Source organism: Ureibacillus sp. MALMAid1270 (assembly GCF_049202975.1).
Lineage (GTDB): Bacteria > Bacillota > Bacilli > Bacillales_A > Planococcaceae > Ureibacillus.
The window spans coordinates 1-53,362 of record NZ_JBMIRP010000060.1; the positions used below are offsets into that span (position 1 = coordinate 1).

A 53,362-nucleotide genomic window follows, 5' to 3' on the forward strand; every position below is an offset into this window, starting at 1 on the left:
AGCCAGTACATCCATGTACAAGTGAAGTGATAATGGCAAAGAGGTCACACCCGTTCCCATACCGAACACGGAAGTTAAGCTCTTTAGCGCCGATGGTAGTTGGGGGCTTCCCCCTGTGAGAGTAGGACGTCGCTTCGCAAATGACACCGCTGATAATCAGTGGTGTTTTTTTATGCCCAACTACCATGGAAACCGAAGGTTCGGCGCGTATAAAGAAATAAAATTAAAATACAAAGAAAAATATATATATAAATGATTCGAGAAGTGGGAGGACCAAGGAGTTCAAGGAACCAAGGAGTGAGGAGCGGAATGTACTATGTACATGAGCACCGCAACGACACAGGTGACGCAGAAATCCGCCGGTCATCGCGCTTCGAGCTTAGCGACGAGGGAAGTTGGGGGCACCCCTGTGAGAGTAGGACGTCGCTTCGCAAATGACACCGCTGATAACCAGTGGTGTTTTTTTATACCCAACAACCATGGAAACCGAAGGTTCGGCGCGTATAAAGAAATAAAATTAAAATACAAAGAAAAATACATATATAAATGATTCGAGAAGTGGGAGGACCAAGGAGTTCAAGGAACCAAGGAGTGAGGAGCGGAATGTACTATGTACATGAGCACCGCAACGACGCAGGTGACGCAGAAATCCGCCGGTCATCGCGCTTCGAGCTTAGCGACGAGGGAAGTTGGGGGCACCCCTGTGAGAGTAGGACGTCGCTTCGCAAATGATACCGCTGATAACCAGTGGTGTTTTTTTATGCCCAACTACCATGGAAACCGAAGTTCGGAGCATTTTTGAAAAAGAGATAATAGAAAAGCAAAATTTAAAATAAGTAATTTTCATACAACCACCAAAATCGTATAAGAAAATTAAATCTGAATTTTTCGTCACAAATTTAATGGTACTCTCTTTATAATTTGTTATGAATATAGAGTAAAAATGATCCTCCAATCAAAATAACTCAAATCTACAATCCAGCAATAAAAACACATAGATAAAATAATCTTACTCATAATTAGTACTAGAAAAAAGCTTTCAAAGTATTGTTTATTGCAGTAAAGAGAATAATTTAAAGGATAAATATATTATAATATTCCGAATTATTTTTCTTTTTTAATAACCTTGACACTTTTTTTACATGTTGTTAACCTTACTATTAATATTTATTTAAAGATCTAGGGAGGCATTAAGAAAATGTGGGAAACTAAATTTGCCAAAGAAGGTTTAACTTTTGATGATGTATTATTAATACCTGCACATTCAGAGGTACTACCGAAAGAAATAGATTTATCGGTTCAATTAACACCTAAAATTAAACTTAATATTCCGATTGTCAGTGCTGGTATGGATACAGTAACAGAGTCAAAAATGGCAATAGCTATCGCACGTCAGGGCGGAATTGGCATTATTCATAAAAATATGTCAATCGAAGAGCAAGCTGAAGAAGTTGAAAAAGTAAAACGTTCTGAAAGTGGTGTAATTACAGATCCATTTTTCTTAACGCCTTCTCATCAAGTGTATGATGCAGAACATTTAATGGGTAAATACCGCATCTCAGGTGTTCCTATCGTTAATAATTCAGAAGAACAAAAACTAGTTGGTATTATTACAAACCGTGATATGCGTTTTATCTCAGATTACTCATTAAAAATTGATGACGTTATGACAAAAGAAAACTTAATTACTGCTCCTGTTGGAACAACTTTAGAAGAAGCAGAAAAATTACTTCAAAAATATAAAATTGAAAAATTACCTATCGTTGATGCAGATGGTAAATTAACTGGTTTAATTACAATCAAAGACATTGAAAAAGTAATTGAATTCCCTAATGCCGCAAAAGATAGCGTAGGTCGCTTATTAGTAGGTGCTGCAGTAGGAGTTTCAAAAGACACAATGCCTCGTGTAGCTAAATTAGTAGAAGCTCAAGTCGATATTATTGTAATTGATACAGCTCATGGACATTCACAAGGTGTACTTGATACTGTAAGAAAAATTCGCGAAGCTTATCCAAATCTAGAAATTATTGCAGGAAATGTAGCAACTGGTGAAGGAGCACGTGCTTTATTCGAAGCTGGTGCAGATGTAGTTAAAGTTGGTATCGGACCTGGTTCAATTTGTACAACTCGTGTTGTTGCAGGTGTTGGTGTACCACAAATTACTGCAGTTTATGATTGTGCAACAGTTGCACGCGAATTAGGAAAGTCAATTATTGCCGATGGTGGTATTAAATACTCTGGTGATATTGTAAAAGCACTTGCTGCAGGTGGACATGTTGTAATGCTTGGTTCTTTACTTGCTGGTACTACTGAATCACCTGGTGAAACTGAAATCTTCCAAGGCCGTCGCTTTAAAGTATATCGTGGTATGGGTTCACTTGCTGCGATGGAAAAAGGTTCAAAAGACCGTTACTTCCAAGAAGACGCAAAAAAATTAGTTCCAGAAGGTATCGAAGGTCGTCTTCCTTACAAAGGTCCTTTAGCAGATACAATTCACCAACTAATTGGTGGTATCCGTGCTGGTATGGGTTACTGTGGAGCTCCAAACCTAGAATATTTAAGAGATAACTCACAATTTGTTCGTATGACAGGTGCAGGTCTTCGTGAATCTCATCCACATGATGTACAAATTACAAAAGAAGCTCCAAACTATTCATTACAATAAAAATGATTCGATCATCAACAAGATTTCATCATCTACTGATGGTTTAGTTGAATCAATCAAAGTGTTAATGTCCGTAATCTTTCACCTATTTTCTAATCATGAGGTATTAGTTTTACAGACATTCACACCGAATAATTAAATATGGAACTTTAGCACTCTTTTATCGTCTATATATGATAATAAAAGAGTGCTTTTTTCTATTATTTCCCCAAACATATATAGTGAAAACTATGATAGAATTGCGGATATAAGAATAAAAAATTGTGGAGGTATATTTGTGAATAAGACAGTAAGGAAAACATCTTGGTTTAACATGTTATTAATTCCGATTCTGTTACTTAGCTTTTTTATTTCAACACCAATAAATGCGAGTGCAGAAACAGATTTAGGTTTAAACGTAGACGCAGCAATTTTAATTGATGCAGATACAGGTAAGATTTTATATGAACAAAATGCGGATGCTGCTTTAGGTATCGCGAGTATGACAAAAATGATGACAGAGTATATTCTTTTGGATGCGATTGATGCAGGAACAATTACTTGGGATCAAGAATATCGAGTAACAGACTATACATATAAAATGTCACAAAATCGTGCATTAAGTAATGTACCTCTAAGAGCAGATGGTACATATACAATCCGAGAATTATATGAAGCAATGGCAATTTATTCTGCTAATGCTGCAACTGTAGGAATTGCAGAAACGATTGCAGGAACTGAAACAGAGTTCCTAAAATTAATGAATAAAAAAGCAGAAGAACTTGGTTTAGAAAATTATAAATTTGTTAACTCAACAGGTTTAAATAACGCAGATCTTAATGGTATGCAACCTGCTGGTACAGGCCCTGAAGATGAAAACGTTATGTCTGCAACAGATGTTGCGAAACTAGCATATCATCTATTAAAAGACCATCCAGAAGTATTAGAAACTTCTAGTATTCCAAAGAAGACTTTCCGTGAAGGTACTGAAGATGCAATTGAGATGGAAAACTGGAACTGGATGTTACCAGGTTTAGTGTTTGAATATGAAGGTGTAGATGGTTTAAAAACAGGTACAACAAATTTCGCTGGTTCATGTTTTACAGGTACTGCTGAACGTAATGGAACACGTCTAATTGCGGTTGTAATGAATGCAGTGAATGAATATGGTATTGACCCTGTTAAAAAAGCTCGCTTTGATGCAGCAAAACAACTATTTGATTATGGTTTTGGACAATTCTCGAAACAAGAAATTGTACCAGCTAACTATGTATTCGAAGAGCAAAAATCAATTCCAGTTACAAAAGGGAAAGAAGACCAAGTTTCTATCGGTGTAAAAGATCCAATTTCAATTGTAGTAAAGTCGAGTGAAAAGGATTTGTATAAACCTAAGCTCATTCTTGAGACAGAAACCTTAGAAGCTGCAGTAGAAGAAGGTACTGTTGTTGGAAAAGTAGTAATTGAACGTACAGAAGGCACGGATTACGGTTATATTGATGGGAAAGACTTCTCAGCTGATGTCGTAACAACTGAACCAGTTGAGCGTGCTGGTTGGTTCTCATTATTCTTCCAAGCAATTGGTAATTTCTTCGCAAGTATTTGGAATGGTATAACTAGTTTTGTTATGGGATTCTTCTCATAATTTAAAACCAGGCGATTATTAAAGTGTATAAGGAAAACACACAGCTTTTAAAAAAGTTGTGTGTTTTTTTTCTTGGACAAAATATCGAATCACTAGTATCTCCATATTTTAAAATGAAAAGGAGAGTGATTTTCATGTGTGGAATTACAGGGTGGGTTCATTTTAAGGAGCTATTAATTGGGAAAGAAGACATTATAAAAGCAATGACAAAAACTTTATCGAAGCGTGGCCCTGATGATGAAAATATATTCACCAGTCATCATGCATTACTTGGCCATAGACGATTAGCAGTCATTGATCTCGAGGGTGGCAAACAGCCAATGACAAAAGCAAAAGAATCCTCGAACTATACAATAACTTATAATGGTGAATTATATAACACGGATGAAATACGAGATGAATTAAAAAGAAGAGGTTATATATTTACAACCCACTCTGATACAGAAGTTTTATTAACTGCTTTTATTGAGTGGGGGGAACAATGCGTAGATTATTTAAATGGTATCTACGCGTTTGGTGTTTGGGATGATAAAAAGGAAACTTTAACATTATTCCGTGATCGTCTAGGTGTAAAACCTTTATTTTATTCTGAGTTTGCGGGTGGATTACTATTTAGCTCTGAAATAAAAGCCATTTTAGCACACCCAGAAATAAGTCCAATCATTGGTTATGAAGGTCTTGCTGAAGTATTAGGTTTAGGACCATCAAGAACCCCTTCAAATGGTGTTTTTAAAGGTATTAGTGAATTAAGACCAGGGCATGGTTTACAATACTCACGTAATGGCTTAAAAATATGGCGATATTGGAATGTTGAAAGTAAAGAACATAAAGAATCATTAGATGAAACAGTAGAGCATGTTCGTGAGCTTGTTATAGATGCTGTTGAAAGACAGCTTGTATCAGATGTACCTTTATGTACTTTCCTTTCAGGTGGGCTTGATTCAAGTATTATTACTGCTATTGCAGCTAAAAAATATGAAAAAGAGGGAAGACAGCTCCATACTTACTCTATAGACTATGAAGATAATGAAAAATTCTTCGCAGCAAATGATTTTCAAGTTTCTACAGATGCATATTGGATTAATAAAATGACTGAAACCTTCAATACAACTCATACCTCATCTGTTATCCCCCAACAAAAATTGATAGATTATTTAACTGCCGCTGTTACTGTACGTGATTTACCAGGTATGGCAGATGTGGATTCCTCACTACTTTGGTTCTGTGAGCAGATTAAACAAGACTACACTGTCGCTTTATCCGGTGAATGTGCAGATGAAATCTTTGGAGGATACCCATGGTTTAGATCACCTCATACTAGTGGATTCCCTTGGATTCGATCTTTAGATGAACGAAACAACTTCTTACAAGATAAATGGCAAAAGAAACTTGCTATTAAAGACTATGTGTATAGTAAATATGAACAAACAGCAAATGAAACACCAAAACTAGATGGTGAAAATGTAGAAGATGCAAAAAGAAGAGAGCTATTTTATTTAAATATGAACTGGTTCATGAATACACTACTAGAAAGAAAAGATAGAATGAGTATGGGAGCTAGTCTTGAAGTGCGTGTACCATTTGCCGATCATCGAATAGTAGAATATGCATGGAATATTCCGTGGGAAATGAAACGAGTAGGAGATCAAGAAAAAGGAATTCTAAGAAAAGCAATGGAAGGGATTCTACCAGACGAAGTGCTATATCGAAAAAAGAATCCATATCCTAAAACGTACCACCCAGCCTATACAGATGGTGTTCAAAAATGGTTAATAGAATTACTAAAAGATAAAAATTCAATTCTCCACGAACTGTTTGATAAGAAGCAGTTACAAAACTTAGTTGAATCAAAAGGGGAATCTTTCAAGGTACCATGGTTTGGACAGTTAATGACTGGCCCACAACTATTAGCTTACTTAGCACAAATTCATGTATGGTTTGATCATAATAAAATTCGTCTAGTTGATTAGAAAAAGGGTTATCTTGAGAGCAAAACTTTCAAGATAACCCTTTCTACATATATAAAATTTGGGAGATGATTACATCACATTTTCCTCATCTAATTTACTCTCTTAACACCCCAAATGCTCATTAATTTATGAATGGCATTTTCTATGCCATCAAAATTAAGTCCGCCAAATCCAAGTAAAAATTGAGGCACATTATACTCAATTGGAGAAATCATATAATCTGATATCGGATAAACGCCTATTCCATGGTTCGAAGCTTTTTCCTTAAGTTGTTGCTCGCTAAGATCATGAGGAACAGATAAGACGATATTCATCCCAGCATATTCACCTGATATGGATAAAGTAGGATAATGACGTTCGATTACTTCCGTCATATGTTCATGCTTTTTCTTATATAATTTACGCATTCGATTTAAATGTTTTGCGAAATGTCCATCTTTCATAAAGTTGGCGAGTATATGTTGGTCAAATCTTGGAACAGTAGATGTATAGTATGTAAAAGTATTATGATAGGTTGATAATAATGATTTAGGTAAAACAAAATAAGCAACACGTAATGAAGGCATTAAGGATTTTGTAAAGGTACTCATATAAATGACTTTATCATTGTTATCTAAGCCTTGAAGAGATGGTATTGGTTTACCTAAATAGCGAAATTCAGAATCATAATCGTCTTCGATAATAAACCGATCTGAATGTTGCGCAGCCCAGTTTAATAATTGAGATCGTCGTGTTGCTGAAAGAACAGCTCCAGTAGGGAATTGATGTGATGGTGTAACATATACGACATTAGCTGTTGTTTGTTCCAAATCACTAATTCTTATTCCTTCTTCATCAACTTGAATTGGGAATACTGTTCGACCAGTATGCTTAATAATTCGATTGACTGTTTTATACCCAGGATTCTCGATTGCAAATTCATTTGAATTTAAAAGGCGAATAATCATAGGTAAAAGTTGTTCTGTTCCCGAGCCAATCACAATTTGTTCAGGACTACATACTACACCACGGGATTGATATAGGTATTTTGCAATTTCTACTCGCAATTCATATTCACCTTGAGGGTGACCAGTTAACAGTAGATCTTTATTATGTTCATCTATTAAAAGTTTTGCATACTTTCTCCATGTGGTAAAAGGGAATCCATCTAAATCAATTGTCCCAGGGTTAAAATCAATTTCGAACGATTGCTTAATAACAAGTGGAACTGGTTCTAAATTTGTTTCATTTTCCACATATGGTAAGTCGTCAATTGTTTCTACAAAATAGCCAACTCGTGGTACAGAAATTATATAACCTTCTGCAAGCAATTGAGCATAAGCAATTTCAATCGTTGTTTGGCTAATATTTAAAAAATCAGCCAGTTTACGTTTAGAGGGGAGTTTCGTTCCTACCTCAATTCTTTTGGAAATAATGGCATTTTTAATACCTACATATAATTGTTCATATAACGGTTTATCTGAATTTCTTTCAAGTTCAAAAATTAGCATGTCCATTCATATCACCCTATCTGACCTTTTAAAAGTTGTAAAAATTAAGTGAATAAAGTGGTCAATTATTATTATACTAAATGTAAAGTAATTGTTAACTTTATTTCTAGAAGTATTTTAATGCAAACATCCCTTGCAAAAAAAAATCGCATATAGTAAAGTATGGTTACAATGTATGATAGTTGAATTCGATGATAGGAAGTAGTAACAAGGAACGTTTTTTTTTAGAGAGTCAGCGGTTGGTGGAAGCTGATAAAAGCACTTGTGAATCCGTCCTTGAGATGCCTTGCTGAAATGTTTAGTAAGCATGAGCCGGTTGAAAAGCCGTTATTTGATAAGTGGATTAGATGTCTTTTTGTCTAGTCAATTAGGGTGGCAACGCGGGTAGCTCTCGTCCCTTTTTGGGATGGGGGCTTTTTTATGTTCATTTTTGCAAGGATCGAAAAACTATAAAAATTGGAGGAATCAAAATGTTAGATATTAAACGCGTACGTGACAATTATGGAGAAGTAAAAAAAATCCTACTTACACGTAATGAAGATCTAGGAAACATTGATGAGTTTGAAGTGTTAGATGCAAAACGTCGTGAGCTAATTGCAAAAACAGAAGTTTTAAAAGCAGAAAGAAATAAAGTTTCTGAACAAATTTCAATCATGAAACGAAACAAAGAAAATGCAGATGAAGTGATCGCACGTATGCGTGAAGTTGGAGATGAAATTAAACAACTTGATGCGGAGTTACATGAAGTTGAAGAAAAATTCGAGTATATGATGATGCGTTTACCAAACCTTCCTCATGAGTCAGTTCCAGTTGGTACGACGGAAGATGATAACGTAGAAGTTTTAAAATGGGGAGAACTACCAAACTTTAATTTTGAAGCAAAACCACACTGGGATTTAGCGACAGATTTACAAATTGTTGATTTTGAACGTGCTGGAAAAGTAACTGGTAGCCGTTTTGTATTCTACCGTGGTTTAGGTGCTCGTCTAGAACGTGCTTTAATGAGCTTCATGATGGATTTACATGCAGAAGAGCATGGTTATGAAGAAATGCTACCACCAGTTATCGTAAATCGTGATAGCTTAACTGGTACTGGTCAATTACCGAAATTCGAGGAAGATGTATTTAAATTAGCAGATACAGATTACTTTATGATTCCAACAGCAGAAGTACCTGTAACAAACTTCTTCCGTGACGAAATATTAGATGTGGAAATTCTTCCAAAAGGATTTGCTGCATACAGTGCTTGTTTCCGTTCAGAAGCAGGTTCAGCTGGTCGTGATACGCGCGGTCTTATTCGCCAACATCAATTCAATAAAGTTGAATTAGTTCGATTCACAAAACCAGAAGAATCTTACGATGAATTAGAAAAATTAACAGGTCATGCTGAAAAAGTTCTTCAATTATTAGGCTTACCTTACCGTAAATTATTAATGTGTACTGCAGATCTTGGCTTCACTGCAGCGAAAAAATACGATTTAGAAGTATGGATGCCAACTCAAAACATGTACCGTGAAATTTCTTCTTGTTCAAACTTTGAAGATTTTCAAGCGCGTCGTGCAAATATTCGTTTCCGTCGTGAGCAAGGGGCAAAACCTGAATATGTACACACATTAAACGGTTCTGGTCTTGCAATTGGACGTACAGTTGCTGCCATCTTAGAAAATTATCAACAAGAAGATGGTTCAGTTGTTATTCCTGAAGTATTACGTCCTTATATGGGTGGAAAAGAAGTTATCGCTACCCCAACAAAATAAAAATCAAGGAGCTTTGGCACTTAGCCTTAGCTCCTTTCTTCATTATTAATGTGATATTGATGATTATCTACATATTCCTTTAATCTCACTTGATGTTTTAGTTGGAAATTATAATCGTTTGAAGCTAAGTATGCGACACCTTCAATAAAACCTATTATGGCTGGGATATAAGTCCAACAAAATAACAAATAAAGAATGCCAGAGCCCGTTTTACCTAGATAAAATTTGTGAATGCCAAAGCCTCCAAGAAAAATTCCTAGTAAGCCTGCAACAATTTTATTTTTAAATGGCCAAAATGGCTGAATCCCATTCATCTTTCCATACTGCGTTGGAGGATGTGAATAGATTGGTTGTGCATATTTGGGTGTGTGTGCAATGTCATTTTGAATAACTGGTTGTCGTGTACCTTGTTGTGTAATGGCAAACTTCTCACCACAATATTTACATTTTGCCGCATTAGGATTTCGTGGTGCGCCACATTGTGGACATTTGTTCTGATTCATCTGAAGATCTCCTCCAACATACAAAGAATTAAGGATTGTTTTGTGCTACTTGTTTTCCACATTGATTACAAAAACGGTCTATCGAATCTAGTTCATTTCCACATTCACAATTTTGTTTTGCAATTTTTGTCCCACATGTAGAACAGAAGTTTGAGTCTTCCTCATTTAATGAACCGCATGAATGAAATACGATATGAACGTCTGATTTCACTCCGCAAAAGTTACAAAACTTACTAGTAGCTAATAATCTTTAATACTTTTGTAAAAACATCAAATAATTGTTAATTAAAAATGAAATGAGCCTACGTAAATAGACGTAGGCTCGTATTATTAACACTATTACATTTTGTTTTAGAAGAATAAGAAACCAATACTGATGATGATTCCGGTAAAAATTAGAACAAACAAACAGAATCCCATAATATCCTTTGCTCTTAATCCAGCAATTGCAAGAGCTGGAAGTGCCCAGAATGGTTGAATCATATTCGTCCAAGCATCACCCCATGCGATAGCCATCGCTGTTTTAGCATAGTCAGCGCCAATAGCTTGAGCTGCTTCGATCATTACAGGCGCTTGTACAGTCCATTGACCTCCACCTGAAGGAACAAAGAAGTTTACTAACCCAGCTGAGTAGAATGTAAATAAGTAGAAAGTGAAATCATTTGATATGGCAATAAACCATTTTGAAAAGACTACTGCTAAACCTGATGCTGTCATCATGCCCATAATACCTGCATAAAACGGGAATTGGAATACAATTCCGCCTGTTGTTTTAATTGCATTTTGTACAGCAGCTAAGAAACGTTGTGGCGTGCCGTGAAGGATAATACCTGAAATAATAAAGATTGTGTTTACAATATTTAAATCTAAAGCAAAGCCTTTTGTTGCAAAATGATAAACCAAATAAGTCACACCTATAAGACCAATTAAAACTGTTAATACATAACTTCTTTCTGACCAGGAAGCAAATGTTCTTTCAGCAGGAGGAAATTTTTGCTCTTCCTCGACTAAAAGTTTTGGATCTACTTCAACCACATCTTGTTCTTTAGGCATCATGAATCGGTTAAAGAATGGTAAAGTAATACCAATTACGATAACTATAAATAAGTTATATGGAGTGAAAATTGTAGAAGTTGTTGGAATTACACCCACCAAGTCTTCGTAAAAATGACCACTTGTTGCAATCGTTAATGGAATTGAACCTGCTAAACCACCATGCCAAACAATAAAACCTGAGTAGGCACTAGCGATTAATAATCGATAATCTACCTTTTTCACATGACGTGCAATTTCCTTTGCAAATAGTGCACCAATTACTAAACCAAAGCCCCAGTTAATCCAACTAGCAAGTAAAGATACAAATGTAACTACAATAATAGCGGTACTTGGCCTTTTTAATTTACTTGCAGAAGAAGATAGTAACTTTTTAAAGACAGGACTATTTGCTAAAACATGCCCAGCAGCTAGTACAACAACCATTTGCATAGTAAAGCCTAATATCCCCCAAAATCCATTACCCCAATGAACAACCATATCTAATGGTGTGGATGGAGTTAAAACGACACCTAGAAATAAAACTAGTACGGTTAAGATTGCAACAAAGATATAAGGATCTGGTAAGTATTTTTCCATAATTGTATTCGCGACTTTAGTTAAAAACTTCATCTCTTCATTTCCCCCTTCTCAAATTTTTGGTATTACTTTTTGATGAATAATATGTTTGGTAAGAAAGTTTTATATCTTTGACAGAAAAAAATTAAGAGAGTCATAAGTAAAAAGGGATTCTTGTCCTATTTCGAGAAATAGAATCATATATTGATATGAATGTGTAAATTTACTAGTAGATAATTTTTATTCATAATGGGGGATTAGAATGAAGGGTAAAGTATGGGATTCATTTGAACAGGCTGTAGCAGATATACATGATGGAGCTACTTTAATAGTTGGTGGATTTGGATTATGTGGTATTCCTGAAAAAAGTATTGAAGCATTAAGAAATCAGGGGACAAAAAACTTAACGATTGTGAGTAACAACTGTGGAGTAGATGATTGGGGTCTTGGTCTACTTCTAGCAAATAAACAAATTAAAAAAATGGTTGCTTCATATGTAGGTGAAAATAAAATCTTTGAACAACAATTTCTAAGTGGGGAGTTAGAGGTTGAGCTAACACCTCAAGGAACTTTAGCAGAGCGTATTCGTGCAGGTGGAACAGGTATTCCTGGTTTCTACACTGCAACAGGGGTAGGAACTCCAATTGCAGAAGGAAAAGAAGTGAAAGTCTTCGATGGAAGAGAATATTTACTAGAAAGAGCCATTGTTGGTGATTTTGCTTTAGTAAAGGCGTGGAAAGCAGACAAATTAGGTAATCTAGTATTCCGTAAAACATCTCGAAACTTTAACCCGATTGCTGCGATGGCAGGGAAAATTACGATTGCGGAAGTTGAAGAGATTGTAGAAGTTGGAGAACTTGATCCAGACGAAATTCATACACCAAGTGTTTTTGTACAACGTGTTATACTCGGTCAAAATTACGAAAAACGAATAGAGCGATTAACTGTTCAAAAAGTTGGGGAAGGGGCGTAATTCCAATGGATGTAAGAAGAAGAATTGTTCAAAGAGCAGTAAAAGAGATTGAAGACGGCATGAACGTAAACCTAGGGATTGGTATGCCAACTCTTGTAGCCAATGAAATTCCTGCAGACTTTAATGTGTTACTACAATCTGAAAATGGGATGCTTGGAATTGGACCTTATCCAACTGAAGATGAAGTGGACGCGGATCTTATCAATGCCGGGAAAGAGACAGTAACGATCGTACCAGGTGGATCATTTTTTGATAGTGCAGAATCCTTCGCTATGATTCGTGGTGGACATATTGATTTAGCTATTCTCGGAGCTATGGAAGTGTCTGAAACAGGAGATTTGGCTAACTGGATGATTCCTGGAAAGATGATAAAGGGTATGGGTGGTGCCATGGACCTTGTGACAGGTGCTAAACGTGTTGTAGTCATTATGGAACACGTAAACAAACATGGGGAATCTAAAATTAAGAAAACATGTACATTGCCATTAACAGGTAAAGGTGTTGTACATCGACTCATTACAGAATTAGCTGTGTTTGACTTTACTAATGAGGGAATGGTGTTAATTGAAACAGCACCAGGAGTAACCGTTGAAGAAGTACAAGAAAAAACAGAAGGTTCATTTACAATTGCAGAATCACTTCTTTCCAATAAATAAATTTTACTTAGAATGTACTGAAAGTTTCTTCATTGTTTTATAATATTGAAATATAAAACGTTGAAGGGGAACAACAACTGTGGAACATCTTATTTATCAAAACTTAAAAAAACAAGAAATTTCAGGAATCCGAAAATTTACAAGTATGCTTGTAGATTATCCAAATGCAATCAATCTTTCAATTGGACAACCGGATTTTCCAACTCCTGATCATGTGAAAGAAAGTGCTAAAAGTGCAATTGATCAAAATTTCACTTCTTATACACCAAACGCTGGTCTTTTAGAATTGCGAAAAGCAATTGCCCAATTTAATGAGGAGAAATACGGGTTAAAGTATAATCCGGAAAACGAAGTGGTTGTGACACATGGGGCTTCTGGGGCTATTATGGCTGTATTACGTACGATTTTATCTGAAGGCTGTGAAGTAATCATCCCAGCACCTGTATACCCTGGCTATGTTCCAATCATTGAAATGTTCGGCGGGGTTCCTGTTTATGTAGATACTACATCAACAGATTTTGTATTAACGGCTGAATTAATAGAAAAATATATTACGGAACAAACAAGAGCAATCTTCCTATGTTCCCCTGCAAATCCAGTAGGGACAATTATCGAGGAAAGTCAGTTAAAAGAAATAGCAACCTTATTAAAAGATAAAGAGATCTTTATCGTTTCTGATGAAATTTATAGTGAATTAATTTTTGATAAAAAACATCATTCCATCGCTAGTTTTGAAGGTATGCGTGAGAAAACGATCGTTGTTAACGGCGTATCTAAATCTCACTCCATGACAGGTTGGCGAATTGGATATACACTAGCCCCTGCCTATATTTCAAAGGAAATTACAAAAGTAATTGCCTATTTCTTAAGCTGTGAATCTAGTATTAGCCAATATGCAGCGTTGGAAGCATTATCAGTTGGTAAAGACGATCCGATTGAGATGAAAAATGAATATAAAAAGAGACGTGATTTAGTTTATAATCGTTTAGTATCCATGGGGATTGATGTTGTGAAGCCAGAAGGTGCATTTTATATCTTCCCATCGATTAAACATACAAATATGAAGTCATTTGATTTTTGTGTTCGTTTATTAGAAGAACAAGAAGTCGCTACGGTTCCAGGTAGTGCATTTTCTAGTTACGGAGAAGGCTATATCCGCATTTCTTATGCGCAGCCACTAGATAAATTAGAAGAAGCCATGAATCGTTTAGAGAAGTTTATGGAGCAGTTTAAGTAAGAGTTTAGAAATTGCGGGGACGTGCACGTAAATTTTAACTCGCACATAAACAAGTGGGAGCCGCACGTAAAGGCGCGAAACCCGCACATAACGGGAACAAACTCGCACATAAACGTGAGAAATTCGCACATAAATTGCAACTCGCACATAAACATGCGAGAGCCGCACATAAAGTCGCGAAACCCGCACATAACGGGAACAAACTCGCACATAAACGTGAGAAACCCGCACATAAATTACAACTCGCACATAAACAAGTGGGAGCCGCACGTAAAGTCGCGAAACCCGCACATAACGGGATCAAACCCGCACATAAACGTGAGAAACCCGCACATAAATTGCAAATCGCACATAAACAAGTGGGAGCCGCACATAACCCGGCAAAACCCGCACATAACGCTTTAACCACAAAAAACATAAAAGACAGGTTCAAAAATATGAACCTGTCTTTTACTCTTCATTTTTATTTCTTAGTGCTAATTTCTTTGCTTTATTACGTTCACGTAATGCGCGGAAGAAATCGCTCAGCATTTGCCCACATTCTTCAGCAAGAACTCCTTCTGTAACCTCACATTCATGGTTAAAACGGGAGTCATTTAACATGTTATATAGGGAATGGACACAACCTGCTTTTATATCCCTTGCTCCATATACCACTCGTGGTATGCGGGATTGTAAAATGGCACCAGCACACATAGGACAAGGCTCAAGGGTAACATAGAGAGTTGTTTCCTCTAGTCGCCAGCTCCCAATAACTTTACACGCATCCTGAATCGCCATTAGTTCTGCATGGGTTATGGCATTTTGGGAAGTCTCCCGTAAATTGTGAGCTCTAGCGATGATTTCATCATTGTAGACAATAACCGCTCCGATTGGTACCTCACCAATTGCTTCTGCTTTTTTCGCTTCATCAATGGCTGCAAGCATAAACTGATGATCTTTTTCTAAAAATTCCACAAACATCTCTCCTTGGTTGATAGTGTATCATAGGAGATTGAAAATATTGAATTACATCATCTTGTTGAATGGAAGTTTCCATAGCAACTTACTAAATTGTGTATTTATATTTAATAATTACTTTACTTACTTTTACTCCACTTCTGTTTTTCGACTACTATATATGATAAAATGTAAAGCATTGACGAATTTTGACGAGAAGGAGGGGCTTTCTATGTCTGTCCCTTTTATAACAGTTGAAGGCCCAATAGGTGTAGGAAAAACATCTTTATCGAAAGCAATCGCTGATACATATGGATTTCATTTATTAAAAGAGATTGTAGATGAAAATCCATTTTTAGGGAAGTTTTATGAGGACATCGAAGAGTGGAGTTTTCAAACAGAAATGTTCTTCCTTTGTAATCGATATAAACAGTTATCGGATGTAAAATCCCTTATTATCCAAAACCAAACACCTGTTGTAGCAGATTATCATATATTTAAAAACCTAATCTTTGCAAAGCGTACACTTCCTGCATCAGAGTATAAAAAATATGAATCTATTTACGATATATTAACTTCAGATATGCCAAGGCCCAATATGGTGATTTACTTATATGCTAGCCTTGATACGTTGATGAATCGAATTAAGATGCGCGGAAGAGAATTTGAAAAATTGATTACTAGAGAATATATGGATCAATTATCAAAAGACTATCATGAGTTCATTCAACATTTTAAAGTAAAACATCCTGATATACCGGTTATTGAATTAGATGGCGACAAAATAGACTTTGTACAAAATGATGAAGACTTACAGCAAGTATTAAATATAGTAAACACCAGCTTAAAGGAGTACAAGTAGAATGAATTTAAGAGATAAATATAATATACCTTCCAATGCTGTTATTACGATTGCCGGTACTGTAGGCGTAGGGAAATCAACGATGACAACTGCTTTAGCAGAAGCATTAAATTTCCGTACATCTTTTGAAAAGGTTGACTCAAACCCTTATTTAGATAAATTTTATGATGACTTTGAAAAATGGAGCTTCCACTTACAAATTTACTTTTTAGCTGAGCGATTTAAAGAGCAAAAACGTATTTTTGAATACGGTGGCGGGTTCATTCAGGATCGTTCTATCTATGAAGATACAGGTATTTTTGCAAAAATGCATTACGATAAAGGAACGATGAACCCAACAGATTACGAGACGTACACGAATTTGTTTGATGCAATGGTAATGACTCCTTATTTCCCACATCCAGACTTATTAATCTATTTAGAGGGATCACTTGAAGATGTGATTGATAGAATTAAAGAACGCGGTCGTGAAATGGAACAACATACGCCAAGAGAATATTGGGAAGAAATGCATGGCCGTTATCAAGAATGGATTGACCAATTTAACTCTTGCCCTGTACTACGATTAGATATTAATGATTACGACTTAAAGGAAAATCCAGAACAGATAGAGAGTATTATTGAACGAATTGGCTATATGATTGAACAAACGAATCGTTTTAAAAAATAAGTATTAGTTAAAGAGCGTGTAGACAAGATTGAATCGGACTTTGTTTACACGTTTTTTTGTGGTAACCAATAGGTATATTAGATAGAGGGGTATTTCGGATCGTGAATATGAAAATAGTTTAAAAATGGCTTTATTCATAATAAGAACAAAGCCACTTTTAATTGAAATGAGTTATTTAATTTTAATTAAATAAGGCATAGGTCTAGCTGAACCATCTGATTCAGGTTTTGGAAGAAATTTATAATTTCCAAAAACCATTTGCGTAGTTCCACCACCATCAATGTTAATTGTAGAGTAAGGATCATATCCTAAACTGTTTAAGTCTTCTTTGATTGTCGCCATTGTTACTGTTTGTAATGGTTGAATGAAATGGATAACAGCATTGCCTTTATCATCGCTGCCCCTTGCCACAAGAGTTCTAAATGCGGATGTTGACCAAATAGTACCTCCTGAGTAGCGTGGACTTTCCCCAAACAAGTCTTTACCACCAATGGCGAAAAGTACTTTTCCTACCTTATTTTCGAGTTCAGTTAAGTTTAATGCAGAAGTACAAGCTATTCTCAGATTACCACCATAATAGCGTTCATCGTCAGAAATATAGAATGTCCAAGAATTTTTTTCGTGATTCACTGTATGATTTTTCGTTTGGCCTCTTGTGTAATGCATAGCTAGTGCTTGAGTAACTGTATTAAAGAAACTCCCATTCACTCCTTGGTATCCACTTTTAATTAATGAATTTGCAACATATTGTGTAGCGATCTCCGTAGGTGAAGCTTCAAGCACTTGATAACGTCTTGTACCGACAGTTTTTACAGGCAATAATTTTGCCATAAATATCCTCTCCTATATCATTATTTTGTACGTACAATATATAAAGGGGATGTTGATAGAAAAATAACAACCAATAGAAATATTTCTTTTGTTTTTACTAAAATTTCCACCAATGGTATTATATTGTCTAAAATCTATTGTGATATGAGGTGGAACTGTGAATAAAAAATTGGGTGTTTGTTTACAAATACTTATACTATTTTTATTTATTGCTGGGTGTTCAGAAGATGCGGAACAAAACGTGGTCATAGAGGATGAACCAAAACTTATAGAAGGTACTAGGAATGTAGACGAGCAAGAAGAAGTTAGTGTAGAAGTTGATGTTCACGATAAAACTTTAGAAAAAGCGAAAAAAGAGATTGAAAATCGAGAGGATTTAGAAATAGTAGAAAACGTGGATGACTGTAAAAGAGAAGATATATTTTGTTTCAATTATGCTGTCGACAGTGGATTAATCGTAAAAATGGAATTAGACGACAAGCAAAAGGAATTCTATGATTTAATCAAAAACTATGAGTTACCCGAAGCTCCAGAAGAAGGTATTGAACCACAAGGTTATAGCAACATCCTTTTCTATGAGAATGGATATGCTTTTTTTATTGATTCAAAACATCTATTTCGCGCGCCATACGAATCCTTTGATGTAGTTGAACCTACGAAGGAACAGTATTTTGGAATCCTCATGACTAGGGTGAGATCGATTGGTCAATATGAATTCGAATATGAACATATTGAACCTGGAATGAGTAAAACAAAATATAATCAGTATAAAATCGAAACGATTAATGAGACAAAAAAGTTTACCGATAATGATGTGGTCATTAATTGGCTAGACGATTGTGCTGCTGTTATACAAACAATAATAGATAGTGAAATGAATAGTGATGAACCAAGTGAAGAACTGTATCTTAAAGCTCGGAAAAAATTATCCTATATCGGTGATATATCTTTAATTTATGAATATGAATATGGCCCGTTTGATTGGAATTAAGAAAAATAAATAAATACAATAAAAAAGACCCGTTCAGTTGTCTAGTACAGAACATAAATTAAACATATAAATAGACGATTGCTAATTATAGGGATAATTGCTTTTATATATATATTGTTTCTATTATGTTCAATATAAAAAAGAGCTGGAAATATGTTGGATTCCAGTTCTTTTTCTATTTGTTCTTTTTCTATTTGTTCTTTTTTCTATTTGCTCTTTTTATTGATGTTCGTTTAATTCGATTAATTGAATATGGCCAAACTCTATTAAGCTTTCCAAAGTACGAATATCCATTTCTTTAATTTCTTTTGCTTCTCGTTCGTCTAATTTGATGTAATCGTTTTGCAAATCTTCTATGATGACTTCTTTTAACTTACTCTCTTCGAATACTCCTACTAATGCCATTGAATCTCTCATTTTCCACTGATCACAATGATAATATATATAAAATTGCATCGAATTTATTTTGATTATGCTGCCTGTTCTTCTACTGTGATATATTGAATACATTCATTAATTACATCCCAACTTTTGTAAGTCGGACCTACAACCGTATATTTTATTAATTTGTGGTCATCTGTTTTAAAACATAACCGTGAATTATTTGTTCTCCCATTACATTGTGATGGAAAAACTTATAAAGAATGATACTCTGTTCTATTGCGTATTCTTTAACCATTTTTGCTACATAACCTGGTAGCCCCTTCCAATTATTTATGAACCGTATACAATTTTATGTGGATAATTTGGTAGTTAAGTTTTATAGAATAATTTGTGATTTACGATAAAATTAGATTATTCTTTGTATAAAAAAGGGAATTTTTTAGAGGGTTGTGTTTTACTTTTCTGAAATCCCTTTTTATATAGAAAAGAAATTAAAACTAAAGAGGCATTATAGTTCTTTTTTTTACCCAAAATACGAACGTACATTCTATATTTAGAGGTGTTATTATGTATCAATTGAACGAAGATATAATTAAAAGCCCGATTTTCAATTCATTTATCACTATCGAGGAGAATAAGGAACTTTATTTAGCTTATTTAAATGATCAAAATCTCTCCAATAAGGATAAGCTTGATGAAGCATTTACTTCGCATACAAAACAGATCCTAGCAATTGCGTATTTGCGGAAGTTGATTTACTACGAATCCCGTCGATTTGATAAAAAAAGAAGGGAATTTGAAAATAAACAACACGTTATATTAAATGCCCCAATAGAAGAAGACATAACTCTTATGGATACGATTGCAGATGGAAATTCTGAACCCCATTTTCAATTAGCATTAAGGGCAAGTACTATAGAAGAGGTTATTACGGATAACTTACTCATAAGTGCTATTAGTAGATTAACAGATAGGCAAAGAGAAATTCTCTATTATCGTTATGTCCTAAATTGGAACGATACGATGATTGCAAAAAGATATAATGTTTCGCAACAAGAAATACAAAAAGTCACAAAAAGGCTCTACAGAGGTTACGGGAGGTGTTGAAATGATTGATAATGAATTCATACAAATAATAGGAAATTTTGGGTTTCCAGTAGCAATTACAATCTATTTATTAATTCGCTTTGAAAATAGACTAGAATCGTTACGTAATTCAATAGATAACTTAACAAAAATCATTGGAGATTTAGAGAAGAAATGAGAGTGATTTTAATTGAAAAGAATAGGAGAATTTAATGAAAAAGAGATCCAACAATTAATTCAAAAAATCGAACCACTTATTTGTTATTCCTTGATTCAAACTAAACCAGAATTTAGAGATGATTTAAAGCAACATTTATACGAGTCATCATTAATGACATTGAAAAAGGTGAGATTTAGGGAACCGCAAAGCCTTTTTATAAAAAGCCGTGTAGAGTAATTTTAGAAAGAGCTGGATGTACGCATCTAGCTCTTATCTCCCCTTGGTTACTTAATAGAAGCCTATTGTACGTAATTTACAACTAAAGGAAGAACGCTGGTATTGTAGTAGATATTATAAACAAAAAGGAGAAAAACATGAGAACAATATTCATATCTGTATTTTTTTCTTTTTTACGAAACTTTTTAAAATAGATTATTAAGTTTACATAGAATGTTACCAAACAGATTACACTTGAAATGGCCGTAATGAATATCACAACTTCTGAAAATGATTCCAATGTTTCTAACGATTCATTCTAATTTACCCTCCCCTTAATGGAAATTAGTCCCTTTATAATGTTATATTATATAATCTTTATTCATTATCAATCTTTATTTTAGATTAAGAAAAAGCGCATGAAAACTTCTTATGCGCCAGTGTCCTAATATTATTGTTCAAAGTGTACTTATTACCGTTTTTCCAAAAAGCGCGAATATATGGTTCACCTTGAATAATTGACATACCCTCTTTACAAGTAGGGCCATCATAGTAATATTTATATGGAATTTAAGCCTCCACCTCCTCAAATCCTCGCTAGCATTCTTGTAAATAATGCAGAAACAACCGCATGATTATAAACATTAATAACCGATTGGATTGCATTTGAAAAAGTTGTAGCATTCCTTTGTTTTATTGATGATCCAAATAATGAAAAAATACATTTAATTAATTTTCATTTTGATAAAGATATGAACTTTAAATACTTGTTTGTAGGTGGATAATAAAGAACACAGAGTATCAATAACGATTCTCTGTGTTCTTAGTTATTTGTTACATTGGAGGTAATGTAGCCACGAGATTACTAATACCATCTGCAAATGGCTATTCCTGCAGTATTTTGCTCTACTGTCGTATCGAGTTTTGATGCATCACTTTTATCACCAGAAAAACCAACTTCTGTTAATATTGACCAATCTTTGTTATCTGAATTTGGCGTTAGTAATTGTTTAATATATCTTTAAGCTGTCGTACATTCCAATCATACTCTTTTATTAATTCTACTAATTCGTTTTGAGTTTCCTTGTCTTTAATTGAAATCATCGCTCTTGCATGTCTTTCAGAGGTTCCTCTTTTCAAAGACATGATTAACACTTTTAAAAAGAGTTCCAACCATAATGGGTAGATACTCTTTTTTTGTTATGTATTTTCGTTGCTTAATTCATTTGACTGAAAAGAGTAAGTGTATAATGCGATTGTGAATGATGTTAGCAGAAACCTAACTGAAATTTTAAGACTGAATTCTTTGCCGTTGTTTTTGTATTGCAATTCCATTCTCTCACCCCCTTAATCCTTAATGTGTAAGAAAAATGAAAAATCCTTTTTTAAAAGGTTGTAAAAAGAGGATTGAATTGCCCTTTTAATATCGTTAGCGGCTAACAAAAACAAAAAACGAAGGAGGAAACAAAATGGCACGACGATACACATCAAGTACAGTAAGTGACGCAGTGTTAAACATTAGAGATTTAGAAACGATTAAAAATCTACGATATGCACAGTTTGAAATGCATACGATGGTAGAATCGGGGAATGATGGGGGTCGAATTATTCATTACTTAAATCTAATCCCTGAAATTGCTGCTATTTTCAAAATAACTCTAGGAGTGGCAGATGTAGCTGCACATTTAGGTGGTTTAGCGGCAGAGGCGGCTGATGACCAAAAGGAACGACTTTTAAATGACCTTTGGGCTGGTTATGAATCATTTAAAGCTATTCAGGAAGGGTGGAGTTCAAATATTGCTCTGCTGAAAGTACAAGTTCCGATGGCTAATATTACAGATGGTCATACTGGTAAAAAAACAGCGTATGTTCGAGGGCGAGCATTTACAACTTATCGACTTAATAAAGATGGCTCAGAGTTTAAATTTTAAAAAGGAGGAATAAATAATGACAACTGTTACAGATAGCGAGTTTTACCCAAAAATCGATATTAATGGTAATTCAGCGTTGTATAAAGCATATGGGATTGGAGAGGTGCAACAATATGTTGCAGACTTAATTTCAGAATATCAATTTAGAGCGAATTATGAACGATATATGAAGATTGCAGACGATTTACCAGACCATGCTAAACCTGCTGAACCAATAATTAAGGTTTATAAGATAATGGATAGATATATCCCATCAAGAAAGAATGATGTTGTGGAAGATTGTAAGCTTTCCAAAAACTACTTCTTAGAATTGAAGAAAAATATTGAAGCAGGTATTTATCCAAAATGGGAAGTTCAATTGCGTGTTAAACGATACGCTACTAATGATGGAGGCTATATCGATATTGCAGTTGGTGGTTGGGTTACTGCTAAATATACACCAACAGGTCAAAAAATAATGATGTAATCAAAAGACCCCTCTTATCGAGGGGTTTTTTCTATTAAATTCAAATAGAATTCAGGTAGTTCGTTAGATTTTAACTTATACCATTCAACATCATCTGAAAAATTGTAGTAAGGAAATGCTAAATAGTAAGTGTTATTGTTGCGGTATAGAGAGAATTTTAAGTATGCACCTGAGCCATCCATGTATTTTTGTTCAACAAAAAGTGTTTTATTGGAAGGTTCCCTTATGTTATCCCCACTTACCATCGTTGTATTCATTAATTTAGTTATTGTTTTCATAATATCAGAGTTTATATTCACTGGAATCATAGTATTATCTTCTTCGGAATAGACAGATAGTTCCATCACTGATAAAAACTCATTATCGGGAGGAAAAATACGATTAGCTTCGGCAAAAGTTTGCGTTTGTTGTTCTCTTACGAAAAAATATATTAGAGCACTAATGATTAATAGAGAGATTAAGCTTATTAAAAAAAATTTCCTATTCTTCATTTCTTTATCGTTCCCTCCTGTAACTACATAAAAAGGTTGCAAGAAAATGATACTACAAAATTTAGAAAAGTGAAAATTCCAAAAGTAATAGTTAAAAATAATCATTCAAAAGGAAACTGAAAAAATATAAAAACATTTCAGGTTAAGGTTTTATAAGAACTTTAACTGGGAGATATCCTAAAAATAGGAGCACATATGAAGCAAGCTATTGAAAACGAGAAATAGCAAGTTTGTAAGATAGATCGTGACGGCAGATGAGAATTCATTAGAAGGAATTCCGACAAAAGATGGATTTGAATGGTATTCAAATTACCTATAGACAAAAAGCAATTTACCGAAAATAACTTAAACAAATAGGACTTGCCGATATTAGTAAGTCTTCTTTGCTTAACCAATTACTAATAGATTATAAATAATAATTTTAAACAAGACCATTATAAACAGTAATGAGGCTATATCTGTCTTGTATTATTTAAACTCAATTATTTTGCCTCTTTTAGCAAGTTGAATCTTCGCTTGCTCTATGACTTCCTCAAAATCCCCAACATTATCGTTATAGTGCATAGCATAAATTTTCTCGTGAATTTCAGAAGGATAATAGCTCAACACTTCTTCAATCGTTGCATGAGCCCCATTTGTAGTAAAACTAACATCTTGGAATATGGCAACTGTGCTTTCATCAATTTGTGATAATAAATTTGCCTGTTCTAATCGTTTAATATCACTTGTATAAACTAAATTTTTGCCCTTCCTGCTAAGTTTAAATCCTGAGCTAATCATTCCTTCTTGATGTGCATTGGTTGTATCAAAAACAGTAAACGTATATTCCCCAATAAACATAGACCCTTCATTTTTTGGTGTAATTAATTGACAGAAGTCCTCGACAGCCTGCCCTTGATTATTTAAACTGTGAGATAGGATGGAACGTATTGAATGTAAGAGCTTCTCATGCACAATAATCTTTGTCTTTACCGGGGCATGTTGTCCATTTTCAAAATTCCAATAACGTTGTAAAATCATTTCTTCTAAACCACCAACATGGTCAAAGTGAAGATGTGATATATACACAAAATCAATATCTGTATAGCGATAGCCTGCTTCAGTTAGGCTTGTACGTAAAGTTGTACCAGCATCAACTAATAGTAATTTTTCGCCTAATTGAAAGATATAGTTGTTATGATAGTTTGTTTTTGTAAAAGCACCACCAACACCTAAAGGGGTAATTTTCATGTTACCGACTCCTTTTATTTACATTTAGTTAATATTTGAATGCTATAATTTATTGTAACGAAAAATGTGGGGGATAAACATATGAATATTAGCATTTATTGTGGTTCACAAACTGGGAAAAATCCAGTTTATATAGAGAAAGCGAAAGAATTAGGGGAACAACTAGCAAAAGCAGAGATAGGCATTGTTTATGGTGGGTCAAATATCGGCTTGATGGGAGCTATTGCTGATCAGGCACTTCTACATGGTGGTAGAGTAATAGGGATTATGCCCGAACATCTACAAAAACGCGAAGTAGCACATTTACATTTAACAGAGATTTATATAGTTGACTCCATGCATACTCGAAAAGCGAAAATGGCAGATTTAGCTGATGCTTACATCGCTCTCCCTGGCGGCTGCGGCACATTAGATGAGTATTTTGAAATCTTTACATGGGCACAAATTGGGTTACATACAAAACCTGTTATTTTATACAATATTAATGGTTTTTACGATGCGCTTATTCTACATTTTGAGAAAATGTTGGATGATGGTTTTATTCGTGAAGAACAGCGTAGCATTTTACAAGTTGCAACGTCAGTGGATGATATATTCAATATTCTATCGGCCAATCATGACGAAATAATAAAGGTAGCAAATTTAACTAAATAGATTCAAAGGAACAGAGAAACTTAATCATAGGTTTCTCTGTTTTTTTAGAGGGAATGTTGCCAAAAGTGTAGAATGCAAGAAACATACGATGGAAAATGGGGGATTACAAATGAGTATTAAAGAAATTACAAAAGATAATAGGGAAAAGATTGTTTCTTTTTTTAAGGATCACTGGGGAAGCCCTGAAATGGTCATTTCAACTGGTATTTATCAGTGCGATCAATTGGATGGTTTCATTTTTGAGGAGGATAATGAAATTATCGGTTTAGTTACTTATGTCATTAAAGATCATGAACTCGAGGTTATTTCGTTAGATAGTATTCAAGAAGGCAAGGGTATTGGCACATCTTTAATGGAAAAAGTTGAGAATGTAGCGAAGCAAAAGGGAATACAAATAGTAAGCTTAGTAACAACAAATGATAATTTGCATGCTTTGAAATTTTATCAAAAAAGAGGTTACAGAATTACAAATGTTATTCCTGACGCTGTTAATAGAGCAAGAAATATAAAACCCTCAATACCTTTAATAGGAAATGAAGGAATTCCATTAAATGATGAATTAATCTTAAAAAAGATATTGTAGGTACATAAAAATTCTTTCATTTTATAATTGAGGACGTTAATGATGGTTTATAAATTAAGTTATTAAGCTAACGGGGCGTTAGAAAAGAATATTGAATATCACATTCAACTTGAAGAAGAGTTAACTTTAGTAGAGAATGCTTTTCAAAAAGTGAATTGGCAACCGAATGCAGAACCTAAAATGTCTAGAGAACCTGATGTAGAAGCGGTATTTTTCTATAATTTTGATGAAAACATGCCTGAAAGACTTGTGAATTACCAAATTTGGTTTAACCAAGGAAATGATACAGCGACGATAATTAGTGATCATGCAAATGAAGGCTTTGGAACATTAGACAAAGGGAATGCAGAAAGTTTAAAAGATGTTTTTATAAAGGCAAGCCAAACGAAATAAATAATTTTCAACTATCCTCGCAGTTTAATAGAAAAAGAAGGTAAGTATATATTCTATGTAGAAATTGTAAATTTAAAGGAGTGATTAAAATAGCAGAAACAACAAAAATGAAAAAAACTATTAAAGAACTTAATGAAATTAAATTAGTAGGTTTTAGAGTATTGTGTTCTGGTGACCAATACTTAGCAGAAATCCCAAAAGCCTCACTGCGTTTAAGTGAACGTATCAATGAAATTAAACAAGTGGTTAATCCGTTACTACAATATGGTGTATTTGTAGTCGAGAACCAAACTGCTGAAGAAGATGGCTATTGGGTTTGTGTTGAAGTAAAAGAGTATGAAGATATTCCATCTGATATGGTAACACTAACAGTCCCATCCCAAAGATATGCTGTATCAAGACATAAAGGGGCTAATGATCAGATTATGAACTGGTATGAAGAATTACATAAATGGATTGATGATAACAACTATTCAAGACTAAAAGAAAAATGGCATTTAGAAAAATTTTATAGTTGGAATGATACTGACAATTTAGACATAGAGTTGTTTGATACGATTAAGTAAAACAAGTAACTACTAACCGAGGCGTTGCTCCAAGAAGGATTAATGCTTTTTTTATTGAAGTTATTGTACTAAGAGTTGGAAAGGGTTGTAGAAGATAGGCAATTTTGATTGGAGATGGTGTGAGTAGAATGGAAACTAACCTTGCAATTATTACTGATATTCATGGGAATAGTGCTGCATTAAAAGCTGTTCTAGAAAACATTGATAAAGATAAGCAAATTGAACATATTTATTGTCTTGGAGATTTAATAGGAATTGGTCATGAAACAAATGAAGTTCTTGAAATTTTGTTTTCCCGTGAAAATATATCATTTGTAAAGGGAAACCATGATGAAGCAATATTAAGAATAATTGAAGGGAAAAAAACAAGCAGTGTTGGCGAGGAAGAAGAACACCATCAATGGATAGCATCTAGATTAGATAAGAAATTTATTCCTAGATTATCTAGTATTGCAATGAAACTAGAGAAAGTTATAAACGGTATAAACTTTTTATTTGTTCATTATCATTTAGGGGAAAAAGATAGATTTTTATCAATTGATTATCAACCTAATACAGACAAACTAGACGAGATTTATAAAAAATCCAATGCAGACGTTATCTGTTTTGGACACCATCATATTATTCATCATTTTAAATCTAGTAAGAGACTCTATCTCAATCCAAGTTCGTTAGGATGTAACTTTAAACCGTTTGCACCATATTTAAAATTGCGTATTGGCATAGCTGGTCAAATAGACGTTTCTTTTATTGAAGTCCCTTATGATAACAAGGATTTTTTACTTTCATATAAAAATCAAAATGTTCCTGCCAGTGATTTTATATTGAAGGTCTTTCATGGTGAACAGCATTTACAATATATTTAACTCCTTATTAAGATGATGGGGCAGAAGAGTTGAAGAAGGATAATTCTGATTTATAGGGAGAAAAAATAAAGATGAATAGAAACTCTATTTCTAATATATTTTTATTTATAGGGAGTATGTTGGTTTTATTAAAAATAGTATTTGTAATGGGTTACTTGAATGAGCTTCGAGTAAAATATGGTACTTATGTTGAAATCTCATATATGGCTTTTTTCTTTATAGGGGTTGTATTGAAGTCAATATCAAATAAAAAAGAGAAAAACAATAATTAAATATTTACATAACAATTTATTCAACTATCAGAGCAGATAAGTTTAAGTACAGAAGTTTCTGTTAAAATGAAAATAAAACTTAGTTGATTAGTAGGAGATTTCATGTTTAAAGAAATTAAGGCTTGGGCGAAAAAATTAAAACGACAGATATTTATTCTCTACTATGCTTATCAAGATGCAAGAACACCTTGGTATGCGAAAGTATTTACTGCTTGTGTTGTCGCTTATGCGTTCAGTCCAATTGATCTAATACCAGATTTCATACCTATTCTTGGCTATTTAGATGAGGTAATTCTACTTCCCATAGGGATAATGTTCTCATTGAAGATGATACCGAAGGAGGTATTATCTGATTGTGAAGTAAAGGCAGAAGAAATGATGAAAGATGGTAAGCGTAAGAATTGGATAGTTGGTTCACTGATATTATTGATTTGGGTAGTAATCACCGTTTGGGCTGGAATGAAGATTTATCAGATTTTCAACTAAACGGAGGCAAGAGTTCAGGAATGGATTGCTGCGGCGATCCTTTTTTCTTATTCGACTAACGGTTCAGGTTAGTTGAAGAAGGACTTTTAATAATGGATAGGATTTATTACAAATAAGGGGTTGAGAGAAATGAATATCTTAATAAAAGAATTACCTGAATATGAGGTTGCGTTTTTCAGGCGTGTTGGAAGTTATTTTGAACCAAATGGGGAACATTGGGGGAAATTATTAGATTGGGCAATAAAAAATAAACTCTTTCCACCTCGACAATCTTTCATAGGAATTTCTTTAGATAATCCAGATTTAGTAGAAAGTCATAATTGTCGTCACGATGCCTGTGTTACTATACCTGATGGTTTTGATAAAGAAATACATAATAATATACAATTTAGAAAGCTAGATGGTGGGCAGTACGCATTGTATCAATATTATGATACTCCTAGTAAGTTGAATCTTGGATATAAATATATGTATGAACAATGGTTACCAAATAGTGACTATGACCCTGATTACGATAGACATAACCTTGAATTTAGTATGAATAACCCCGCTGAAGACCCAGAAGGGAAAGCAAAGGTTCATTTATTTGTACCAGTAAAAAAAAGAACACCTTGAACTAACAAAGACGTTGATCCAAGAAGGATTAATGTCCTTTTTTGTTGAAGTTGTTGAACTAAGCGGCAGTTTTGTTCAATAGGAAATATTCTTTCCAAATAAATACATGCAAACATATATTCGTGTAATAATTTAATTATTAAAGTTATATAAGGGGAGAATAATGAAATTAAAAAACATCAAAGTTGAAGAACGAATGAAACATTATAATGTAAACGGTTTAAGTATTGCATTGTTCGAAGAAGGTCAAATCTGCGGAACAGAAAATTATGGTTCACTTGAAGTTAATAGTGATAGAAAAGTAAATGATGATTCTATTTTTAGTGCGTGTTCTATTAGTAAATTCTTAACTGGAATGTTAGCAATAAAGTTGCTAGAAGAAGGACATCTTGATTTAGATGAAAATGTAAATAAAAGACTTGTTACTTGGAAAGTGCCTGAAAATGAATATACAAAGAATAAAAAGGTTACTTTAAGAAACTTGCTTAGTCATCAATCTGGAATCAAAGACCCTGAAGGTAGTTTTTTAGAACTAAATTCAGAAATAGGTTTTCCTTCGATAATTGAATTATTAGAGGGAAAATCCCATTATTGTAAGGTTCCTATTGAAGTTCAATTCGAGCCAGAGAGTGAATTCCATTATTCAGATGCAGGATTTTGTATTATTCAGCAACTAATAGAAGATGTAACGAAAAAGCAGTTTTATCAAGTGGTAAATGAGTTCATATTTGAACCACTAGGAATCAAGAATAGCAAATTATATACAACAATGTCGGAAGTGGATAGAGGTAACTTTTCTTGTGGTCATAACAAAAACGGGGAATTAGTAGAAGGAAAAATCCCTATTTATCCTTATCCAGCAGCTTCTGGACTATGGACAACTTCTTCGGATTTAGCTGAATTAGTTCTTGAGTTAATGAATGCAATAAAAGGAGAAAGTAAGTTGGGTCTATCGGAAAGCTTAGCAAAAGAAATGATAACCCCGCAAAGAGGTAGAAGCTGGACAGGATTAGGTGTGTTTCTTGAAGGCTCCGAAAAAGAACTAAAAATTACATCACTCGGTTGGGGAGTAGGTTTTCAATGTATGATGGTGGCATATCCATACTTGGAAAAAGGTGCTGTTATTATGACGAATGCAGAATTAGGTGTTCATCAATTGGAAGGGATTATCGGAGAGATATATAAATCTCTTCTATTCTAAAAGCGTTTGTTCTTTTAAAATGACCGTGTTACGTATTAAATATCATATTGAACTACCATGAAAATTCTTTGTGGAGGATAGTGAAAGAAACAGTTGGGGTTTTACCCTCTCTTTCATAGATATATCCATATATACTGATAGAATAGTCAGAAATATATTAGAGGTGGAATACAATTGAAAAAAAGATTAGGATGTCTACACGCCCATTTTTCAAATATTGAGTATATCGAAAACGCACTTTCCTCTTATGACATTGAATTAATACATTTTGTTGACCCCGCATTAATGTATCGAGTTACATCAGACGAGAATTTTAAAGCAGTAGATGCTCAAAACAAAGTTAAAGAGCAAATAGAGTGGATTGCCAAATGTAATGTTGATGCTATTCTCATTACTTGCACAAACTATATTGCAATTTTAAAGGAAGAACAACTCTCAATTTCATTGCCAATTATAAAAATTGATGAACCCTACTTTGAATACATTTGTAATATAAAGCAACCTCAGACAATCCTATTTACAAATCCTGCAACTGTTAATGGGACTATGAAGCGTCTCAATCAATACGCTAATAATAATCATAAATCTTTAGATATAGAGGTAATTGTCATTAACAATACTTTTGAATTGATAATGCAAGGTCTAAAACACGAGTATAATCGAGAAATTTCCAATTTCCTAAATAAAATTAATAAAGAAGATAGAATTATCTCCGTTGCTCAATTATCTATGGTCGATGCATCCCAGGAGGTTGAAAATAAGACAACTAAGCCTATAATTAATCCTTTTGATACATTAATTTCTTCAATTGTAGATCAGTTGAAAATAGACAAGAAATCTGTGGTATGATTTTTTTATTCAATGTAGTGTAGTGCTTTAATTTAATATCTCATAATTGGATACAAAGTAAAATCCCTGCTTTTAATATAAAAGTAGGGATTTTGGGCGTTTTAATAGACTTAGGGATATGTGAAAAATAGGGGACCTTATTGAAGAAAAGCACTCTTTAGTACATTAAGTTTCGCTAAAAAAGGCTTTAATCCCTTACTGAATCAAAACCTTAGGTAGGTCAACTATTTAATTTAACAGGCTAAGTGCAATCGGCAATAATTCTCTCTTTACATCGAAATTTTCATCTACTAAATTAACAGTTACATCTACACGGATTTTCTGACCGTTATCTTCTACAACGAATAATAGACTTTGCATTTCCTTATTATATAGAAAATCAGTCCCATACTCTGTTATTTTAATATATTCTTCTAAGTTTTCAGAAGTATACATGGTTCCATTAGTTGGAGTTAATCGAATTGTTACTCCGCCAAAATTGCTTCCATTCACTTTATATTTAAGCTCAACAAAGTGTATAATTGAAGATAATGTGCCTTCCTGTATGCTATATTCCAAATCATTCTTTATAGCTTCCTTATACAATTCTTCTGCAATAGATTCCGTATCAATTTCTGGAAATTTATAGTATATAGTACCTTCTGAAAAATTGTATTTATTTAATAAGCTCTCATGCAGATTAATGGATGCCATTTCGTCTGGAAAATCTGACAGGTTATTAATTGTGGTACCATTATGCAGTTTTAATAATGTTGTGAACCCTAATTCTTCATAGGCATCAACAGGAAGAAAGTAAACAAACTCTCCTTCAGGGAGTTCTTTCCTAATTTTTTCTATGATACCATCGTACTTTAATATGTTTTCAGAAAATTTTTTATCAGCTTCATCTGTCCCCATTGGTAATACTTCATATATTTTTTCGCCATTTGAATTAAATAGGTTAGATCCTGTAAATTGCATTGCAGCTACAGATACAGTTATAAATAACGAAAGAAACACTGCAATAAAGGAGGTTCTAAAATAAATAGGTTTTACTACTTTTTTTTGTTCCATTATTATTCCTCGTAAGGATTCATTATAGTGAACCGACGGGATTTTTTGGCTTTTTAATGGAAGAAGTTAAAATGGATGAAGTTGAGAAATTGGGGTTCCCTATAGTTGTGAAACCTAATTCAGGCGGTTCTAGTGTAGGAGTAAAAATTGTCTATGACAAAGAAACTCTAATACCTGCAATTGAAGAAGTATTCAAATGGGATTCCGAAGTGATCATCGAAAAACTAATTGCTGGAGAGGAAATCACTTGTTCCATATTGAATGGAAAGCTTTTACCGGTGATTTCGATTCGTCATCAGAGTGAGTTTTTTGATTATACATCTAAATATAATGATGTGGAAACCATTGAAGAGGTAGTCGAGCTGTCACCCGAAATACAGACCCGTGTATGTTCTGCTGCAATGACTTGCTATAAATCATTGAAATGTAGTGTTTACGCTGAAGTCGACATGATGAATAAAGATGGTATCCCATATGTAATAGAGGTTAATACATTACCTGGGATGACAAAAAATAGTTTGCTACCAAAAAGTGCACTAGCGGCGGGTATTCCCTACCATAAGCTACTTGATTTAATCATCGAACATTCACTAAAAGTGGGAAGATAATAGATTAGTAGTTGCGAATGATTATGGATATTAATCTAGAATTTATCATACTTTATAAGAGCTAAGAGCGCATTTTATAAGAAAAATGGAATGAAACTGATAGATACTGAAATGGATGGTAAATTGTTAAGAATGTCAGGAACTGTATAAGGTTTATTTTGTTAAGGAAGGCTATAGTATACCAAGCATAAGACAGAATAATCATGGCGCGATTCTTGGGAACGAATATGCGCTAATTTTTCATTTAAGGACAATTTTATTTAGTAGTACCTTTAATCGGAAATGAATATTTATATTGAGGTATATTTTGGAAGTACTATTATCGATAGGTTAACTATGTTAATCTATTTTAGCGTGCTGAGATTTTTAGAATGAACAGTATGAAACTGTTATAGGAGTGTCCTAAATGAAAAAGAAAATGAATTATTTATTGTTACTTTTAATGACCATCTTTATGGTTGGTTGTACTGAAATAGAAGATGTATCTAATACAGATGTTGAAATAGATTCACAAGAAGCAAGTGCTGTTGAAACAAATCAAACGAGTGGAACAGAAGAAACCGTTACTACAGGTACTGAAGAACAGGTAGAAGCAGATACACCAACTCAATCAAAAAATGAATTGTTTGCAGGATACAAACTTATTGAAGTTGATGGTGGTGATTTATCTGGATATCGTGAACCAAACGTTGTCGTTGACATCGGTTTCGGGGACCGTCAATATTGGGCATTTACAAATGAATATGGGCAATTAGTACGTGTCATTGCTGACGAAATCATTCTACAAGATGATCGCAATGAACCTGTATTATCAACTGGCAGATACTACGCTGATGAGGCAAAGGTACCTGGTGTAGAAAGTAAAGATTTAGATGAAGGACATATCATTGCTGATTCTTTAGGTGGGGTATCAAATGCTTATAACATTACCCCTCAAAATAGCACGCTTAACCGACATGGTGATCAAGCTTATATGGAAGACGCGATTCGAAAAGCTGGTGGAGCTACAAATTTCGAAGCAATTATCACATATCCGAATACAAAAACGCAGATTCCTTCAAGTTATCAATATACTTATACTTTAAAAGGTAAAGTGATCGTTGATAAATTTGACAATGTGAACCCTGATGAAGTAAACGAATCACTTGGTTTAACAGAAAGTAAGCCATCTAATTCAACAATTTCAAACACAAGTTCAAACACAAACCATGATATCTCTTCGGTTGATACAAACGGTAATGGTCAGGTGACGATTAGCGAGGCAAAAGCAGCAGGTTATAGTATGCCAATAACACGTGATCATTGGTTATACCCTTATATGGACGATCGAGATAACGACGGTATGGTGGGAGAGTAAGTAAGCCCTCAAAAAATGAGAAGTGCAAATCCAACGAAAAGGATTTGCGCTTTTTTTATTGAATTTACTAGATTAACAAATTTTTATTCTAGCGCGTTCAATCGTTAAATAAAATACTTTAAATACATACGTCTTAGTTTTGAGCATTTGGTTCGTCTATTACCCGAAAAGGAGCTAGTTATATGTACAAACTGTATTGTAGGACATATCAAAGGACTTTTAAGCTGGCAATGAAATTCCTTTCGTTCCGTGAGCCAGAGTTATTAGAGGGTGAAAATAGTTTAGACAAACTACCAAGTCTAATACAGAGTAAAGGTATTCATAATGTATTGATTGTTACAGATAGCGGAATTACAGCGATTGGGTTAATGGATGGACTGCTTGATGGATTACAATCTGTAGGAATCAACTATGTTGTGTATGATAAAACAGTTCCTAACCCAACTATTGATAATATTGAGGAAGCACTTAAACTTTATCGTGAAAAGAAGTGTGAAGCAATAATAGCCTTTGGCGGTGGTTCACCGATGGACTGCGCGAAAGGTGTAGGTGCACGATTAGCAAGACCAGATAAGAGTATTTCACAAATGAAGGGTCAGCTAAAAGTGAGAAAAGATATTCCACCATTGTTTGCAATCCCAACAACTGCTGGTACAGGTAGCGAGGCAACACTTGCGGCAGTAATCTCTAATAGTAAGACCCATGAGAAATATGCTGTAAATGATACGGTGTTATTTCCTCATTATGCTGTACTTGATCCAATGCTTACAGTAAAACTCCCACCTCATATTACTTCAACAACCGGAATGGATGCTTTAACGCATGCAGTAGAGGCTTACATAGGTAAATGTAATACAGAGCATACGAAAAAATGCGCTAAAGAGGCAGTAACCTTAATATTTGAAAATCTCTATGAAGCATATTCAAACGGATCTAATATTACTGCACGTAAGAATATGCAGAAAGCCTCTTATTTAGCGGGATTTGCTTTCACACGTGCCTTTGTTGGCTATGTTCACGCAATTGCACATACTTTAGGAGGATTCTATAATACCCCTCATGGCTTGGCAAACGCGATTATTTTACCCTACGTTCTTGAATATTACGGTAGTTCTGTTTATAAACCTTTAGCAGAATTAGCTGATTTGGTTGGAATTACTGAGGTATCTGATAGCGAGGAAATGAAAGCAAAGAAGTTTATCAATGCCATTAAACAGCTTAACGAGGATATGGACATCCCAAGTAAAGTGAAAAGGATTAAAGATCAGGACATTCCAATTATGATTGAACGTGCTTTAAAAGAAGCGAATCCCCTTTACCCTGTACCGAGGATTTTGAACAAGAACGATCTGTTTAATCTTTATCAATTAATTAAAGAATGATGATTAATAGAGAAACAACGGTTTTATTCATGCTAATAAAATCCGATGAGAGATTCCGACCTTGTCGCTGAAGTGAATATTTTATTGGATGTAGTTCGCCTTCTTGCAGGTGAATGATATGGGTTTACTAGACAGAAAATGAGGAAATGAAGCGAAAGTGTCTAGTAAACTCGGTTTACTAGACAAAAATTCGGGGAACCATGAAAAAGTGTCTAGAAAATTCGGTTTACTAGGCAAAAAATTAGGGAATCACGAAAAAGTGTCTAATAAAAACAATTTTCAGGACAAAGACCATAGAAATGAACTTGCTAGCTATTATAATGAATGCCACATTCATTATTAACTACAAAGTTCTATCTCATAATAAACATAGCAATTAAAAGAGGGATTGCCATTAAGCTTAATACAGCAAAACTCCACAAAATTTGCTTACCTGTGGACATATTTTTAGGGCGAATACTGATTGTGTCATAAAGGTCATTAATGGCTTTTTCTTCTTTTTGAAAAAGCATGGCTTGGAATGGATCATAATCTTCAATATAAGATGAAGGCAATTTTGTACCAAAGCGTAAAGCGCGGACCCAGTCTGTAACGTCTTTCTGATCGTGTAAATAAATAAGCGTTGGAGCTAGACCACCATTCATTTTCGCAATCACATCAATATCAAACGTAGCCATTTTATAAACTGTTTGACCGTTTTCGTTTACAACTTCTTGAATTAGAGGATTTGCCATAACCTTCACTCCCTAAAATTCGTCTTTCGTCATTTATCCTTACCTTCCCCAATAAATTCTGATATTAACAATTTCAAAATAAGTTTTTTATTATTATGTATAAATTAGTATTAAATAAATATATGTATAGTTAAAATGACTTATGTGCTGATGCATAATTAAGAAGTAAATATGAATGAAAGAATTATGTAGATTTTCACCTGGGGAATTTTTTGAGTATTATTCTTAGGTACCGATTTTGTAGACAAATAAAAATCCCGTTACTTAAGAAAGTAACGGGAATTATCATGCGTTATTATGGCGGAGGCGGTAGGATTTGAACCCACGCACGGTTTAACCCGCCTGTCGGTTTTCAAGACCGATCCCTTCAGCCACTTGGGTACGCCTCCGTATTGGACAATTAGTAATATATCACGATAATTAGGACAGGTCAACAAAAAAGTTAAAAAAATTAAATTTATATATAAAATATTTTCGTTAATAAATTTCCATATCTAAACATTGCATTATTAGCATAAAATAAAGTATACTAGAACTTGCCGTGCTAGGTGGGGAGGTAGCGGTGCCCTGTAACTCGCAATCCGCTCTAGCGAGACTGAAGTCCTTTTCTGAGGCTGACCGCATGTAGGGTCTGCCTCTTGCACGTAGCGTTGACGGTTGGGTCCTGCGCAATGGGTACCCATGAACTATGTCAGGTCCGGAAGGAAGCAGCATTAAGTGGTCTCACCCATGTGCCGCGGGGTAGCCTGACCCGAGCTGGCGACAAGAGTAACGCTTATGTGCGGCAGTCGAAGGAAGGTGCACGGCTTTAACGTGCATATGAACGCCCGTCTTTTATAGATGGGCTTTTTTATTTGCTGAAAAAGGTATGAGATCGCGCTTCTCGAGGACAAAAAATCAAGGATTTTGAAAAAAGTGTCTTCGAGACCACTTCTCAAGGACAAAAAGCATGAAATCACCAAAAATCTGTAATCGAAACCGTCCCCACTATAAAAAATTCCTTCAAAAAGAATCCGCTCATCTAAAGAAGTGGATTCTTTTTTATTTCACTTTCTGATTAATTTTGGAAAATTATACGAACAATTCCTTAAGATAGGAAAAATTCTGGAACAATATAATTGTAAAAACGTACTAATTAATAATTGAATTGGAATTTAACTTCATTCACTCCCGTTATAATAAGAGATGAGATAAATCAAAAATCGGAGTGCATTTATTTCAACAGAAAACTTGCGACATGAGTATAAGAAAGGAGATGGACCGTTTGATAAAAAGAAGTTATTTCTTTGTAGTACTAATCGCATTTTTTATTTGCTTTATTCCAATAGAAAATGCAAGTGCAGCACCAAACTTAGATGTTAAAGCGGAGATTGGTATTGATAATAATATCAAAACGAATACACCATTAACGCTAGAATTGACCATTACGAACAGCGGCTCAGCTTTTTCAGGGGATTTAGTCATTGATACTGCCATTACATATAACACTGGTTCCGCATTAGTCTATCCAATTGATTTGGCTGAAGGTGAAACGAAAACGATTCATTTCTATTTGGATGGATTCGCAGATGATTATGTATTTATGAATCAACGTTCTCAGTATTTTTACTTTTATGAAGGTGGCATAGAAAGTGGAAATGTCGTTGATTTTACAGGCGATAAATTAGTACGACCAAACGTTTATGATCGGGATACAACGGTCATTTATACACTAACAGATAATAGCGATCGTTTATCTTCATTTTTACAGCTTAGTCAACATTCGACGTTCAGAGTGGAAGTATTCCATTTAAATATGATTGAAAATTTTGAATTTCCAACAGATCCGAAAGGTTTAAAGATGGCAAACGTCTTAGCAATTGATGAAGTTGGAATCTCCCATTTAACAGAACAACAACAACAAGTGATTTATCAGTGGGTGCAGCAAGGTGGTATCTTACTCGTTGGGGCTTCGGATCAAGTAGACAATTCGGTCGGAGTATTCCAAAAGCATCTACCTTTAGCTTTATCTAATAATCGCACGACCGTATCAAAAGAGGGCCTTGAGGATCTAACAAAAGGTGGCATTTTTACAGAGAATATCGAAATATACGAAGCAGCGGAAAAAGAGAACAGTAATGCAACTTTTAAAGCAGATGGTCAGATTATTGCGGCATCCTCAAGTTTAGGAAATGGCCAAATCTTACAAACAACCTTTTCTCTTGGTGATCAACCACTCGCTTCAATGAATGGGTATGCAAAATTAATTGCTACTATTCTTCAATTGGATTCTAATAAACCAATCTATGGATCACCAACATTTATAGGTAATTATTTAGATTATATGCCTTACGAAGTTGGTGAAGTGAACGAACTGTTCCCATCTTTTGAGGTTTCTGTCTCAGGATTAGTCATCATCGTTCTAATCTATATTTTAATCATTGGTCCAGTTTTATATTTAATCCTTAAAAAGTTTGATAAACGTGAACATGCGTGGTGGATTATTCCGGTAGTATCAATTGGGCTATCGATTGCTTTATTCATAATTGGAGGAAAGGATCGTATATTCCAATCTCAGGTTCAACAAACAGCATATTTTCAAGTAACCGAAGACAAACGTCTGTCAGGATATTATATTGAATCCATCTTAACGAATCGCGGAGGGGACTTCACCTTCAATTTAGATGACAACACAACGGGATTTGCAATTCGTACCGATTCATCTGGAGCATTACACGATAGATCCTATATTAAACAACATGCGAATGGGTCTTCTATTCATTTCAAAAATCTAAACTACTGGTCTGTACAGTCATTTATAGGAGAATCCACTATTCCGAGTGCAGGAAATCTGGATATTCAGCTTAGCGTAAAAAACAATCTCCTTGAAGGGACGATTAAAAATCAATTCCCATTTGAGCTTAAGGACGTAGCTTTATGGTCTGGAAACCGTGAGATTGCTCTTGGGAATATTGCAGCAGGAGAGACGATTACTGTTTCAGAACAATTAAACAGTGCATTACTCGTTGCTCCAACAAATACAAGATATGGTTATTCTTACCCTCAATCGAAAGATGAGATTTTCCCAATGCGTTTAGAAAAGGCGAAGTATGGCGCAGGTAGTTTTGGTGAAAGTATCGATTTACCAGTCATCATTGGATGGACAGATCAAGCAATTGTTGGTGTACAACATGAAGGAAGTACCGATATCTCCTCCATTTCTTATATTGCTCAACCATTTAATCCACAAGTGGAACTTACTGGAGAGATTATTTTAGGTAGTGATGTATTGACAGAATCCATTGATATTATTAGTCAAACGGGCATTGCAGAGCAACTAAATGGACCGACAAACCAATGGTATTTAGAAGAAGGGGATTATGCATATCTTGTAGACATTCCAGAAGATTTAATCGATCAAGCAGATTGGAATGAAATCTCGATTACAAATAAAGAGAAAAGTTTGAATGTCTCCATCTTAAATATCCAAACAAATGAATATGAACCAATCACAAATCAACAACAGACGCTTCAAAATCATTACTTATCAGAGGATGGTCGAATCATTTTCCAAATTCAGTATCGTAATAGTAATGATAAAGGGGTTCCAGTAATCTTACCTGAAGTAGAGATAAAGGGGGTGGCTAAAGAATGATTGAAATAAAAGGACTAACCAAAAAATATGGATCGTTTGTTGCGCTGGACCATTTCGAGCTTTCCATTAATGAAGGGGTAGTTTGTGGATTCGTTGGCGCAAATGGTGCTGGTAAATCAACTATTTTCTCAATCTTAGCTACCCTACTATCCCCAACAGAAGGCGATGCAACGATTAATGGGAAGAGTGTAATTAGAGATTCAAGTGAAGTAAGAAAGCAAATTGGCTATATGCCAGACTTTTTTGGAGTATATGATCAACTGAAAGCTGATGAATACTTGGATTTTTACGGGGCAAGTTATGGCATTCCTGCGGAGAAGCGGAAAGTATTAATTCCTGAATTATTGGAACTCGTAAACTTGACCGACAAAAGATATGAATACGTAGATTTATTATCCCGAGGGATGAAGCAACGATTATGTCTTGCCCGTTCTCTCATTCATGACCCGAGCGTATTAATATTAGACGAACCTGCATCTGGCTTAGACCCAAGAGCAAGGGTGGAAATGCGTGATATATTGAAACATTTAAAATCAATGGGCAAAACGATTCTCATATCATCACATATATTACCTGAACTCTCTGAAATGTGCGATGAAATTGTCGTCATTGATAGAGGAAAACTCATTGCACATGGTCATGTAGAAACAATTCAAGCGCAATTACAAGGTGACAAGCGAATCAAAGTTAAAGTAATGAAGGAATTGGAACTTGCTCGTGCATTCTTTGAAGAAGATCCACTTATATCAGCTATTGAAGTAGAAAAAGAGAAAAATGAAATCTCCTTTAATTATAAAGGGACAGATGAAGAACAAGTGGAGCTTTTACGTAAGGCGTTTCTTTCGAATATACCAATTTACTCCTTCACTGCGGAGGAAAAAGATTTAGAAGATGTCTTCATGGCGATAACGAAAGGGGTGGAGCAGTAATGCAACGTTTTTCCAATCCCGTATTGATGAAGGAGTTAAAATTACGTTTTCGTGCTTTTAAAAGCTTTTCAGGGTTAATGTTTTACTTGTTTCTGTTATTTATCTTTGTTGGGGGCTTCTTAAGCGTATTTACCCAATTTACAGGCACAGGATTTTTTAGACCGAGTGAAAGCTTTATTATGTTTGCTGTAATTTCAGTGCTTCAAATGGCGCTCGTTATGTTTATTACCCCTGGTTTAACGGCAGGTGCAATTAGCTCAGAAAGGGAAAAGCAAACGTTAAATATTCTTCTAACAACAACACAAACTTCAACACAGATTATTATTGGGAAATTATTATCGTCCATTGCATTTTTAATTTTATTACTTATCGCAGGGCTCCCGTTATATAGTATTGTGTTTTTATTTGGTGGGGTGTCCCCTTCACAATTAATAACGATTTTCTTATTTTACTTAGTAACGGTTGTAGCGATTGGTAGTATTGGGATTATGTTTTCGACGATTACGAAAAAGACCATTGTTTCAATGATTGCCACATACGGTGCAATGATTTTCATAGGAGCAGTGACAGCTTTCTTCTTCTTTGTTGGATGGCAACTAGACAATATCTCTGGAAATACGCCAACTCCACCTATTGGAGGATCAACACCAAATTCACCTATAACGTATTTTTGGGCAGCGATCAATCCAGGTGCGTTAATGTTAACGATTTTGTATCCACCACTTGAAAATGAACTTTCCAATATTACTGGAATATCCATTCCTATTTGGATCATCTATTTAATCTTTTATAGTTTAGTGACTGTATTTTGTTTATGGATTGCAATAAGAAAGTTACGCGCAAATATGAAACATAACAGATAAGGAGGCTTTAAAATGGATCGTCGTAAAACGTTAAGGCAGTTCGTTACACGGGCAAAAAGAAGTTTAAACATCGAGAAATACATCCCTAGTCTACAGTACGGTATTTTACTAGCGGTTGTTTTCTATACGGCGATTCTTCTCTTATCTCGATTGTTTGTACTTCCGTATTATCACAACATTGCCCTTTTTGGTGGCGTGAGTATTTTCTTGCTGACAATCGTTTATCTCGTAGTGAAACGAGTAAAAACTCACGATGCCCTTATTCGACTTGATGCCTTTTATCCTCATAATGAGCTTGTTACTGCATTATCTTTAAATGACGATATGAATCCATTAGTTAACTCCATCTTGCAAAAGGCTGTATTAGAATCAAACGATTCCTTTGAGCGTTTTAAGCAGCGAAAGAAGAGCTTATGGCGACCAAAGGCATTAATTTCATTACTATTCTTTTCTATAGCGATTGGTGTACTTTATATTTTCCCTTCACCAACACAACAAGAAGCAGTGACGATTGAAAAGGAAAATGAAGCAATCGACAAACTAGAAAAAGAGGTTGCAGAATTAGAGAAAAAAGCAACCAATGATGAAGTAAAAAAACAATTACAAGAACTCCTCAACAAGTTAAAACAAGTAGATAGCTCTGAAGAAGCATTACGTGATGTTGTAAAAAAGCAAAAGGAGCTAAAGTTACAAGAACAGAATTTAAAAGAGAAGAGAGATTTAGCTAGTAAAGGGAACGATGGAGCAGAAGGTTTAACTTCGGAAGAAGAAGAACGACTGAAAGAATTATTAGATATCCAAAACTTGCTTACAAAAAGCGCAAGCTTAGCTCAAACTGCTTTAAGTCAGTTAGGAAAGCCTATTAGTTTTGAGTTGCAAAATGCTATTGCAAGTGAGTCTGGATCAAGTCCATCTGAAGAAGGTAGCCCAAATCAAGACGGAGGAAATTCTGGAGATAGTAGTAATACGGACAATTCTCAAAGACAACAAAATAATGGCGAAAACAATCAAGGGAGCGGAGAAAATGGCTCTCAGGGGCAAGGTACAAATGGTTCTCAAGGTCAAGGTAGTGGGAATGGATCAGGTAGCCAAGGAAATGGTTCTGGCTCTGGTACCGGGCAAGGTCAGGGAAATGGTAATGGAGCAGGATTTGGTCAAGGTGGCAGAGACTTACTGTCGATTCCAGGGAGAATTGGAGAAAACGGTGAGCTAATCGTAGATGGGGGTCCGCTTGGTGAAGGATCTCCTATTGAAGAACAGGATGGGCCAGTTCCAGTCACGAAAGGAACAATCCGCCCTTATGAAGAGGTCATTGGGCAATATAAAGACCGCTATATGGAAAGTTCAGAAAGAATGCAATTACCTAAGGATTTACAAGAAATAGTGCAATCTTATTTTAGTTCACTCGAATCGGAATGATAGGAGAATCTCAAAATGGCATATAACGAACAGGATTATCTAGATATTAGCGACCAACTTCAACAAGTTAAAAGTGAAATTAGTCGATTTATTGTAGGGCAAGAGGAAGCAATCCATTATACATTGTATTCCATATTAGCAGATGGCCATGCATTGCTTGAAGGGTTGCCTGGACTTGGGAAAACGATGTTAGTTCGTACTATTTCAGAAGTGTTGGACCTATCGTTTTCTCGTATTCAATTCACACCGGATTTAATGCCTTCAGATATTACAGGAACAAACATTATTGAAAGGACAGAAGAAGGGAAGCAGCGATTTGTTTTCCAACCTGGACCAATCTTTAATCAAATGGTTCTTGCAGATGAGATTAACCGTGCAACTCCAAAAACGCAAAGTGCACTTCTAGAAGCGATGGGCGAAAAAACTGTAACGATTCTAGGTGATACAAAGGAAATGGAGAAACCATTCTTTGTATTAGCAACACAAAATCCTATTGAAATGGAAGGTACCTACCCTTTACCCGAGGCTCAAATGGACCGCTTCCTATGTAAAATACTCGTAAATTATCCGACTAAACAAGAGCTAATGGAAATTATGAAAAGAACAACGGGTGCACAAGATGTGCAGCTACAAAAAGTAATGGACCGGGAAAGATTGGTTGTCGCTCAAAAAATGGTTAAGGAAGTACTAGTTGCAGATGAAATGCTGGAGTATGCCGTGAACTTAGTTGTCGCTACTCATCCTGATGGTAAGGATGGGTTACCTGAAGTAAAACAATATGTCATGTATGGAAGTGGCCCTCGTGGATTGCAAAGTATTTTAAAGTTAGCAAAAGCGCGTGCGCTAATGAATGGAAGATTCCATGTATCCATTGCGGATATTAAATCCGTTGCAAAACCTGCATTGAGACATCGCATAATGTTGAACTATGAAGGAGAAGCATCTGGTAAAGATGCAGATGATTTAATCGATGAAATACTCGAAAATGTACAGCAAGGCGTTCGATTATGATGAAAGAGAAATTCATATTACCGGATGATTGGATTGCAAAAGTAAGTCGATTATCAGTTGCCACATCCTCTAAATTGCGCGGTCAACATAAGGGGTCACATCGATCTGCAAGATTCGGTGCTTCACTAGACTTTTCTGATTTCCGAGAGTATTTCCCGGGAGATGATGTGAGGCAAGTAGATTGGAATGTGTATGCAAGAACAGAAAAATTTTATATAAAACGTTTTTTAGATGAGCAAGAAATGCGGGTTCATATTTTACTTGATTCTACTAAATCAATGGGAGAACCAAATAAGTGGTTATTTGCGCGGCAAATTGTGGCGAGCCTTGGTTTAATGGTTTTGAACCGTGATGACCGGTTGTCGTTTTCCTTTTTGCAAGAAGGCGAAAAGAAACCAATGTTTCGTAGAAAAGGTGCAACAAATCGAAAAGCTTTTTTGCAGATTGTTTCGGAAATAGAAGAAGCATCATTTAAAGGTCGTTTTACAATAGAAGGGTTCAAGGAATTGCCTAATGATAGTACCGTTTTATTTATCGTGACAGATGGTTTGGAGCCAATTGAAGAATGGGAGCAATTTTTCAAACGTTTGCCACGTTTTGCAGGGGACATTCGCTGTATTCAAATCGTGACAAAAGAAGAGTTAAATCCCACATACGCAGGGGATCTCCGACTCATTGATGCGGAAACGATGAAGGACACGAATGTATCAATGTCTACAAAGGTAATTGAAGAGTATAAAAGGACGATGGAGTTACACCAACTCCAGTTTGAAAGGATTGCGAATCGATTTGGAATCAGAACGATTCAACTAGTAGTAGAAGATGGCTTACAAAATGCTATTTTTCAAAATTTATTAAGAGCTCGCATGGTACAGTGAGGTGAATTTCGGTGGGTTTTAGTCAGCTAATCTTTCTATGGACATTAATTTTCCCGATGATTGTCCTAATCTATTATTTCTTTCGAAAGAAATACAAAGATCAGATCATATCCTCTGCTTTGTTTTGGGAAGAAGTGATGCAAGAAACAAGAGTGTCACCATATTTAAAACATCTGCAAAGAAATGCCTTACTGTACTTGCAATTACTTGCATTGTTACTTTTCACTTTAGCTTTAATGAATCCATTCATAAAAAAATCTGAAGTTGCTGGAGAACAAGTCATCTGGATCGTGGATACTTCAGCTACTATGCTTGCGGGCAAGGAGTCGTCCATTTTTGAACATCATAAAAAAGAAATGAAATCACTTGTTTCAGAAATAGAGGGTCGACCTTTAACAATCATTACTACTGGAGAAGAGCCAAATGTGATTCTACGTCAAGAAACAGACACCACGCTCATACATAGGACGATTGATGAATTATCGGTAACTTACGAAGAAGAACAATTATCCAAAGCTTTTGATGTAGCGCAAGCCTTTGTTGGAGGGGCAGCGACTTCTATTTATTTATTCACAGATTCGGTTGAACGAAATGAATTGCCGATTGAGAGTGAATATGTAAAGTGGATTGTGAAAGGTTCGGATAGCGATGTTGAAAACGTAGCAATTACAAAATTTACTGCTACTGAAGGTAATGGACAAACAATTGCTTTAGTTCAAATTGTAAATGAAACCGAACTTGACAAAGAGCTAACTTTATCCATCATGGATGAACACGAAGAAACGATTCAAGAAGAAAGTCTTTCTATAGAAGCAAATGGAGAAATGACTCTAACCTATGAACAATTACCACTTTCAAGCATTCTTACGGCAAAGATTGAAGTAAGTGACGACTATGGAGTGGACAATGAGATAAGTACGATTGTAGGTGGGGGACAATCAGAAATTATTGTAGATAGACAAATGCATGCACTTGTTCAAAAAGGATTTCAAGCATTAAATACAAATGTCAAAATTGTTCAATCAGATCAATTACAAACCATGGGCGAAGATGGTGTAATAGTAACGAATCAAACCGATCTGCTAGAGTCATCTGAGAATAGAGTCATTCTGATAGGTAGAGACGACCAAGTTTCCGAAGAAGTGAGAAGTTTAGTAGATGTCTCAGCTGATCCATTGTTTGCGTTTAGTCAGCTAGAAGATGTTTATGTAAGTGCCATTTACCCACCCTTTGAAGAATTTGAGACGATTGCAACGATTGCAGATAAGCCGTTTATCCAACGCTCTAATAGAGGGGATATTGTCATATTAGCTGACATAGAATCGACAGATTGGCCATTACACCCGTCTTTTCCATTATTTCTATGGAGTTTGCAAAATGAATTCCAAGAATGTCTACAAAGTCTTGGAACGTTCAAACCAAATGAATCAAGAGCAATCTCATTAGTAGGCGATGATTGGACCATTTATTCTGATGAAGATGAATACATTACGACAATTGAAGATCCAGGACGTTTTAAAGCGCCTATTAAACCGGGACTTTATACAATACAATCTGAGAATGATGAAAAGCGTTTTTTAGTTCAACTTTCAAATCAAGAAAGATCGATTCAGAAAGGGTCAAGTTTTGAACTTGGTCAGATCCAATCTCATGGAGAAAATGTTTCTTCAAATGAATCCCTTTTGCCTTGGATTTTATTCATTATATTAATGTTGCTAGTAATAGAGTGGGAGGTGCAAAGAAGACGTGGATTTGCGAATTAATGATCCTATCGCTCTATTATTATTTATTCCACTAATCGCATACTTCTTTTGGGTTTGGTGGCGACATAAGAATCAGCTCAAAACGAATCATTTCATCGTATTTGCAATAAGAGGAGTTTCAATTATATTAGTAGTTTTCGCACTATCGTCGCCTTATTTACTGTTGCCAATAAAAGATGAACAGGTCATCTTTTTAATAGACCGTTCTGCGTCACTTAACGGTACAGAAAGTGGTGCTGTTTCTTTTATTGAAGAGAGTTTGCAAAATAAAAAGGAACAACATAGTGTCGGAATCTATTCATTTGCTTCAGGATTCCAGACAGAAACACTATTATCAAAGAATTTGGAGCAAATCCCGACGTTAAGTGAAATCACTGATAAAAGTGATACCAATATAGAGGAAGCATTACAAATTGCAGTAAGTGTTGCAGATCGCGGGAAGGCAACAAGAATTGTTTTATTGTCTGATGGGCTTGAAACAAAAGGAAATGTTGTAAATCAATTAATTAAATTGGCTGGAACGAATGTATCAGTTGATGTTTTACCTATAGAGCGACCTATTACATCAGATGTTTCAATCCAAAGCTTTGTTACTCCACAAATTGCTTATGCTGGTGAACAGCAGCAGTTAGATATTGAAGTCGTCTCAACAAAAGCGACAGAAGGTATTCTTTATTTATATGAAAATGATCAACTCATCAAGCAAGAAACCGTTACCTTAGATAAGGGTGCCAATGTTTTTTCGTATCAACATGTTGGAGGAGCTGAAGGGTTAGTAAAATACGAAGCTCTTGTGCAAGTTCAGGATGATGCAATTTTAGAAAATAATAAACTTACAAGTGTAACAATGGTTCAAAGCTCTCCAAAATTGTTGATAGTAGATGATCGTGAAGAGGGCTCTCCTATTGCAAATGCATTAGGTCCAAATTCAATAGACTTTGATGTCATTCCTTCAACTGAATTACCGAATTCATTATCAAGCTATTTGCAATATAATGCGATTATTTTTGATAATATTGCAGGATTTAAAGTTGGAGAAGCGAAGATGGGTGTCATCGAACAGGCGGTAAAAAACTTCGGAGTTGGCTTTATGATGGTCGGTGGTGAAAGTAGCTTTGGTTTAGGTGGTTATTATAAAACACCGATAGAACAGTTATTACCTGTTGAAATGGAAGTGAAAGGGAAACATCAACTTCCTTCTCTGGGCCTTGTCATCGTGCTAGATAGGTCTGGCAGTATGCAAGGTGCCAAAATCCAATTGGCAAAAGAAGCGGCTGCGAGGTCAGTGGAGTTATTGCGTGATGGAGATACTCTAGGGTTTATTGCATTTGATGATCGACCATGGGAAGTAATTGAAACAAAGCCATTAGAAAATAGAGAAGAAGCGGTAAATACAATACTCTCAATTCCTCCTGGGGGAGGGACAGAGATTTATTCGTCCCTTGAAATGGCATATAAAAACTTAAGTGACCTCGATTTACAACGGAAACATATTATCTTACTTACAGATGGGCAATCGGCAACTTCAAATAGTTATGAAGAGTTAATAGAAGAAGGAAAAGGGAATAATATTACACTTTCAACAGTTGCTATTGGCTCGGATGCAGACGCGAATTTACTTGAAGATTTAAGTGAAATGGGAAGCGGCCGTTTCTATAGTGTTATTGATGAAACGACAATTCCTTCTATTCTTTCAAGAGAAACTGCCATGATTACCCGTACTTATATAGAAGATAATCCGTTTTATCCAATCATTTATCAAGCTGAAGGTTGGAATCGTTTATTTGAAAATGGAGTTCCACAAATGAATGCCTATATCGCTACAACTGCTAAACAGACGGCTATGGTGATTGCAGAAAGTGAAAAAGAAGATCCTGTACTCGCAGAGTGGCAATACGGACTAGGTCGTACAATAGCTTTTACATCGGATTCCACAGGAGCTTGGACCGGTGACTGGGCACGGTGGGATGAGTGGACGAACTTTTGGCAAACAGCTGTTTCAAAGCTACTACCTTCATATAATGAAACGGCTTATGATATTAGGCATGAGGCAAATGGTTCTTTTGTGATTACAGATCCAACGAATAAAGCAGCCTTTCTGGATATTGCGGTTGTCAATGAATTTGGAGAAGAGTTAGAAACGCAGATTGAAATACTATCTGCGAGTAGAGCTAGAGTAGTTGTTGAGGCGGATCCAGGTTTAGTGTTCTTTAGACTTTCTGATGGAAGTGGCGAGATATTCCAAGCTGGATTAACTGTTCCCTATAGCAAGGAATACGAACAAAACGCACCAAATCACACGTTACTCACTCAAATCACTGAGAAAACCGGAGGAAAAGCACTTTCTATTGATGAACCATCTGAAGTATTTCGTCAATTCACTATGAAGGGATCGGAACGCAAAAGTATAACGAATTGGCTTATTTTTATCAGTTTATTGTTGTTCTTTATTGATATTACATTAAGACGTTTTGGATGGAGTTTTATGAAGACAACTGGTAAATCTAAAAAGGTGAAAGAAAATAAGACGGTTGTTGAGGAAACGAATGTTAGTCAGCTGTTAAAAGAATTAAAGAGAAAATGATCATGAAGACTGTTACTAGATTTTTTTATCGAAAGTCTAGTAGCAGTTTTTTTAATAGAATAAAGTCACGACATATGTGAGAATATGAAAGGAAATGATGAAAGAACCTATGCTATAATGGACCTAGAAAATTTGAGATACTAGAAGGGGAGGAAAAATTTGACGTACCAAGCATTTTATCGTGTGTATAGACCTCAAAGTTTTAGGGAAATGTCAGGACAAACACACGTGAAAAGAACACTTCAAAATGCTCTCCTAGCAAATAAAACAACACATGCCTATCTATTTTCTGGGCCACGTGGAACAGGGAAAACGAGTACGGCGAAAATTTTTGCTAAGGCATTGAACTGCGAAAAAGCCCCATCAAACGAACCGTGTAATGAATGTCCTACTTGCATAAGTATTACTGAAGGGTCGCACCCCGATGTGATTGAGTTTGACGCAGCTTCCAATTCACGTGTAGAAGAAATGCGTGACATTATCGAGAAGGTAAGATTTGCACCAGCAAATGCACGATTTAAAGTGTATATTATCGACGAAGTGCATATGCTTTCAACGAGTGCTTTTAATGCTTTATTAAAAACATTAGAAGAGCCCCCAGCACATGCAGTGTTTATATTAGCGACAACAGAACCACATAAACTACCTGCAACGATTATTTCACGCTGTCAACGATTTGATTTTAAACGCTTATCATCAAACGATATATTAGAGCGTATGAAAGTAGTTCTTGAGGATATCCATTTACCTTTCGATGAACAAGCTCTCAAAGTAATTGCACAAGCAGCAGCAGGTGGAATGCGTGATGCCTTGAGTTTACTAGACCAAGTTGTTTCGTTTAGTGGTGAATCGTTAACATTGGAAAATGCTCTGCTTGTAACGGGGTCAGTTAGTCAGGACATCTTTTATGATATAACCCAGGCTTTAAAAGAAAGAGATGTGGCACAGGTACTATCTCTCATGGAGGGTCTAATTGCTGACGGTAAGGAACCCGTTCGTTTAGCGGAAGATTTAATTACATTTTTCCGTGACTTGTTACTATTACAAACAAGTAGTGAACTTGAAGAATTATTAGAATTAGTAACACCTGAAGAGAAATTTATACAGTTAGCCCATGATTATAGCGCCGACAATCTTTATGGATTTATCGATATACTAGCAAAAACACAACAAGAAATGCGTTTTTCACACCATACGAAAATCTATTTAGTGACTGCGCTTTTAAAAATGGCACAATACACAAGTGGTGGTGGAGTAGTTCATCCCCAATCTAATGTTGGTGGTGTGGTAGATCCTCAATTATTGGATAAAATATCAACCTTAGAAAAAATGGTTCAAAACTTAACTCAGCAAATACAAAATGGTGTTCAACCATCAAATGCACCGCAAACAAAAGAAGCACCTCGTCCAAGGGCAAAGTCACAAAACTATAATGCACCTGTAGGAAGAATAAAAGAAGTTCTAAAAAGTGCGACTAAGAAAGATATTCATACAATTAAAAATGCATGGGTTCAGGTTCTTAGTCAACTTCAAAAATCACAGGCGGCACTTTTTGCTGAAGCGGAACCAGTTGCGGCATCATCTAGTGCATTTGTGATAAAATTCAAGTATGATATTCACTGTAAGATGGTTGCCGATAATCGAGATTTAGTAGGGAATTTTACGCAATATTTAGCTCAGCTTTCTGGAAATATGTATGAATTACTGTGTATTCCAGAAAATGATTGGTATACGTTGCGAGAAAACTTTATTAAGGAAAACCATTTGGCAGATAAAAATGAGTCGTCCAATCACGAAGAAGATTCGGCAATTTTAACTTCCGAACAACCATTCATTGAGGAAGCTCGAGAAATGACATCAGACGATCCATTAGTATCCGAAGCTGAAAAATTGTTTGGTAAGGACTTTGTCGAAGTTGTTGAAGAATAGTTAGTGGATGATGTAAAAAAGATCTAATACATTAGGAGGAATTTAAATATGCGTGGAATGGGTAATATGCAAGGCATGATGAAGAAAATGCAAAAAATGCAAAAAGAAATGATGCAAGCTCAAGAAGAGTTAAATGCAAGAGAATTTGAAGGTACTGCAGGTGGCGGTATGGTTAAAGTAACTGTAAACGGCCAAAGAGAAGTATTAGGGGTAAATTTAGACCCTTCTGTAGTAGATCCTGATGATGTTGAAATGTTACAAGACTTAGTAGTCGTTGCGATTAACGATGCGTTAAAGAAAGTGGAAGAGACTACAGCATCTACAATGGGTAAATTCACTCAAGGATTAAACCTTCCATTCTAGGAGGATAAACAATGTACTATCCTGAACCAATATCAAAGCTAATTGATAGTTTTATGAAATTGCCAGGTATCGGCCCGAAAACTGCGGCCCGACTGGCATTTTTCGTTTTAACAATGAAAGAAGATAATGTTTTATCCTTTGCAAAGGCGTTAGTTGATGCAAAACGTAATTTAACATATTGTTCAGTTTGTGGGCATATAACTGACGTGGACCCATGTCAAATTTGTTCAGATAAACAAAGAGATGTAAGTACGATTTGTGTTGTGCAAGATCCAAAAGATGTTATTGCAATGGAAAAAATGCGTGACTATCACGGGTTATATCATGTGCTTCACGGTGCAATCTCTCCAATGGACGGTATTGGTCCTGAAGATATTAATGTAGCTTCACTAATTACCCGATTACAAGATGAACGTGTACAAGAGTTAATTCTAGCAACAAACCCAACAATTGAAGGGGAAGCTACAGCAATGTATATTTCACGCTTAGTTAAACCATCAGGTATTAAAACAACACGTATTGCTCATGGATTGCCTGTAGGTGGAGATTTAGAATATGCGGATGAGGTAACATTGTCAAAAGCGTTGGAAGGCAGAAGAGAGCTTTAATTTCACTTTTAATTAATTAAACCAAGTGTACGTAGAAATACAACATGGTGCATTTGGTTAATACTTTGTTTCTATAATAATAGGACATTTGCAAGATTTTCTGCATGTTAGTAATAGGAAGTTGACTGAGAATAAGGGTGAGTGAAGTTTTACATGTTCCGTCGAAAAGGTAAATTAAAAAAAGAATATGATGACAAGCTTCGGAATCTTATTTTAGAAACAAAAGAAGATTGGAACAACGCAAAAGTAATTGAAGGTTTACTCGATGATTATGATTTAGATGTGATTGCTCAAAGAAAAATTGCAGAAAGTGTCCATTTTTATTTGTTTAAGGAAGCAAGAATTCGGAAAATATTAATCAAGTAATGTAAATATGAGTAGCCGCAAAAGCATATGCTCCTAAAAAGAAATCTTTTCTGTGAAGGAGTAATTAAATGATAGTTTACATAGGTGTAAGTCTTATCAGCGTGCTACTCATATTAGGTTTTATTATTATAGGAAAAAAGGTAGGGTATGGTGTCATTTTAGAAAAGCTAGCGATCATTTGGTTTAGATTAGCTTGTTCATTTGCTATTCTATATATAGCTCATATCATTGCAGATGGTTACAATATTATTGTACCAGTTAATATATTTTCAGCTTTAACAATAACGATTTTAGGGATTCCAGGGATGTTATGTATTGGGATCATAACAATTCTTCAATAAAAGTATAAAAAAGTCCTTGCAATGAGAAAAATATAGTGGTATATTAATTAAGTCGCTAAGACGTCACAACAAAACTTTGATAGAAAATCAAAAAAGTATTGACATCGAATAACGACAACGATATAATTTAATAAGTCACTTAAGAGAAGTGAGTAACATTACTAAACTTAAGAACATGAACCTTGAAAACTGAACAACAAAACGTTAATGAATTAAATGTTTCTTAATAGAAACACAATTTTGGACATCATAAAGATGCCAGCAAAAATTTGAGCTTTATCAAATTTTCTTTTATGGAGAGTTTGATCCTGGCTC

52 protein-coding genes, 1 tRNA gene, 1 rRNA gene, 1 other RNA gene, 1 pseudogene and 1 other annotated feature are annotated in these 53,362 nt (G+C 35.1%); of the genes and pseudogenes, 43 read left to right on the forward strand and 13 right to left on the reverse strand.

What is annotated here, in order from left to right:
• Window positions 1-22: 22 nt before the first annotated feature.
• From rrf to asnB, 4 genes are all read left to right on the forward strand, one after another.
• A 5S ribosomal RNA gene (gene rrf / locus ACOQFO_RS07865) occupies window positions 23-138 on the forward strand.
• A 1,060-nt stretch (window positions 139-1,198) separates the two neighbouring features.
• On the forward strand, window positions 1,199-2,665 hold the full coding sequence (guaB, locus tag ACOQFO_RS07870) for an IMP dehydrogenase (RefSeq protein WP_421689140.1): 1,467 nt from the start codon (window positions 1,199-1,201) through the stop codon (window positions 2,663-2,665).
• Between the two features lie 313 nt (window positions 2,666-2,978).
• The gene (locus ACOQFO_RS07875; protein ID WP_421689185.1) at window positions 2,979-4,286 is read left to right on the forward strand and encodes a D-alanyl-D-alanine carboxypeptidase family protein; all 1,308 of its coding nucleotides are present in this window, start codon (window positions 2,979-2,981) and stop codon (window positions 4,284-4,286) included.
• A 134-nt stretch (window positions 4,287-4,420) separates the two neighbouring features.
• Complete coding sequence (gene asnB / locus ACOQFO_RS07880) at window positions 4,421-6,256, forward strand: asparagine synthase (glutamine-hydrolyzing) (protein ID WP_421689141.1); 1,836 nt, start codon at window positions 4,421-4,423, stop codon at window positions 6,254-6,256.
• A gap of 89 nt (window positions 6,257-6,345) precedes the next feature.
• Here asnB and ACOQFO_RS07885 read toward each other — a convergent pair whose 3' ends face one another.
• Complete coding sequence (locus ACOQFO_RS07885; RefSeq protein WP_421689142.1) at window positions 6,346-7,752, reverse strand: PLP-dependent aminotransferase family protein; 1,407 nt, start codon at window positions 7,750-7,752, stop codon at window positions 6,346-6,348.
• A 176-nt stretch (window positions 7,753-7,928) separates the two neighbouring features.
• Window positions 7,929-8,148, forward strand: a binding site (T-box leader).
• Window positions 8,149-8,216: 68 nt separating this feature from the next.
• Here ACOQFO_RS07885 and serS point away from each other — a divergent pair.
• Window positions 8,217-9,503 (forward strand): serine--tRNA ligase, encoded by a 1,287-nt coding sequence (gene serS, locus ACOQFO_RS07890; protein WP_421689143.1) that lies wholly within the window; start codon window positions 8,217-8,219, stop codon window positions 9,501-9,503.
• Window positions 9,504-9,529: 26 nt separating this feature from the next.
• On the opposite strand, the gene ACOQFO_RS07895 is transcribed toward serS, so the two are convergent.
• The 3 genes from ACOQFO_RS07895 to ACOQFO_RS07905 all read right to left on the reverse strand — a co-directional run bounded on the left by ACOQFO_RS07895 (window position 9,530) and on the right by ACOQFO_RS07905 (window position 11,671).
• A complete protein-coding gene (locus ACOQFO_RS07895; RefSeq protein ID WP_421689186.1) occupies window positions 9,530-9,817 on the reverse strand; it encodes a TM2 domain-containing protein in 288 nt (95 codons plus the stop codon).
• A gap of 217 nt (window positions 9,818-10,034) precedes the next feature.
• The gene (locus ACOQFO_RS07900) at window positions 10,035-10,217 is read right to left on the reverse strand and encodes a double zinc ribbon domain-containing protein (protein WP_421689144.1); all 183 of its coding nucleotides are present in this window, start codon (window positions 10,215-10,217) and stop codon (window positions 10,035-10,037) included.
• A gap of 140 nt (window positions 10,218-10,357) precedes the next feature.
• Complete coding sequence (locus tag ACOQFO_RS07905; RefSeq protein WP_421689145.1) at window positions 10,358-11,671, reverse strand: short-chain fatty acid transporter; 1,314 nt, start codon at window positions 11,669-11,671, stop codon at window positions 10,358-10,360.
• Window positions 11,672-11,879: 208 nt separating this feature from the next.
• Between ACOQFO_RS07905 and ACOQFO_RS07910 the strand changes: the two genes are divergently transcribed.
• The 3 genes from ACOQFO_RS07910 to ACOQFO_RS07920 all read left to right on the forward strand — a co-directional run bounded on the left by ACOQFO_RS07910 (window position 11,880) and on the right by ACOQFO_RS07920 (window position 14,483).
• Complete coding sequence (locus ACOQFO_RS07910; protein ID WP_421689146.1) at window positions 11,880-12,590, forward strand: CoA transferase subunit A; 711 nt, start codon at window positions 11,880-11,882, stop codon at window positions 12,588-12,590.
• Between the two features lie 5 nt (window positions 12,591-12,595).
• Window positions 12,596-13,246, forward strand: a complete 651-nt coding sequence (locus ACOQFO_RS07915) for a CoA transferase subunit B (protein ID WP_421689147.1) — start codon at window positions 12,596-12,598, stop codon at window positions 13,244-13,246.
• A gap of 79 nt (window positions 13,247-13,325) precedes the next feature.
• Window positions 13,326-14,483: an aminotransferase A gene (locus ACOQFO_RS07920; RefSeq protein ID WP_421689148.1), complete on the forward strand. Its 1,158-nt coding sequence runs from the start codon at window positions 13,326-13,328 to the stop codon at window positions 14,481-14,483.
• Window positions 14,484-14,933: 450 nt separating this feature from the next.
• Here the strand turns inward: ACOQFO_RS07920 and tadA are convergent, their stop codons facing one another.
• Entirely contained in the window at window positions 14,934-15,446 is a 513-nt protein-coding gene (tadA, locus tag ACOQFO_RS07925; protein WP_421689149.1) for a tRNA adenosine(34) deaminase TadA, read from the reverse strand.
• A gap of 208 nt (window positions 15,447-15,654) precedes the next feature.
• Here tadA and ACOQFO_RS07930 point away from each other — a divergent pair, with 208 nt between their 5' ends.
• Complete coding sequence (locus ACOQFO_RS07930) at window positions 15,655-16,284, forward strand: deoxynucleoside kinase (protein ID WP_421689150.1); 630 nt, start codon at window positions 15,655-15,657, stop codon at window positions 16,282-16,284.
• A gap of 1 nt (window position 16,285) precedes the next feature.
• Window positions 16,286-16,954: a deoxynucleoside kinase gene (locus tag ACOQFO_RS07935; protein ID WP_421689151.1), complete on the forward strand. Its 669-nt coding sequence runs from the start codon at window positions 16,286-16,288 to the stop codon at window positions 16,952-16,954.
• Between the two features lie 171 nt (window positions 16,955-17,125).
• On the opposite strand, the gene ACOQFO_RS07940 is transcribed toward ACOQFO_RS07935, so the two are convergent.
• On the reverse strand, window positions 17,126-17,785 hold the full coding sequence (locus ACOQFO_RS07940; RefSeq protein WP_421689152.1) for a phosphodiester glycosidase family protein: 660 nt from the start codon (window positions 17,783-17,785) through the stop codon (window positions 17,126-17,128).
• Between the two features lie 157 nt (window positions 17,786-17,942).
• Between ACOQFO_RS07940 and ACOQFO_RS07945 the strand changes: the two genes are divergently transcribed.
• Window positions 17,943-18,776 carry a hypothetical protein gene (locus ACOQFO_RS07945; protein WP_421689153.1) on the forward strand — a complete coding sequence of 278 codons (834 nt, stop codon included), beginning with the start codon at window positions 17,943-17,945 and terminating at the stop codon, window positions 18,774-18,776.
• A gap of 219 nt (window positions 18,777-18,995) precedes the next feature.
• Here ACOQFO_RS07945 and ACOQFO_RS07950 read toward each other — a convergent pair whose 3' ends face one another.
• On the reverse strand, window positions 18,996-19,181 hold the full coding sequence (locus ACOQFO_RS07950; protein ID WP_421689154.1) for a hypothetical protein: 186 nt from the start codon (window positions 19,179-19,181) through the stop codon (window positions 18,996-18,998).
• A 546-nt stretch (window positions 19,182-19,727) separates the two neighbouring features.
• Here ACOQFO_RS07950 and ACOQFO_RS07955 point away from each other — a divergent pair.
• From ACOQFO_RS07955 to ACOQFO_RS07965, 3 genes are read left to right on the forward strand one after another with little or no spacing between them, the layout of a single operon-like run.
• Window positions 19,728-20,267 carry a sigma factor-like helix-turn-helix DNA-binding protein gene (locus ACOQFO_RS07955; RefSeq protein ID WP_421689155.1) on the forward strand — a complete coding sequence of 180 codons (540 nt, stop codon included), beginning with the start codon at window positions 19,728-19,730 and terminating at the stop codon, window positions 20,265-20,267.
• A gap of 1 nt (window position 20,268) precedes the next feature.
• Complete coding sequence (locus ACOQFO_RS07960; protein WP_421689156.1) at window positions 20,269-20,424, forward strand: YvrJ family protein; 156 nt, start codon at window positions 20,269-20,271, stop codon at window positions 20,422-20,424.
• 12 nt (window positions 20,425-20,436) lie between these two features.
• The gene (locus ACOQFO_RS07965; RefSeq protein ID WP_421689157.1) at window positions 20,437-20,643 is read left to right on the forward strand and encodes a hypothetical protein; all 207 of its coding nucleotides are present in this window, start codon (window positions 20,437-20,439) and stop codon (window positions 20,641-20,643) included.
• Window positions 20,644-21,621: 978 nt separating this feature from the next.
• Here ACOQFO_RS07965 and ACOQFO_RS07970 read toward each other — a convergent pair.
• On the reverse strand, window positions 21,622-21,768 hold the full coding sequence (locus ACOQFO_RS07970; protein WP_170949563.1) for a hypothetical protein: 147 nt from the start codon (window positions 21,766-21,768) through the stop codon (window positions 21,622-21,624).
• Window positions 21,769-22,091: 323 nt separating this feature from the next.
• On the opposite strand from ACOQFO_RS07970, the gene ACOQFO_RS07975 reads away from it, so the two are divergent.
• Both ACOQFO_RS07975 and ACOQFO_RS07980 read left to right on the forward strand, forming a co-directional pair.
• Entirely contained in the window at window positions 22,092-22,553 is a 462-nt protein-coding gene (locus ACOQFO_RS07975) for a hypothetical protein (RefSeq protein ID WP_097151181.1), read from the forward strand.
• A gap of 16 nt (window positions 22,554-22,569) precedes the next feature.
• A complete protein-coding gene (locus tag ACOQFO_RS07980) occupies window positions 22,570-23,019 on the forward strand; it encodes a hypothetical protein (RefSeq protein WP_421689158.1) in 450 nt (149 codons plus the stop codon).
• Between the two features lie 14 nt (window positions 23,020-23,033).
• Here ACOQFO_RS07980 and ACOQFO_RS07985 read toward each other — a convergent pair whose 3' ends face one another.
• On the reverse strand, window positions 23,034-23,510 hold the full coding sequence (locus tag ACOQFO_RS07985; protein WP_097151183.1) for a hypothetical protein: 477 nt from the start codon (window positions 23,508-23,510) through the stop codon (window positions 23,034-23,036).
• Between the two features lie 468 nt (window positions 23,511-23,978).
• Window positions 23,979-24,740, reverse strand: a complete 762-nt coding sequence (locus ACOQFO_RS07990; protein ID WP_421689159.1) for an MBL fold metallo-hydrolase — start codon at window positions 24,738-24,740, stop codon at window positions 23,979-23,981.
• A gap of 81 nt (window positions 24,741-24,821) precedes the next feature.
• Here ACOQFO_RS07990 and ACOQFO_RS07995 point away from each other — a divergent pair, with 81 nt between their 5' ends.
• From ACOQFO_RS07995 to ACOQFO_RS08040, 10 genes are all read left to right on the forward strand, one after another.
• Window positions 24,822-25,394, forward strand: a complete 573-nt coding sequence (locus ACOQFO_RS07995) for a TIGR00730 family Rossman fold protein (protein WP_421689160.1) — start codon at window positions 24,822-24,824, stop codon at window positions 25,392-25,394.
• Window positions 25,395-25,503: 109 nt separating this feature from the next.
• Window positions 25,504-25,977 (forward strand): GNAT family N-acetyltransferase, encoded by a 474-nt coding sequence (locus ACOQFO_RS08000; protein ID WP_421689161.1) that lies wholly within the window; start codon window positions 25,504-25,506, stop codon window positions 25,975-25,977.
• A 150-nt stretch (window positions 25,978-26,127) separates the two neighbouring features.
• Window positions 26,128-26,370: a hypothetical protein gene (locus ACOQFO_RS08005; protein WP_421689162.1), complete on the forward strand. Its 243-nt coding sequence runs from the start codon at window positions 26,128-26,130 to the stop codon at window positions 26,368-26,370.
• Window positions 26,371-26,477: 107 nt separating this feature from the next.
• Window positions 26,478-26,936: a GyrI-like domain-containing protein gene (locus tag ACOQFO_RS08010; RefSeq protein WP_421689163.1), complete on the forward strand. Its 459-nt coding sequence runs from the start codon at window positions 26,478-26,480 to the stop codon at window positions 26,934-26,936.
• 104 nt (window positions 26,937-27,040) lie between these two features.
• The gene (locus ACOQFO_RS08015) at window positions 27,041-27,802 is read left to right on the forward strand and encodes a metallophosphoesterase family protein (RefSeq protein ID WP_421689164.1); all 762 of its coding nucleotides are present in this window, start codon (window positions 27,041-27,043) and stop codon (window positions 27,800-27,802) included.
• Window positions 27,803-27,873: 71 nt separating this feature from the next.
• Window positions 27,874-28,074: a hypothetical protein gene (locus tag ACOQFO_RS08020; RefSeq protein ID WP_421689165.1), complete on the forward strand. Its 201-nt coding sequence runs from the start codon at window positions 27,874-27,876 to the stop codon at window positions 28,072-28,074.
• A gap of 102 nt (window positions 28,075-28,176) precedes the next feature.
• On the forward strand, window positions 28,177-28,560 hold the full coding sequence (locus ACOQFO_RS08025) for a YkvA family protein (protein ID WP_421689166.1): 384 nt from the start codon (window positions 28,177-28,179) through the stop codon (window positions 28,558-28,560).
• 129 nt (window positions 28,561-28,689) lie between these two features.
• The gene (locus tag ACOQFO_RS08030) at window positions 28,690-29,175 is read left to right on the forward strand and encodes an AraC family transcriptional regulator (protein WP_421689167.1); all 486 of its coding nucleotides are present in this window, start codon (window positions 28,690-28,692) and stop codon (window positions 29,173-29,175) included.
• 163 nt (window positions 29,176-29,338) lie between these two features.
• On the forward strand, window positions 29,339-30,376 hold the full coding sequence (locus tag ACOQFO_RS08035) for a serine hydrolase domain-containing protein (RefSeq protein WP_421689168.1): 1,038 nt from the start codon (window positions 29,339-29,341) through the stop codon (window positions 30,374-30,376).
• Window positions 30,377-30,544: 168 nt separating this feature from the next.
• Complete coding sequence (locus tag ACOQFO_RS08040; protein ID WP_421689187.1) at window positions 30,545-31,225, forward strand: hypothetical protein; 681 nt, start codon at window positions 30,545-30,547, stop codon at window positions 31,223-31,225.
• Window positions 31,226-31,453: 228 nt separating this feature from the next.
• Here the strand turns inward: ACOQFO_RS08040 and ACOQFO_RS08045 are convergent, their stop codons facing one another.
• Entirely contained in the window at window positions 31,454-32,278 is an 825-nt protein-coding gene (locus ACOQFO_RS08045; protein ID WP_421689169.1) for a hypothetical protein, read from the reverse strand.
• A gap of 56 nt (window positions 32,279-32,334) precedes the next feature.
• On the opposite strand from ACOQFO_RS08045, the pseudogene ACOQFO_RS08050 reads away from it, so the two are divergent.
• The 3 genes and pseudogenes from ACOQFO_RS08050 to ACOQFO_RS08060 all read left to right on the forward strand — a co-directional run.
• Window positions 32,335-32,886, forward strand: a pseudogene (locus ACOQFO_RS08050) (ATP-grasp domain-containing protein); the annotation flags it as partial.
• Between the two features lie 406 nt (window positions 32,887-33,292).
• A complete protein-coding gene (locus ACOQFO_RS08055) occupies window positions 33,293-34,243 on the forward strand; it encodes a DNA/RNA non-specific endonuclease (protein WP_421689170.1) in 951 nt (316 codons plus the stop codon).
• Between the two features lie 182 nt (window positions 34,244-34,425).
• Window positions 34,426-35,625, forward strand: coding sequence for an iron-containing alcohol dehydrogenase (locus ACOQFO_RS08060; protein WP_421689171.1), 1,200 nt, complete (start codon window positions 34,426-34,428; stop codon window positions 35,623-35,625).
• 353 nt (window positions 35,626-35,978) lie between these two features.
• Here ACOQFO_RS08060 and ACOQFO_RS08065 read toward each other — a convergent pair whose 3' ends face one another.
• Both ACOQFO_RS08065 and ACOQFO_RS08070 read right to left on the reverse strand, forming a co-directional pair.
• Window positions 35,979-36,359 carry a sodium:proton antiporter gene (locus ACOQFO_RS08065; RefSeq protein WP_421689172.1) on the reverse strand — a complete coding sequence of 127 codons (381 nt, stop codon included), beginning with the start codon at window positions 36,357-36,359 and terminating at the stop codon, window positions 35,979-35,981.
• 298 nt (window positions 36,360-36,657) lie between these two features.
• A tRNA-Ser gene (locus ACOQFO_RS08070) sits at window positions 36,658-36,748 on the reverse strand.
• Window positions 36,749-36,898: 150 nt separating this feature from the next.
• Between ACOQFO_RS08070 and ffs the strand changes: the two genes are divergently transcribed.
• The 14 genes from ffs to ACOQFO_RS08140 all read left to right on the forward strand — a co-directional run bounded on the left by ffs (window position 36,899) and on the right by ACOQFO_RS08140 (window position 53,047).
• Window positions 36,899-37,165, forward strand: an RNA gene (gene ffs, locus ACOQFO_RS08075) — signal recognition particle sRNA large type.
• 458 nt (window positions 37,166-37,623) lie between these two features.
• Complete coding sequence (locus ACOQFO_RS08080) at window positions 37,624-39,993, forward strand: hypothetical protein (protein ID WP_421689173.1); 2,370 nt, start codon at window positions 37,624-37,626, stop codon at window positions 39,991-39,993.
• Window positions 39,990-40,922 carry an ABC transporter ATP-binding protein gene (locus ACOQFO_RS08085; RefSeq protein ID WP_421689174.1) on the forward strand — a complete coding sequence of 311 codons (933 nt, stop codon included), beginning with the start codon at window positions 39,990-39,992 and terminating at the stop codon, window positions 40,920-40,922. Before ACOQFO_RS08080 ends, ACOQFO_RS08085 begins: the two co-directional genes overlap by 4 nt.
• Entirely contained in the window at window positions 40,922-41,785 is an 864-nt protein-coding gene (locus ACOQFO_RS08090; protein WP_421689175.1) for an ABC transporter permease, read from the forward strand. The genes ACOQFO_RS08085 and ACOQFO_RS08090 overlap by 1 nt, the downstream gene beginning before the upstream one ends.
• Window positions 41,786-41,797: 12 nt before the next feature.
• Entirely contained in the window at window positions 41,798-43,204 is a 1,407-nt protein-coding gene (locus ACOQFO_RS08095) for a hypothetical protein (RefSeq protein ID WP_421689176.1), read from the forward strand.
• A gap of 15 nt (window positions 43,205-43,219) precedes the next feature.
• The gene (locus ACOQFO_RS08100) at window positions 43,220-44,215 is read left to right on the forward strand and encodes an AAA family ATPase (protein ID WP_421689177.1); all 996 of its coding nucleotides are present in this window, start codon (window positions 43,220-43,222) and stop codon (window positions 44,213-44,215) included.
• Window positions 44,215-45,093, forward strand: a complete 879-nt coding sequence (locus tag ACOQFO_RS08105; RefSeq protein ID WP_421689188.1) for a DUF58 domain-containing protein — start codon at window positions 44,215-44,217, stop codon at window positions 45,091-45,093. The genes ACOQFO_RS08100 and ACOQFO_RS08105 overlap by 1 nt, the downstream gene beginning before the upstream one ends.
• Window positions 45,094-45,104: 11 nt before the next feature.
• Window positions 45,105-46,856, forward strand: a complete 1,752-nt coding sequence (locus ACOQFO_RS08110; protein ID WP_421689178.1) for a vWA domain-containing protein — start codon at window positions 45,105-45,107, stop codon at window positions 46,854-46,856.
• Window positions 46,840-49,440, forward strand: a complete 2,601-nt coding sequence (locus ACOQFO_RS08115) for a VWA domain-containing protein (RefSeq protein ID WP_421689179.1) — start codon at window positions 46,840-46,842, stop codon at window positions 49,438-49,440. Before ACOQFO_RS08110 ends, ACOQFO_RS08115 begins: the two co-directional genes overlap by 17 nt.
• 159 nt (window positions 49,441-49,599) lie before the next feature.
• Window positions 49,600-51,369, forward strand: a complete 1,770-nt coding sequence (gene dnaX, locus ACOQFO_RS08120; RefSeq protein ID WP_421689180.1) for a DNA polymerase III subunit gamma/tau — start codon at window positions 49,600-49,602, stop codon at window positions 51,367-51,369.
• A gap of 48 nt (window positions 51,370-51,417) precedes the next feature.
• Window positions 51,418-51,732, forward strand: coding sequence for a YbaB/EbfC family nucleoid-associated protein (locus ACOQFO_RS08125; protein WP_421689181.1), 315 nt, complete (start codon window positions 51,418-51,420; stop codon window positions 51,730-51,732).
• Window positions 51,733-51,743: 11 nt separating this feature from the next.
• Window positions 51,744-52,340: a recombination mediator RecR gene (recR, locus tag ACOQFO_RS08130; RefSeq protein WP_421689182.1), complete on the forward strand. Its 597-nt coding sequence runs from the start codon at window positions 51,744-51,746 to the stop codon at window positions 52,338-52,340.
• 153 nt (window positions 52,341-52,493) lie between these two features.
• Window positions 52,494-52,706: a YaaL family protein gene (locus ACOQFO_RS08135; RefSeq protein WP_421689183.1), complete on the forward strand. Its 213-nt coding sequence runs from the start codon at window positions 52,494-52,496 to the stop codon at window positions 52,704-52,706.
• Window positions 52,707-52,774: 68 nt separating this feature from the next.
• On the forward strand, window positions 52,775-53,047 hold the full coding sequence (locus tag ACOQFO_RS08140; RefSeq protein ID WP_421689184.1) for a pro-sigmaK processing inhibitor BofA family protein: 273 nt from the start codon (window positions 52,775-52,777) through the stop codon (window positions 53,045-53,047).
• The last annotated feature ends 315 nt before the right edge of the window (window positions 53,048-53,362 follow it).

Bases quoted from the DNA above. Each gene is read 5' to 3' on its own strand.
- guaB (WP_421689140.1), top strand. From the start codon at position 1,199: ATGTGGGAAACTAAATTTGCCAAAGAAGGTTTAACTTTTGATGATGTA.
- ACOQFO_RS07875 (WP_421689185.1), top strand. From the start codon at position 2,979: ATGTTATTAATTCCGATTCTGTTACTTAGCTTTTTTATTTCAACACCA.
- asnB (WP_421689141.1), top strand. From the start codon at position 4,421: ATGTGTGGAATTACAGGGTGGGTTCATTTTAAGGAGCTATTAATTGGG.
- ACOQFO_RS07885 (WP_421689142.1), bottom strand. From the start codon at position 7,752: ATGGACATGCTAATTTTTGAACTTGAAAGAAATTCAGATAAACCGTTA.
- serS (WP_421689143.1), top strand. From the start codon at position 8,217: ATGTTAGATATTAAACGCGTACGTGACAATTATGGAGAAGTAAAAAAA.
- ACOQFO_RS07895 (WP_421689186.1), bottom strand. From the start codon at position 9,817: ATGAATGGGATTCAGCCATTTTGGCCATTTAAAAATAAAATTGTTGCA.
- ACOQFO_RS07905 (WP_421689145.1), bottom strand. From the start codon at position 11,671: ATGAAGTTTTTAACTAAAGTCGCGAATACAATTATGGAAAAATACTTA.
- ACOQFO_RS07910 (WP_421689146.1), top strand. From the start codon at position 11,880: ATGAAGGGTAAAGTATGGGATTCATTTGAACAGGCTGTAGCAGATATA.
- ACOQFO_RS07915 (WP_421689147.1), top strand. From the start codon at position 12,596: ATGGATGTAAGAAGAAGAATTGTTCAAAGAGCAGTAAAAGAGATTGAA.
- tadA (WP_421689149.1), bottom strand. From the start codon at position 15,446: ATGTTTGTGGAATTTTTAGAAAAAGATCATCAGTTTATGCTTGCAGCC.
- ACOQFO_RS07930 (WP_421689150.1), top strand. From the start codon at position 15,655: ATGTCTGTCCCTTTTATAACAGTTGAAGGCCCAATAGGTGTAGGAAAA.
- ACOQFO_RS07935 (WP_421689151.1), top strand. From the start codon at position 16,286: ATGAATTTAAGAGATAAATATAATATACCTTCCAATGCTGTTATTACG.
- ACOQFO_RS07940 (WP_421689152.1), bottom strand. From the start codon at position 17,785: ATGGCAAAATTATTGCCTGTAAAAACTGTCGGTACAAGACGTTATCAA.
- ACOQFO_RS07950 (WP_421689154.1), bottom strand. From the start codon at position 19,181: ATGGCATTAGTAGGAGTATTCGAAGAGAGTAAGTTAAAAGAAGTCATC.
- ACOQFO_RS07955 (WP_421689155.1), top strand. From the start codon at position 19,728: ATGTATCAATTGAACGAAGATATAATTAAAAGCCCGATTTTCAATTCA.
- ACOQFO_RS07960 (WP_421689156.1), top strand. From the start codon at position 20,269: ATGATTGATAATGAATTCATACAAATAATAGGAAATTTTGGGTTTCCA.
- ACOQFO_RS07970 (WP_170949563.1), bottom strand. From the start codon at position 21,768: ATGTCTTTGAAAAGAGGAACCTCTGAAAGACATGCAAGAGCGATGATT.
- ACOQFO_RS07975 (WP_097151181.1), top strand. From the start codon at position 22,092: ATGGCACGACGATACACATCAAGTACAGTAAGTGACGCAGTGTTAAAC.
- ACOQFO_RS07980 (WP_421689158.1), top strand. From the start codon at position 22,570: ATGACAACTGTTACAGATAGCGAGTTTTACCCAAAAATCGATATTAAT.
- ACOQFO_RS07985 (WP_097151183.1), bottom strand. From the start codon at position 23,510: ATGAAGAATAGGAAATTTTTTTTAATAAGCTTAATCTCTCTATTAATC.
- ACOQFO_RS07990 (WP_421689159.1), bottom strand. From the start codon at position 24,740: ATGAAAATTACCCCTTTAGGTGTTGGTGGTGCTTTTACAAAAACAAAC.
- ACOQFO_RS07995 (WP_421689160.1), top strand. From the start codon at position 24,822: ATGAATATTAGCATTTATTGTGGTTCACAAACTGGGAAAAATCCAGTT.
- ACOQFO_RS08000 (WP_421689161.1), top strand. From the start codon at position 25,504: ATGAGTATTAAAGAAATTACAAAAGATAATAGGGAAAAGATTGTTTCT.
- ACOQFO_RS08010 (WP_421689163.1), top strand. From the start codon at position 26,478: ATGAAAAAAACTATTAAAGAACTTAATGAAATTAAATTAGTAGGTTTT.
- ACOQFO_RS08020 (WP_421689165.1), top strand. From the start codon at position 27,874: ATGAATAGAAACTCTATTTCTAATATATTTTTATTTATAGGGAGTATG.
- ACOQFO_RS08025 (WP_421689166.1), top strand. From the start codon at position 28,177: ATGTTTAAAGAAATTAAGGCTTGGGCGAAAAAATTAAAACGACAGATA.
- ACOQFO_RS08030 (WP_421689167.1), top strand. From the start codon at position 28,690: ATGAATATCTTAATAAAAGAATTACCTGAATATGAGGTTGCGTTTTTC.
- ACOQFO_RS08035 (WP_421689168.1), top strand. From the start codon at position 29,339: ATGAAATTAAAAAACATCAAAGTTGAAGAACGAATGAAACATTATAAT.
- ACOQFO_RS08045 (WP_421689169.1), bottom strand. From the start codon at position 32,278: ATGGAACAAAAAAAAGTAGTAAAACCTATTTATTTTAGAACCTCCTTT.
- ACOQFO_RS08055 (WP_421689170.1), top strand. From the start codon at position 33,293: ATGAAAAAGAAAATGAATTATTTATTGTTACTTTTAATGACCATCTTT.
- ACOQFO_RS08060 (WP_421689171.1), top strand. From the start codon at position 34,426: ATGTACAAACTGTATTGTAGGACATATCAAAGGACTTTTAAGCTGGCA.
- ACOQFO_RS08065 (WP_421689172.1), bottom strand. From the start codon at position 36,359: ATGGCAAATCCTCTAATTCAAGAAGTTGTAAACGAAAACGGTCAAACA.
- ACOQFO_RS08085 (WP_421689174.1), top strand. From the start codon at position 39,990: ATGATTGAAATAAAAGGACTAACCAAAAAATATGGATCGTTTGTTGCG.
- ACOQFO_RS08090 (WP_421689175.1), top strand. From the start codon at position 40,922: ATGCAACGTTTTTCCAATCCCGTATTGATGAAGGAGTTAAAATTACGT.
- ACOQFO_RS08095 (WP_421689176.1), top strand. From the start codon at position 41,798: ATGGATCGTCGTAAAACGTTAAGGCAGTTCGTTACACGGGCAAAAAGA.
- ACOQFO_RS08100 (WP_421689177.1), top strand. From the start codon at position 43,220: ATGGCATATAACGAACAGGATTATCTAGATATTAGCGACCAACTTCAA.
- ACOQFO_RS08105 (WP_421689188.1), top strand. From the start codon at position 44,215: ATGAAAGAGAAATTCATATTACCGGATGATTGGATTGCAAAAGTAAGT.
- ACOQFO_RS08125 (WP_421689181.1), top strand. From the start codon at position 51,418: ATGCGTGGAATGGGTAATATGCAAGGCATGATGAAGAAAATGCAAAAA.
- recR (WP_421689182.1), top strand. From the start codon at position 51,744: ATGTACTATCCTGAACCAATATCAAAGCTAATTGATAGTTTTATGAAA.
- ACOQFO_RS08135 (WP_421689183.1), top strand. From the start codon at position 52,494: ATGTTCCGTCGAAAAGGTAAATTAAAAAAAGAATATGATGACAAGCTT.
- ACOQFO_RS08140 (WP_421689184.1), top strand. From the start codon at position 52,775: ATGATAGTTTACATAGGTGTAAGTCTTATCAGCGTGCTACTCATATTA.